This window comes from Mesorhizobium cantuariense (assembly GCF_042647205.1).
Classification (GTDB): Bacteria; Pseudomonadota; Alphaproteobacteria; order Rhizobiales; family Rhizobiaceae; genus Mesorhizobium; species Mesorhizobium cantuariense.
This window is the reverse complement of record NZ_JBHRVD010000001.1, coordinates 3176999-3231969: the sequence shown is the minus strand read 5'-3', so window position 1 is coordinate 3231969 and position 54971 is coordinate 3176999. Positions and strand designations below refer to the sequence as shown.

General features: G+C 61.6%; 59 protein-coding genes and 1 tRNA gene (2 of these 60 running past the window's edge). 31 read left to right on the top strand and 29 right to left on the bottom strand.

What is annotated here, in order from left to right; all coding sequences use genetic code 11:
* A protein-coding gene (gene gor, locus ACFOJ9_RS15510; protein WP_378979623.1) for a glutathione-disulfide reductase crosses the window boundary here: on the top strand, positions 1–226 show its final stretch. It extends 1166 nt beyond the left edge of the window; the window shows 226 of its 1392 coding nt (coding positions 1167–1392); its start codon lies beyond the left edge, outside the window; its stop codon occupies positions 224–226.
* Between the two features lie 68 nt (positions 227–294).
* On the opposite strand, the gene mgtE is transcribed toward gor, so the two are convergent.
* Together mgtE and ACFOJ9_RS15500 are read right to left on the bottom strand one after the other, a co-directional pair.
* The gene (gene mgtE / locus ACFOJ9_RS15505) at positions 295–1659 is read right to left on the bottom strand and encodes a magnesium transporter (RefSeq protein ID WP_378979622.1); all 1365 of its coding nucleotides are present in this window, start codon (positions 1657–1659) and stop codon (positions 295–297) included.
* A 343-nt stretch (positions 1660–2002) separates the two neighbouring features.
* Complete coding sequence (locus ACFOJ9_RS15500) at positions 2003–3889, bottom strand: ABC transporter ATP-binding protein/permease (protein WP_378979621.1); 1887 nt, start codon at positions 3887–3889, stop codon at positions 2003–2005.
* Between the two features lie 598 nt (positions 3890–4487).
* On the opposite strand from ACFOJ9_RS15500, the gene ACFOJ9_RS15495 reads away from it, so the two are divergent.
* Positions 4488–4934: a hypothetical protein gene (locus ACFOJ9_RS15495; RefSeq protein WP_378979620.1), complete on the top strand. Its 447-nt coding sequence runs from the start codon at positions 4488–4490 to the stop codon at positions 4932–4934.
* A gap of 38 nt (positions 4935–4972) precedes the next feature.
* On the opposite strand, the gene ACFOJ9_RS15490 is transcribed toward ACFOJ9_RS15495, so the two are convergent.
* Positions 4973–5653 (bottom strand): DsbA family oxidoreductase, encoded by a 681-nt coding sequence (locus tag ACFOJ9_RS15490; RefSeq protein WP_378979619.1) that lies wholly within the window; start codon positions 5651–5653, stop codon positions 4973–4975.
* A 17-nt stretch (positions 5654–5670) separates the two neighbouring features.
* Positions 5671–7491 (bottom strand): extracellular solute-binding protein, encoded by a 1821-nt coding sequence (locus tag ACFOJ9_RS15485; RefSeq protein ID WP_378979618.1) that lies wholly within the window; start codon positions 7489–7491, stop codon positions 5671–5673.
* A gap of 232 nt (positions 7492–7723) precedes the next feature.
* Here ACFOJ9_RS15485 and ACFOJ9_RS15480 point away from each other — a divergent pair, with 232 nt between their 5' ends.
* A complete protein-coding gene (locus ACFOJ9_RS15480) occupies positions 7724–8353 on the top strand; it encodes an invasion associated locus B family protein (RefSeq protein ID WP_013531658.1) in 630 nt (209 codons plus the stop codon).
* A 71-nt stretch (positions 8354–8424) separates the two neighbouring features.
* On the opposite strand, the gene hspQ is transcribed toward ACFOJ9_RS15480, so the two are convergent.
* On the bottom strand, positions 8425–8748 hold the full coding sequence (gene hspQ / locus ACFOJ9_RS15475) for a heat shock protein HspQ (protein ID WP_378979617.1): 324 nt from the start codon (positions 8746–8748) through the stop codon (positions 8425–8427).
* Positions 8749–8923: 175 nt separating this feature from the next.
* Positions 8924–10132, bottom strand: a complete 1209-nt coding sequence (locus tag ACFOJ9_RS15470; RefSeq protein WP_378979616.1) for a UbiH/UbiF family hydroxylase — start codon at positions 10130–10132, stop codon at positions 8924–8926.
* A 70-nt stretch (positions 10133–10202) separates the two neighbouring features.
* On the opposite strand from ACFOJ9_RS15470, the gene ACFOJ9_RS15465 reads away from it, so the two are divergent.
* From ACFOJ9_RS15465 to ACFOJ9_RS15430, 8 genes are all read left to right on the top strand, one after another.
* On the top strand, positions 10203–11141 hold the full coding sequence (locus ACFOJ9_RS15465; RefSeq protein WP_378979615.1) for a DUF2182 domain-containing protein: 939 nt from the start codon (positions 10203–10205) through the stop codon (positions 11139–11141).
* A gap of 14 nt (positions 11142–11155) precedes the next feature.
* Positions 11156–11770, top strand: a complete 615-nt coding sequence (locus tag ACFOJ9_RS15460; RefSeq protein ID WP_378979614.1) for a DUF1326 domain-containing protein — start codon at positions 11156–11158, stop codon at positions 11768–11770.
* Entirely contained in the window at positions 11767–12585 is an 819-nt protein-coding gene (gene pcsA / locus ACFOJ9_RS15455) for a phosphatidylcholine synthase (protein ID WP_378979613.1), read from the top strand. Before ACFOJ9_RS15460 ends, pcsA begins: the two co-directional genes overlap by 4 nt.
* Positions 12586–12612: 27 nt before the next feature.
* Positions 12613–13590: a quinone oxidoreductase family protein gene (locus ACFOJ9_RS15450; RefSeq protein WP_378979612.1), complete on the top strand. Its 978-nt coding sequence runs from the start codon at positions 12613–12615 to the stop codon at positions 13588–13590.
* A 278-nt stretch (positions 13591–13868) separates the two neighbouring features.
* Positions 13869–15446, top strand: coding sequence for an ABC transporter ATP-binding protein (locus ACFOJ9_RS15445; protein WP_378979611.1), 1578 nt, complete (start codon positions 13869–13871; stop codon positions 15444–15446).
* Entirely contained in the window at positions 15443–16573 is a 1131-nt protein-coding gene (locus ACFOJ9_RS15440) for an ABC transporter permease (protein ID WP_378979610.1), read from the top strand. The genes ACFOJ9_RS15445 and ACFOJ9_RS15440 overlap by 4 nt, the downstream gene beginning before the upstream one ends.
* Positions 16573–17493 (top strand): ABC transporter permease, encoded by a 921-nt coding sequence (locus tag ACFOJ9_RS15435; RefSeq protein WP_378979609.1) that lies wholly within the window; start codon positions 16573–16575, stop codon positions 17491–17493. Before ACFOJ9_RS15440 ends, ACFOJ9_RS15435 begins: the two co-directional genes overlap by 1 nt.
* A 50-nt stretch (positions 17494–17543) precedes the next feature.
* Positions 17544–18611: a BMP family ABC transporter substrate-binding protein gene (locus ACFOJ9_RS15430; protein WP_378979608.1), complete on the top strand. Its 1068-nt coding sequence runs from the start codon at positions 17544–17546 to the stop codon at positions 18609–18611.
* 47 nt (positions 18612–18658) lie between these two features.
* On the opposite strand, the gene ACFOJ9_RS15425 is transcribed toward ACFOJ9_RS15430, so the two are convergent.
* The 11 genes from ACFOJ9_RS15425 to ACFOJ9_RS15375 form a co-directional block, all read right to left on the bottom strand.
* On the bottom strand, positions 18659–19765 hold the full coding sequence (locus ACFOJ9_RS15425) for an acyltransferase family protein (protein ID WP_378979607.1): 1107 nt from the start codon (positions 19763–19765) through the stop codon (positions 18659–18661).
* Positions 19766–19866: 101 nt separating this feature from the next.
* Positions 19867–21180, bottom strand: a complete 1314-nt coding sequence (gene rimO / locus ACFOJ9_RS15420; protein WP_378979606.1) for a 30S ribosomal protein S12 methylthiotransferase RimO — start codon at positions 21178–21180, stop codon at positions 19867–19869.
* Positions 21181–21324: 144 nt separating this feature from the next.
* A complete protein-coding gene (locus tag ACFOJ9_RS15415) occupies positions 21325–21987 on the bottom strand; it encodes a TerC family protein (RefSeq protein ID WP_378979605.1) in 663 nt (220 codons plus the stop codon).
* 183 nt (positions 21988–22170) lie between these two features.
* The gene (locus tag ACFOJ9_RS15410) at positions 22171–22578 is read right to left on the bottom strand and encodes a DUF930 domain-containing protein (RefSeq protein ID WP_378979604.1); all 408 of its coding nucleotides are present in this window, start codon (positions 22576–22578) and stop codon (positions 22171–22173) included.
* A 56-nt stretch (positions 22579–22634) separates the two neighbouring features.
* Positions 22635–23333, bottom strand: a complete 699-nt coding sequence (locus ACFOJ9_RS15405; protein WP_378979603.1) for a DUF2161 domain-containing phosphodiesterase — start codon at positions 23331–23333, stop codon at positions 22635–22637.
* 103 nt (positions 23334–23436) lie between these two features.
* On the bottom strand, positions 23437–24234 hold the full coding sequence (locus tag ACFOJ9_RS15400) for a sterol desaturase family protein (RefSeq protein WP_378979602.1): 798 nt from the start codon (positions 24232–24234) through the stop codon (positions 23437–23439).
* 377 nt (positions 24235–24611) lie between these two features.
* Positions 24612–25067 (bottom strand): hypothetical protein, encoded by a 456-nt coding sequence (locus tag ACFOJ9_RS15395; protein ID WP_378979601.1) that lies wholly within the window; start codon positions 25065–25067, stop codon positions 24612–24614.
* 5 nt (positions 25068–25072) lie between these two features.
* The gene (locus ACFOJ9_RS15390) at positions 25073–25207 is read right to left on the bottom strand and encodes a hypothetical protein (protein WP_378979600.1); all 135 of its coding nucleotides are present in this window, start codon (positions 25205–25207) and stop codon (positions 25073–25075) included.
* A gap of 470 nt (positions 25208–25677) precedes the next feature.
* The gene (locus tag ACFOJ9_RS15385) at positions 25678–26256 is read right to left on the bottom strand and encodes a LysR substrate-binding domain-containing protein (protein WP_378979599.1); all 579 of its coding nucleotides are present in this window, start codon (positions 26254–26256) and stop codon (positions 25678–25680) included.
* Entirely contained in the window at positions 26238–26591 is a 354-nt protein-coding gene (locus ACFOJ9_RS15380) for a LysR family transcriptional regulator (protein WP_378979598.1), read from the bottom strand. The genes ACFOJ9_RS15385 and ACFOJ9_RS15380 overlap by 19 nt, the downstream gene beginning before the upstream one ends.
* Before the next feature lie 181 nt (positions 26592–26772).
* Positions 26773–27042 (bottom strand): hypothetical protein, encoded by a 270-nt coding sequence (locus ACFOJ9_RS15375; RefSeq protein ID WP_378988341.1) that lies wholly within the window; start codon positions 27040–27042, stop codon positions 26773–26775.
* Here ACFOJ9_RS15375 and ACFOJ9_RS15370 point away from each other — a divergent pair.
* Positions 26944–28005, top strand: coding sequence for a carboxymuconolactone decarboxylase family protein (locus ACFOJ9_RS15370; RefSeq protein WP_378987798.1), 1062 nt, complete (start codon positions 26944–26946; stop codon positions 28003–28005). The two genes, ACFOJ9_RS15375 and ACFOJ9_RS15370, sit on opposite strands and share 99 nt — an antisense overlap.
* Positions 28006–28612: 607 nt before the next feature.
* Here ACFOJ9_RS15370 and ACFOJ9_RS15365 read toward each other — a convergent pair.
* Positions 28613–29332: a class I SAM-dependent methyltransferase gene (locus ACFOJ9_RS15365; RefSeq protein ID WP_378979597.1), complete on the bottom strand. Its 720-nt coding sequence runs from the start codon at positions 29330–29332 to the stop codon at positions 28613–28615.
* Positions 29333–29608: 276 nt separating this feature from the next.
* Between ACFOJ9_RS15365 and ACFOJ9_RS15360 the strand changes: the two genes are divergently transcribed.
* Together ACFOJ9_RS15360 and ACFOJ9_RS15355 are read left to right on the top strand one after the other, a co-directional pair.
* Complete coding sequence (locus ACFOJ9_RS15360) at positions 29609–29836, top strand: hypothetical protein (protein ID WP_378979596.1); 228 nt, start codon at positions 29609–29611, stop codon at positions 29834–29836.
* 281 nt (positions 29837–30117) lie between these two features.
* On the top strand, positions 30118–30342 hold the full coding sequence (locus ACFOJ9_RS15355) for a hypothetical protein (RefSeq protein WP_378979595.1): 225 nt from the start codon (positions 30118–30120) through the stop codon (positions 30340–30342).
* 14 nt (positions 30343–30356) lie between these two features.
* Here ACFOJ9_RS15355 and ACFOJ9_RS15350 read toward each other — a convergent pair.
* A tRNA-Ser gene (locus ACFOJ9_RS15350) sits at positions 30357–30446 on the bottom strand.
* Positions 30447–30699: 253 nt separating this feature from the next.
* Between ACFOJ9_RS15350 and ACFOJ9_RS15345 the strand changes: the two genes are divergently transcribed.
* Positions 30700–30840, top strand: coding sequence for a hypothetical protein (locus tag ACFOJ9_RS15345; RefSeq protein ID WP_378979594.1), 141 nt, complete (start codon positions 30700–30702; stop codon positions 30838–30840).
* On the opposite strand, the gene ACFOJ9_RS15340 is transcribed toward ACFOJ9_RS15345, so the two are convergent.
* Positions 30824–31018: a hypothetical protein gene (locus ACFOJ9_RS15340; protein WP_378979593.1), complete on the bottom strand. Its 195-nt coding sequence runs from the start codon at positions 31016–31018 to the stop codon at positions 30824–30826. The two genes, ACFOJ9_RS15345 and ACFOJ9_RS15340, sit on opposite strands and share 17 nt — an antisense overlap.
* A gap of 406 nt (positions 31019–31424) precedes the next feature.
* Between ACFOJ9_RS15340 and ACFOJ9_RS15335 the strand changes: the two genes are divergently transcribed.
* The 7 genes from ACFOJ9_RS15335 (at position 31425) to ACFOJ9_RS15305 (ending at position 39063) form a co-directional block, all read left to right on the top strand.
* Positions 31425–32657 (top strand): septal ring lytic transglycosylase RlpA family protein, encoded by a 1233-nt coding sequence (locus ACFOJ9_RS15335; RefSeq protein WP_378979592.1) that lies wholly within the window; start codon positions 31425–31427, stop codon positions 32655–32657.
* 103 nt (positions 32658–32760) lie between these two features.
* A complete protein-coding gene (locus ACFOJ9_RS15330; RefSeq protein WP_378979591.1) occupies positions 32761–33927 on the top strand; it encodes a D-alanyl-D-alanine carboxypeptidase family protein in 1167 nt (388 codons plus the stop codon).
* Between the two features lie 143 nt (positions 33928–34070).
* The gene (gene tmk / locus ACFOJ9_RS15325) at positions 34071–34745 is read left to right on the top strand and encodes a dTMP kinase (RefSeq protein WP_378979590.1); all 675 of its coding nucleotides are present in this window, start codon (positions 34071–34073) and stop codon (positions 34743–34745) included.
* Positions 34742–35797 carry a DNA polymerase III subunit delta' gene (locus ACFOJ9_RS15320; protein ID WP_378979589.1) on the top strand — a complete coding sequence of 352 codons (1056 nt, stop codon included), beginning with the start codon at positions 34742–34744 and terminating at the stop codon, positions 35795–35797. The genes tmk and ACFOJ9_RS15320 overlap by 4 nt, the downstream gene beginning before the upstream one ends.
* 90 nt (positions 35798–35887) lie before the next feature.
* Positions 35888–37429, top strand: a complete 1542-nt coding sequence (gene metG / locus ACFOJ9_RS15315; protein ID WP_378979588.1) for a methionine--tRNA ligase — start codon at positions 35888–35890, stop codon at positions 37427–37429.
* A complete protein-coding gene (locus ACFOJ9_RS15310; RefSeq protein ID WP_378979587.1) occupies positions 37429–38241 on the top strand; it encodes a TatD family hydrolase in 813 nt (270 codons plus the stop codon). The genes metG and ACFOJ9_RS15310 overlap by 1 nt, the downstream gene beginning before the upstream one ends.
* A 3-nt stretch (positions 38242–38244) precedes the next feature.
* Positions 38245–39063, top strand: coding sequence for an MBL fold metallo-hydrolase (locus ACFOJ9_RS15305; RefSeq protein WP_378979586.1), 819 nt, complete (start codon positions 38245–38247; stop codon positions 39061–39063).
* Positions 39064–39076: 13 nt separating this feature from the next.
* On the opposite strand, the gene ACFOJ9_RS15300 is transcribed toward ACFOJ9_RS15305, so the two are convergent.
* On the bottom strand, positions 39077–39844 hold the full coding sequence (locus ACFOJ9_RS15300) for a GNAT family N-acetyltransferase (protein WP_378979585.1): 768 nt from the start codon (positions 39842–39844) through the stop codon (positions 39077–39079).
* Between the two features lie 194 nt (positions 39845–40038).
* Here ACFOJ9_RS15300 and ACFOJ9_RS15295 point away from each other — a divergent pair, with 194 nt between their 5' ends.
* On the top strand, positions 40039–40737 hold the full coding sequence (locus ACFOJ9_RS15295) for a TrmH family RNA methyltransferase (protein ID WP_378979584.1): 699 nt from the start codon (positions 40039–40041) through the stop codon (positions 40735–40737).
* A gap of 113 nt (positions 40738–40850) precedes the next feature.
* Here the strand turns inward: ACFOJ9_RS15295 and ACFOJ9_RS15290 are convergent, their stop codons facing one another.
* Positions 40851–41333: a RidA family protein gene (locus ACFOJ9_RS15290; RefSeq protein ID WP_378979583.1), complete on the bottom strand. Its 483-nt coding sequence runs from the start codon at positions 41331–41333 to the stop codon at positions 40851–40853.
* 193 nt (positions 41334–41526) lie between these two features.
* On the opposite strand from ACFOJ9_RS15290, the gene ACFOJ9_RS15285 reads away from it, so the two are divergent.
* The 6 genes from ACFOJ9_RS15285 (at position 41527) to ACFOJ9_RS15260 (ending at position 47879) form a co-directional block, all read left to right on the top strand.
* Positions 41527–42222, top strand: a complete 696-nt coding sequence (locus ACFOJ9_RS15285) for a TetR/AcrR family transcriptional regulator (protein WP_378979582.1) — start codon at positions 41527–41529, stop codon at positions 42220–42222.
* Positions 42223–42443: 221 nt separating this feature from the next.
* Complete coding sequence (locus tag ACFOJ9_RS15280; RefSeq protein ID WP_378979581.1) at positions 42444–43529, top strand: ABC transporter ATP-binding protein; 1086 nt, start codon at positions 42444–42446, stop codon at positions 43527–43529.
* Between the two features lie 37 nt (positions 43530–43566).
* On the top strand, positions 43567–44892 hold the full coding sequence (locus tag ACFOJ9_RS15275; protein ID WP_378979580.1) for an ABC transporter substrate-binding protein: 1326 nt from the start codon (positions 43567–43569) through the stop codon (positions 44890–44892).
* A gap of 204 nt (positions 44893–45096) precedes the next feature.
* Positions 45097–45948, top strand: coding sequence for a carbohydrate ABC transporter permease (locus ACFOJ9_RS15270; protein WP_378987796.1), 852 nt, complete (start codon positions 45097–45099; stop codon positions 45946–45948).
* A gap of 2 nt (positions 45949–45950) precedes the next feature.
* Positions 45951–46844 carry a carbohydrate ABC transporter permease gene (locus ACFOJ9_RS15265; protein ID WP_378979579.1) on the top strand — a complete coding sequence of 298 codons (894 nt, stop codon included), beginning with the start codon at positions 45951–45953 and terminating at the stop codon, positions 46842–46844.
* A 123-nt stretch (positions 46845–46967) separates the two neighbouring features.
* On the top strand, positions 46968–47879 hold the full coding sequence (locus ACFOJ9_RS15260) for an agmatinase (RefSeq protein ID WP_378979578.1): 912 nt from the start codon (positions 46968–46970) through the stop codon (positions 47877–47879).
* A 2-nt stretch (positions 47880–47881) separates the two neighbouring features.
* Here ACFOJ9_RS15260 and ACFOJ9_RS15255 read toward each other — a convergent pair whose 3' ends face one another.
* The 6 genes from ACFOJ9_RS15255 to ACFOJ9_RS15230 all read right to left on the bottom strand — a co-directional run bounded on the left by ACFOJ9_RS15255 (position 47882) and on the right by ACFOJ9_RS15230 (position 52422).
* Positions 47882–48544 carry an imm11 family protein gene (locus ACFOJ9_RS15255; protein ID WP_378979577.1) on the bottom strand — a complete coding sequence of 221 codons (663 nt, stop codon included), beginning with the start codon at positions 48542–48544 and terminating at the stop codon, positions 47882–47884.
* A 58-nt stretch (positions 48545–48602) separates the two neighbouring features.
* Positions 48603–49265 (bottom strand): glutathione S-transferase family protein, encoded by a 663-nt coding sequence (locus tag ACFOJ9_RS15250; protein ID WP_378979576.1) that lies wholly within the window; start codon positions 49263–49265, stop codon positions 48603–48605.
* A 31-nt stretch (positions 49266–49296) separates the two neighbouring features.
* Entirely contained in the window at positions 49297–50178 is an 882-nt protein-coding gene (locus ACFOJ9_RS15245) for an aldose 1-epimerase family protein (RefSeq protein ID WP_378979575.1), read from the bottom strand.
* A gap of 203 nt (positions 50179–50381) precedes the next feature.
* Entirely contained in the window at positions 50382–51098 is a 717-nt protein-coding gene (locus ACFOJ9_RS15240; protein WP_023812012.1) for a Bax inhibitor-1/YccA family protein, read from the bottom strand.
* Between the two features lie 23 nt (positions 51099–51121).
* Complete coding sequence (locus ACFOJ9_RS15235; RefSeq protein ID WP_378979574.1) at positions 51122–51895, bottom strand: anti-sigma factor family protein; 774 nt, start codon at positions 51893–51895, stop codon at positions 51122–51124.
* On the bottom strand, positions 51892–52422 hold the full coding sequence (locus ACFOJ9_RS15230; RefSeq protein ID WP_378987793.1) for a sigma-70 family RNA polymerase sigma factor: 531 nt from the start codon (positions 52420–52422) through the stop codon (positions 51892–51894). The genes ACFOJ9_RS15235 and ACFOJ9_RS15230 overlap by 4 nt, the downstream gene beginning before the upstream one ends.
* A 205-nt stretch (positions 52423–52627) precedes the next feature.
* Here ACFOJ9_RS15230 and ACFOJ9_RS15225 point away from each other — a divergent pair, with 205 nt between their 5' ends.
* Together ACFOJ9_RS15225 and mazG are read left to right on the top strand one after the other, a co-directional pair.
* The gene (locus tag ACFOJ9_RS15225; protein ID WP_378979573.1) at positions 52628–53812 is read left to right on the top strand and encodes an amino acid aminotransferase; all 1185 of its coding nucleotides are present in this window, start codon (positions 52628–52630) and stop codon (positions 53810–53812) included.
* 190 nt (positions 53813–54002) lie between these two features.
* Positions 54003–54827 (top strand): nucleoside triphosphate pyrophosphohydrolase, encoded by an 825-nt coding sequence (gene mazG, locus ACFOJ9_RS15220; protein WP_378979572.1) that lies wholly within the window; start codon positions 54003–54005, stop codon positions 54825–54827.
* A 63-nt stretch (positions 54828–54890) separates the two neighbouring features.
* Here mazG and hflX read toward each other — a convergent pair whose 3' ends face one another.
* Positions 54891–54971: the end of a GTPase HflX gene (gene hflX / locus ACFOJ9_RS15215; protein ID WP_378979571.1), read on the bottom strand. It continues 1311 nt past the right edge of the window; only the last 81 of its 1392 coding nucleotides appear in the window; its start codon lies off the right edge, out of view; its stop codon occupies positions 54891–54893.

The following is a 54971-nucleotide window of genomic DNA, read 5'->3' as shown; positions in this document are numbered from 1 at the left end:
GCTGATGAAACTGGTGGTCGATGGCGCGTCGAAGAAAGTGCTTGGCGCCCACATACTGGGTCCGGACGCCGGCGAGATGGCGCAGCTTCTCGCCATTCCGCTGAAAGCCGGCCTGACCAAGGATGATTTCGACCGCACGATGGCGGTGCATCCGACAGCGGCGGAAGAACTGGTCACCATGTACAAGCCGACCTATCGCGTGAAGGACGGCGAGCGGGTGGATTGACGGCAAACGCCGGACTACAGAACTCCGCCGCGGCAAGGCCATTTGCCACGGCGGAGATAAGGAAGCGGCTACAGCAGCGTTCCGCGCAGGATCACCAGCGCCACCGAGAAATAGATCACCAGCCCGGTGACATCGACCAACGTGGCGACGAACGGGGCCGATGCGCTGGCCGGATCGAAGCCGAAGCGTTTCAAGGCGAACGGCAGCATCGACCCCGACAGCGAACCGAAGGTGACGATGCCGACCAATGCCGCGCCGACCGTCGTGGCGATCAGCGGCCAGTGCGGGCCATAATCGTAGAAGCCCATATATTGCCACAGCGCGATGCGGCAGACGCCGACCACGCCGAGCATGGCCCCAAGCACGAGGCCGGTGGGCAACTCGCGCAGCGCCACCCGCCACCAGTCGCCAAGCCCGATCTCGCGCAGCGCCAGCGCCCGGATGACCAGCGAGGTCGCCTGCGAACCGGAATTGCCGCCGGAGCTCATGATCAGCGGGATGAACAGCGTCAGCACGATCGCCTTCTCCAACTCGCCCTCATAGCTCTGCATGGCATTCGCCGTCAGCATCTCGCTGATGAACAGCGCGCACAGCCAGCCGCCGCGCTTCTTGATCATGGCGAGGAAGCTCATCTTCATGTACGGCTCATCCAGGGCCTCCATGCCGCCGAAACGGTGCACATCCTCGGTCGTCTCCTCGATCATCGTGTCGATGATGTCGTCGATGGTGACGATGCCGAGGATCTTGCCGTGGTCGACGACCGGAACGGCAAGCAGATCGTATTTGGAGATCGTCTGCGCCAGGGTTTCGCGATCGGTCAGCGGGCTGACCGTCACCGGCACACGATCTGGCGCCACCGTCATGATCGAATCGTCAGGCTCACCGGTGATCAGCCGGCGCAGGCCGGTCGACCGCACGAGCAGGTGCGTTTCCGGATCGACGATATAGATCGCGTAGACGGTTTCGCGCGTCCGCTCGACCTTGCGGATGTAGTCGAGCGTTTGCCCGACGGTCCAGTCCGAGGGCACGCTGACGAACTCCGTCGTCATGATCGAGGCGGCGCTGCCTTCGGGATAACCGAGGATGGCAAGCAGCGTGGCGCGCAACGCTGGCGCAAGCCCGCCGAGCAGTTCGGAACGCGCCGGCTCGTCGAGCTCGCGCAAGATGTCGGCGGCACGGTCGACCGACATGGCGGTGAGCAACTTGCCCGCCTTGGCGCGCGGCAGCGCGTCCATGAATTCGGGCGCGCCGTCGAGTTCAGGCTGATCGAAGATCTCGACCAGCCGCTCGAACGTCACTTCACAAAGCAGTTCCGTCGCGGTTTCCCGCGGCTCCCTGTTCAGGGCCTCGACAATGTCGGCGACGTGATCGTTGGCTAGGATACGGGCGATCGCGACGGCCTCGTCGCTCGCTACAGCGGTAAATTCGTTCATGGCTCACTCCTTGCCGTCCGGCAGGACATGAACCATGAGAGGTCACGTCTAGGCGGACGGCTGTTGCGTTCGACTGTGACTGTCGCCAGGCATGGCGCGGTGACCTTTCCGCTTGCGGGTTCGCGTTTGACTGTCTGCAAGCGGGCGCAACATAGGAGCGCGCCTTGCCGTGTCAATCGCGGTGAGGAAGGAAAATGCCGGCGCGCGGCCGAGATCGCGAGACTGTGATCGGCGGCCGCCGCATCGCGCAGCCAACTCAGTTCACGGCAGGGCTATCGCATATGGATTCTTGCGAAGAAGACCCCAACCCTAACCCTCCCCACAAGGGACAGTCACCGGGACGTTATTTCTGCTTCAGCCGGCGCGAGAAACGCAGCCACTTGTCCTCGACCGGCCTTGGCTGCGCGAGAATGGTGGTGAGCTCGGCAGGCAGGGTCGGAACCAGCGGCTTCTTGGTGGCGACGCCCTCGGCGATGGCAACGATGCTGTGATAGAATTCGCTGCCGGTCATCGATCTCGGCGCCACCGCCTCGTGCATGACGCTGATCACCGTGACATCGGGGCAGTTGTCCTTGATGGCCTGGTGGAAGGCAACCTTGCCATCGGGATCGAGCGCGCCGGTCGCCTCGTCGAGGAACAGCAGCCCCGGCTGCTGCAGCACGATGCGGGCCACCACCAGCTTCTGTTTCTGGCCGCCCGACAGGACCTGATCCCAGCTTTTGCCTTCGCGGCTTTCGTCGTCCATATGCGAGAGGAAGTCGCCAAGGCCGGCCTTGTACAGCGCCGACGCGACTTGCGCGTCGCTATGGTCGTGCTCGGAGCCCGGCAGGCAGACCAGCTGTTTCAGCGTCACCTGCTGCAGCTTGACCTCCTGGGCGGCATAGAAACTCTTCACCCCTTCGGGGAAGACGATGGTGCCCTGGCCATAGGGCCACAGGCCGTTGATCGCCTTGATCAGCGACGTCTTGCCACAACCGGATTCGCCTTTCAGGAACGTCCATTCGCCGCGCCGGAAGCGCAAATTGGCTACACTGAGGAACGGCGTTGCGTCTTCGCCCTGATGCGCCAGTTCGAGCTTCTGGATGGTCAGACCGAAAACCGGGTTCTGGCTGGCGTAGCGGAAGTCGGAACGGCCGGTCTGGCTGTAGAACTCCTGCGGGTGCTGGACATTCTCGATCGCATTGGCCAGCTCGGTGACGCGCTGGCTGTTGGCGCGCAGCGTGGCGATGGCGGGCATGACGTGGATGAACCACGAACATTGGCCGATCAGCGAATTGACCAGCTCGGAGCCGGTTATATAGCCCTTGAGATCGAGACCGTTGTGGATGAACGGCACCAGGCCCGGTCCGTAAGCGACAATGCGGGCGCCGATGAAATTGTAGATCAGCTCGAACGACATGTAGACGGTGTTGACGATGTTCAGCCGCGTCCAGGTGCCGTCGATGTCGACATAGAGCCGGCCATGCATGGTCCTTTGCACGCCTTCGCCCTGAGACGCCGCGACATGGAAGGAGCGGCGCAGGAACGTCGTCAGCTCGCCGCGATAGCTGCCCTCGGCCTGCTGCATCTTGACGTTGAGGCGCTCGAGCAGGCTGCCGAGCTTGACCGCGATCCATGTGTTCAGCGGCACATAGGTGGCGACGGCGAGGAAGGCGAGGATGGCGCTGCCATAGCTGCCGAGGAACTCCAGCCCCTTCACCTCGACGGAGTTTTCGAGCAGCTTCTGGCCGACGAAAAAGAGTGAGGTGGCGACGGCCAGCACGCCCATGGCGAGCCCGATGGCGCCGCCGGTCATGTCCTTGATGGATTCCTGAACGCGCTGGTCGATGTTGTCGGGCGCGCCGCTGCCGGTCGACGCATGCTGGGCATGGAAATGCGTATGATTGCCATCCAGCAACGCTTCGTTAAAGCGGCTGTCCAGCCAGCCGCGCCATTTGCGGTGCAATGTCGCCGAGACAAGGTTGCGGATGCCGGTGAAGCCGGCGTCCTTGAGCACGACCAGCAGCACGAGGATGCCGGCATTGACCAGCAGCGAGCGAAGCGGCGTGGTATTGGCGGCGTCATGGAAGAAGGCGATCGAGTTGACCAGCTCGCCGGAGGCTTCGGCGAACCAGACACCGGCCTTGCTGGACAGCGCCGTGAGCAGCGCGATCACCAGCGTCAGCGTCCAGGCTTCCTTCCAGCGGTCCGAGACCCAGTAGGCCCGCATCAGGCCCCAGAAGCTGCGCATCGACGATACCGGTGTCAGAAGCGATCGCCCTGCGGCATCGCGAGGTGTTTTTTCCGGTACTGACTCTTGCGATGGTCTGCCGACCCGAATCACGATCCCGCCTAAACCTTTTTTCTTTTGTTACGGATGGTAACACCAATTGATCATTTTCCATTAATTTTAAAGCTGGCCAAAGGGATTACCCCGGCGGCCGTTGCCGTGAGGCAACAGATTACACGCTGAAATATGACGACAACGGTCTGCAAAAATCAGGATATCGCTATTGATTTCAAGTGTTTGATCTACAGCAGCATACCGACGACTCAGCTTCCCTTAGGGAAGGTTTTCGCACGGTTTTGTGAACTCGAAATCGTACGGACCGATCGGTTTTCTCACTGCGGACTGATCCGAAAACCCGAAAATCTGGCGTTCGCGATCTCGCCTGGCATGCCGTGATCATCCTTGCCTGAGGCAGGAAAGTGACCGGAAATGGTGTGAGCGGCGCGTTCCGTCTTGGCGGTTCAGGAACTGCGTTTGACAATTCATCCGTTCGGGATTGAACCTTGCCGGGCAGTATCGGCACCCCTGTATGTCCGGTTCTCCAACAAGGAAGCTCCCAATGCTTGCACGCGCGGCCGCAATCCTGTTCCTCTCTGCCTGGCTGCCTCTCTTTGCCTGGGTACCTTTGGCGCATGCCGCCGAGCAGAGCATCCCGGCCGGCGCCGAAGGCCAGATCGAGTTCAACGCGCCGTCCGGCAACATCGGCTGCATCTACACGGCAAAAGGGGGCACCAGCACCTATGAGCCGCAGGGTGGCGGCCCGGAATTGAGTTGCTCGCGCGTCGAGCCGAGCTATGTCACCATAATCCTGGGCCCCAAGGGGCCGGCGACACTGATCAAAAACCCAGGCGAGCAAGGCTGCTGCAGCGATGTCGACAAGCTTGGCTACGGCAACAGCTGGAGCGCAGGGCCGTTCTCGTGCCAGTCGTCAACCAAGGGACTGACCTGCACGGCCACAAACGGCCATGGATTTTTCATCAGCAAGGCCAAGGTGACGGTGAAGTAAGACTTGCTCCTGTCGGGAAAGGAGAAGGGTGGCCGGTCTCAGCCGACCTTCTCCAATTCGCCACGCGCCTTGGCAGCCGCCACCTGACGAATGGCATCCGCCAGGGTATCGGCATCCTGCGCGCCCATGACCGCGTATTTGCCCTCGAGCAGGAAGCACGGCACGCCTGTTATGCCCATGCGGGACGCGGTGGCGATCTCGGTGCGAACCGCCTCGACATCGGCGTCAGTCGGCAAAAGCGTGGCGACCACGGATGCATCCATGCCGGCCTCGCGCGCGGCTTCGATCAGAACGGCATGGTCGCCGATGTTGGCGCCTTCCTCGAAATTCAGCTGGAACAGCCGGCGCACCAGCCTGTTCTGCACGGCTTCGCCGGCAGCACCCGCCCAGCGGATCAGGCGGTGGGCATCGAGCGTGTTCGGCGCCACCTTGATGGCGTCGAAGGCGAAGGCAATGCCTTCGACTTCGCCGAGCGGCTCGATGCGGGCATGAATCTCGCGGATGCGTTCATCGCTGCCGAACTTGGCCAGCATGTAGTCGTGGCGATCCTTGCCTTGCGGCGGAATGGTCGGATCGAGCTGGGATGGCCGCCAACGAATATGCACGTCGACGTCACCGACAGCTGATATCGCTCTGTCGAGCCGCTTCTGACCGATGAAGCACCATGGACAGACGACGTCGGACACCACATCGACGGTGATGGCGTTCATCTCGCTCATCTCGATCTCCTGTATCTTCAATTCGGCTTGCGCCACCAGCTTGGCAATTGATAACCAAATATGGGCGTCTTTTGCGGATGTTCCAGGTAGTTCCAGTAGGCAATCCATTGCTGCGTGTTGTGCTGCATCGGCACCATGTAGTTGCCGGAGATCAGCAGCCGGTCGAGAACGCGGACGGCGGCGACATAATCCTCCTTCGAGCGGGCGCGCAGCATCGCTTCGATTGCCGCGTCCACCGCCGGATCGGCGACGCCGGCAAGATTGAACGAGCCTTCCGTCCTGGCCGCGGCTGAACTCCAACGCCCGGTCTGCTCGATGCCGGGCGACAGCGAATTATTGAAGCCGCTCGATCCGACCAGAACCTCGAAATCGAAGCGCTGCTTGCGCGACTGGATCTGATCGCCGTCGAGGCTGCGAATGGTGATGTCGATGCCGATCTTCTCCAGCGTGCGCTGGTAGATGCCGGCAAGGCGCTCCTCGTCCTGCGAGGCGGTCAGAATCTCGAAGCCGAAAGGTTTGCCCTCGGCATCGAGCATTGTTCCGTTCTGCACGTGGTAGCCGACGCTCTTGAGCAGGTCGAAAGCTGCCTTCAGTATCCGACGGTCCTGGCCCGATCCGTCAGTCACCGGTGGCCGGTAAGTGCCGTCCATGACATCGGTCGGCACGCGGCCGGGGTAGGGCGCCAGCAGCGCCTTCTCCCTGTCGTCGGCCGGATGGCCGAGTGCGGAAAGCTCGGAATTCTGCCAGTAACTCATCGTGCGCGTGTATTTGCCGCCGAACAGGTTCTTGTTGGCCCATTCGAAGTCGTAGAGCATGCCGAGCGCCCGCCGCACGGCCGGATTGGCGAATTTCTGCAGCCTCGTGTTGAACAGGAAACCGGTCACCACGGGCGGAATGCCGGTGTCGAAGGTTTCGGCGACCACGTCGCCCTTGTGGAAGGCCGGAAAGTCGAGATCGCGCTCGCGCTTCACCGGATCGCTGTCGTCGTCGATGGCGCAAAGGCCCTTCTTGAACGCTTCGAGCTTGGCGTTGGCGTTGAGGAAATACTCGATGGTGATCTGGTCGTAATTGTCGAAACCGCGCTTGGCCGGGATGTCCTTGCCCCAGTAATCCGGGTTGCGCTTGAACACGATGCGCTGGCCGGGCTGCACCTGCGCGACCGTATAGGGACCACTGCCGATCACCGGTTTAAGCGTCGTCCTGTCGAAGGTCTCCTTGTCGAACGCATGCTTCGGGATGATCGGCGTCAACGCGATGATCAGCGGGAATTCGCGATCGGCCTTGTCGTTGAAGGTGAAACGCACGCTGTGGTCGCCGGTCTTTTCGAGCTTGGCGACCCTGGCCATGCGGTCGCTGTAGGGCGGGCGGCCTTTCTCCGTATAGACGTCATAGCTGAACAGCACGTCTTCCGGCGTCACCGGCTGGCCGTCCGACCACTTGGCCTTCGGGTTGAGGTGGAACTCGATGCTCTTGCGCTCGGGATCCATGTCGGCTGTGTCGGCCAGCAGCCCGTAGAGCGTGAAGGCCTCGTCGGCATTGCGCTGCATCAGCGGTTCGAAGACCAGATTGCCGAAGATCGTGTCCATCATGCCGCGCGCCGTCGTGCGCAGGCTCTTGAGGATGAAAGGGTTGAGATTGTCGAAGCTGCCGACGACGCAATAGGTGATCGAGCCACCCTTCGGCGCATCGGGATCGACGTAGTTGAAATGCGTGTAGTCGGACGGCAGCGCCGGCTTGCCCTGCATGGCGATCGCGTGCTTCGGCTCCGATGCGGCCGGCTGATGCGAAAGTGCGAGAAACGACATCGCGGTGATCAGCCAAACGAAAACGCGGCCCATGACCGTCTCCTTAACAGGTCGGCTTGATGATTCGGTGCGCACCCTAGCATGAGGCAGCTGCGCGCCGGCCAACGGCGCGTTCAACAATTGCTGACATCGGGCTGGATTCGACACCGCTTGCAGTGTAACACGCCCTCCGAAGTCATTCTGTTGCCTCATTTCGGCAACAGGTAGCTGGACCACACGGCACGAAGAAGCCGGTCCCGGGATCATTTGAGAGGAAGTGCACGACATGACGAGCCTGAACAGCAACGCGTACCGCCTGTCGGTCATGGCCGCTGGCGTGGTCGGCTTTCTGGGCGCAGGACTTCCCGCCGCTTCCGCACAGCAGCAACAGCAGATTCCGCAAGGCTGGTTCAAGGCCTGCACCAAGCAGGAAGACGTCGACATCTGCAATGTCCAGAACATCACCACCGCCGGCAACGGCCAGCTGGTCACCGGCGTCAGCCTGATCGAGCTGAAGGGCAAAGTGAACCGCAAGGTGTTCCAGGTGACGGTCCCGACCGGTCGTCTGGTGCCTCCCGGCATCGGCCTGCAGATCGACACCGGCAAGGCGCAGAAGCTCGACTATGTGATCTGCTTCCCGGATCGTTGCGTGGCGGAAGTGCCGCTGACCGATCAGCTCGTCGCCGCGTTCAAGAAAGGCCAGGCGATCACGCTGACCTCCGTCAATTTCCAGAACCAGCCCAACCCGATCAAGATCGCCCTGCAGGGCTTCAGCGGCGCCTATGACGGCCCGGCACTGCAGCAGTCGGACATCGAGGACCGGCAGAAGAAGCTTCAGGACTTCGTCGCCAAGAACAACCAGGATTTCGCCAAGAAGCTCAAGGAAGAGCAGGACAAGGCGAAGACCGCCAACTGATCGCCGATATCGTCCGGCCAATAAAAAAGCGGGGTCATGCCCCGCTTTTTTTGTGACCGTCTCTTAATGGGCTAATGCTTGGACTGCCGTTTTGGCTCGTAGCGCCCGTCCGGCTTCTTGTCGAACATCTCCTTGATCTGCGGATGCCGGACCGGCTCACCCGACTGATCCTCGAGCAGATTCTGCTCGGAGACGTAGGCGATGTATTCGGTCTCCGAATTCTCGGCGAGCAGATGGTAGAACGGCTGATCCTTGCGTGGCCGCACGTCGGCAGGGATGGCTTCGTACCATTCGTCGGTGTTGGCGAATTGCGGATCGACGTCGAAAATGATGCCCCTGAATGGAAACAGCCGGTGGCGAACCACCTGTCCGATTGCGAATTTGGCTGTTTTCATCGTACTCACCACTGAATTCCTTAGCTTTATTTGGCGCAGACTGCTCATCAGTTCAATCCCGAAGCGTTAAGCGCTCTCTGAGCTACGCATAACGCGATCCAAAGGTTTTGCCGCACGCGGCGATGTCGATGACCGTCGATGACGCAGATTGTCGGAAACGTTCGGAAGTTCGCTGTCAGCGTGCCGGCCTTCGCAGGCCGCCGGCCAGCGCCGCGAAGCCGCTGCCGGGACGGAGTCCCTCGCGCATGAAAAAAGCGCGAAGCGGCGCGAAGCCACCGAGCACGCCGAGCCCGGCAACACGGGCCATCTGGGCCGGCAGCATGTCGGAAAGCAGCGACATGTTGAGCAGATTGACCGCGCTGCTGCGCGCCAGAATGTCGGGCCGACGCTTGAAGTCGTAGGTCGCCAGGGCCTTGGCGGCGCCCGGATCGTTACGATTTTCACAAGCGATTCCAATCAGATCGTCGACATCCCTGATGCCGAGATTGAGGCCTTGCGCGCCGATCGGCGGAAACACATGGGCGGCTTCGCCGACCAGCGCTATCCGGTCCCTTGCGAAACGCAGCGGCGTCACCGCCGAAAGCGGATAGATTTGCCGGCCCGGCTCCACCGTCACCCGGCCCAGCATCGACTGCATCTGCTGTTCGACCCGCATCGAAAGCGTTGCATCGTCCAATGCGGCGAGTTCGGTCGCGGTCTCGGGTTTCACCACCCAGACCAGGCTCGATCGATTGCCGGGCAGAGGAACCTGTGTGAACGGACCGGTCTCGGTGTGAAATTCGGTCGAGGTGAAGGCATGGTCGACGCTGTGGCCGAAATTGAGGACAAAAGCTGCCTGCGGATAGGAGCGGGCCGAGGTCGAGATGCCGGCCGCCTGGCGCGCCGGCGACAAGCGTCCGTCCGCGGCGACCGCAAGCGATGCGTCCACCGTGCTGCCGTCGGTCAGGACGGCACGGACGTGCTCGGCATCGAGATGCCAGTCCGCCACCATCGACATCAGCCATTCGATGCCGGCATGCGCTAAAACCTTGCCGGCGAGTGCCGGATTGAGCACGCTGTTGGGCAGGTTCAGCCCGAACTGGTCCTCATCGATCTCCCTGGCACGAAAGGTGACGACCGGGCTGCGGATCAGCCGGCCGGTCGCGTCGACGATGCGCATGACTTTCAGAGGCGCCGCCTTCGGCTTGATGTCTTCGAGCACGCCGAGCCGCTCAAGCACTTTCAAGGCGGGGTTCATCAGCGCCGTCGTGCGGCCATCCGGGGCAGTGGCCTGCGGCCCGACCAGCGTTACCGGGAAGCCTGCGGCGGCGAAACCGAGCGCCGCGATCAGTCCTGCCGGCCCCGTGCCAGCAACCAGTATCCGCGCGGTTTGCTCATGCTCCAAGATCGGCTTCCGGCTTGCAGTGCGAGGCAGTCCACCCGACCTGCCGTTCGATGAGCATATAGGTCAGATCATGCCGCTTGATCAACGCGGCGATTCGGCTCATTCGGATGACATGACCGGCCAGCAGGACGACTTCAGCCATCTCGACCGCGCCGGCCGTGCCATGGCGACCATCGCGCGCAATCCTCGCGTCACGGTAAACGTCGTCATCGGCGCTTGTATCCTGCTTGCCTGGCTGTTCCTTGCCGCGATGGCAATCCGCGGCGCCGAAGGGCGGATTGCGGGCGTCGGCGGCCCCGGCGACACGATCCTGCGCAACCTGCCGCGACTGCCGCTGCCCGATTTCCTGGAACGCTTCTTCGTGCTCTGCCTGTCGCCGGTGCCGCTGGACGCAAGCCCCGGCCTGCAGACCGGTGCGCTCGTTTTGATGTGGTTCCTGATGGCGATCGCGACGATGCTGCCTTCGGCCGCGCCGATGATCCGCACCTATTGCGAAATCGCCGACACGGCTCGCATTAAGGGCGAACCGGTCGTCCACCCGCTGGTGCTGGTCGCCGGTTACCTCAGCGTCTGGCTCGCCGCCTCCGTGATGTTCGCGGCGCTGACCTTGGCCACACACGCATTCGGCTCCCCCGGTGAGATGCTCGACCCGGTCGTCGGCATTGCCGGTGCGCTGGCGCTGCTGATTGCGGGCCTCTACCAGTTCAGTGGCTTGAAAGAAGCCTGCCTGACGAAGTGCAAGAACCCGTTTTCGATCTTGTTTTCGAACTGGAGTGCAAGGCCCCTCAGCATCTTTCGGCTTGGGGTCGCGCAAGGCCTGTGGTGCCTCGGCTGCTGTTGGGCGTTGATGCTGGTGATGTTCGCCGTTGGCGTCATGAACGTCTTCTGGATGGCTTTGATCGGGCTGTTCACCCTGATCGAAAAACAAACAGCCAGCAGGGTTCCAACCCGGCTGGCCGGTGCGATACTGCTTGTCTGGGCAGCCGCGCTGCTAGTAGTCTCGTTGTGAATGGGGGAAAATCGATGGCAGATCATGGCTGGGCAATGAAGGGAGAGCTCGTACTCTCCTGCAATTGCACGGTTTTTTGCCCTTGCGTGCTGTCCCTCGGCAATCATCCGCCGACCGAAGGCTATTGCCAGACCTGGGCGGGGTTTCGCATCGACGCCGGCCATTTCGGCGACGTCGATCTGTCCGGTCTCAATCTTGGGCTGGTCATGGAAATCCCCGGTTACATGAGCCGCGGCAACTGGACCGCCGGCCTGTTCATCGACAAGCGGGCCTCGGTCTACGCGGTCAAGGCACTGACCAAAATCTTCACCGGCAAGGCTGGCGGAACAACATCGTTGCTCTCCATCCTGGTCGGCAATTTCCTCGGCGTCGAGCAGGTGCCGATCACCTATGAGACGCGTGACAAGACGCGCATCTTCCAGATACCGAAGATCATCGACGGGGCGGTGACGCCGATCCCCGGCAAGGACCGCGACAAGGACACGGTGATCAGCAATTCGGAATACTGGATCGCGCCTGAGATCATCGTTGCCAGGTCCGACAAGAGCAAGATGCGGGCTTTCGGCCGCAACTGGAATTTCGCCGGCCGTTCGGCCGAAATCTGCAAGCTGGATTGGCGGGGCCCGTGAGCAAGAACACAACGGCCCGAAAGGCCGCCAAAAAGATCACGGACCGGATTCCGCGGCCGAAGAAGAAAGTCACCTGGCCGCAGGCGAGGGCGTTCTCCGTCCATTTGCTGACCGCGTCGGGCTCGTTCCTGGCCTTCCTGTCGCTGGTGGCGGCAAGCGAAGAGCGCTGGACGGCGATGTTCTGGTGGCTTGGGCTGGCACTGTTCGTCGACGGCATCGACGGGCCGATCGCCAGAAAGCTCGAGGTCAAGGAGATCCTGCCGACATGGTCGGGCGAAATGCTCGACAACATCATCGACTATGTGACCTACGTCCTGATCCCGGCCTTCGCGCTCTACCAGCGCGGCTTCATGGGCGAGGGACTGTCGTTCCTGTCGGCGGCGATCATCGTCGTCTCCAGCGCCATCTATTATGCCGACACCGGCATGAAGACGAAGGAGAATTTCTTCAAGGGTTTTCCCGTGGTGTGGAACATGGTGGTGTTCACGCTGTTCGTCATCGAGCCCGGACAATGGGTTTCGTTCGCGGTGGTGGTGATGGCCGGCATTCTGACTTTCGTGCCGATCAACTTCATCCACCCGGTGCGGGTGGTGCGGCTGCGGCGCATCAATCTTGGGATGACCCTTTTGTGGTGCGCTTTCGGCGCGCTTGCCCTTGCGCAAGCGGCACTTGCCGCCTTCTACGACCAGATCGGCGTGCTGGGCGAACAGGTCAGCACCTTCACCAAGATCGGCATCACCATCACCGGGCTTTACCTTGCCTGCATTGGTGGCATCATGCAGTTCTTTCCAAATCTCGGTGCCAAGAAGGCCTGATCAGCCACTCCCATAGGAAGTCCAATCATGTCCAAAGCGATCCGCATCCACGCCCATGGCGGCCCGGAAGTCCTGACCTATGAGGACAGTGATCCCGGCCAGCCGGGATCGGGACAGATCCTGATCCGGCACACGGCGATCGGCCTCAATTTCATCGATGTCTATCATCGCTCGGGTCTTTATCCGCCGCCCGGCGGGTTCCCGCTTGTTGCTGGCAGCGAAGCCGCCGGCGTGGTGCTGGAGGTTGGCCAGGGCGTCGACTGGTTGAAGCCGGGCGATCGCGTCGCCTATGCCGTGACGACAGGGGCTTACGCGCAAGAGCGCGTCATCGACGCCAGCCGCGTCGTCAAGGTTCCGGATGGCATCAGCGACGAACAGGCCGCCGCGATGATGCTGAAGGGCATGACATCGGAATATCTGCTGCGCCGGACGTTCAAGGTGAAGGCAGGCGACACGATCCTGTTCCATGCCGCGGCCGGCGGCGTCGGATTGATCCTCGGCCAATGGGCGAAACATCTTGGTGCGACCGTCATCGGCACCGCCAGCTCGTCAGACAAGATCGAGCTCGCCAGGGCGCACGGCTTCGACCACGTCATCAACTACAAGGAACAGGATTTCGTCGCCGGCGTCGCCGCCATCACCGGTGGCAGGAAATGCGATGTCGTCTATGATTCGGTCGGCAACGACACGTTTCCGGCTTCGCTCGACTGCCTGAGGCCGCTCGGCATGTTCGTCAGCTTCGGCCAGTCCTCGGGACCGATCCCGCCGTTCAGCATGTCGTTGCTGGCACAGAAAGGCTCGTTGTTCGCAACCCGGCCGACGCTGTTCGTCTACAATGCAAAACGCGAGGACCTCGAAGCCTCCGCCGCTGCCTTGTTCGAAGTCGTGCTCAGTGGCGCCGTCAAGATCAAGATCAACCAGCGCTATGCGCTCAAGGACGCGGGCAAAGCGCATTCCGACCTCGAGGGGCGCAGGACGACAGGGACGACCATTCTCATCCCTTAGGGTGCGTTAAGATTCAGGTGATGCCGGCCTGCAAATGGCGGCTTCCTGCGCTTCCGGTGCTCACGTACGAAAAAGTACACTCCGCTCCGGTTCTCGGAATCCACCATTTTCGGCTCGGCCTGACCTGAATCTCAACGCACCCTTTGTCCGTTCTGCCTTGCTATCCCTTGAATTTCCGCTGAAATTCTTGAAGCTCTTTCAAGACGCGTGCCGCTTTCCGATGAGAGCCGGCCGCGCCTACCATGCTGCGGGAACACAGAACATATCTGGCTAACCAGATGGGAGGCACTGTGAGTGCAAATCAGAACGACACGAACCTGCTCGAGGTGCGTGGCCTCACCAAGATATTCGGCACGCTGACGGCGTGCGATCATATCGATCTCGACATCGCCAGAGGTGAAATCCACGCCTTGCTCGGCGAAAACGGCGCCGGCAAGTCAACGCTGGTCAAGATGCTGTTCGGCTCGCTGGAGCCCAATTCCGGCGAGATCTTCTGGAACGGCAAAGCCGTCAGGATTTCCAGCCCCGGCGTCGCGAAAAAACTCGGCATCGGCATGGTGTTCCAGCATTTTTCGCTGTTCGAGGCGCTGACCGCGGCCGAAAACATCGCGCTGTCGCTGGATGATGGCTCGCCGATCAGCAGCATCGCGGCGAAGGCGAGGGCGCTTTCCTTCAGCTATGGCCTGCCGCTCGATCCTGAATCGCTGGTCGGCGACCTGTCGGTGGGCGAGCGCCAGCGCATCGAGATCATCCGCTGCCTGCTGCAGACACCGCAGCTCATCATCCTGGACGAACCGACCTCGGTGCTGACGCCGCAGGAAGCCGACAAGCTGTTCGAGACGCTGGAGCGCCTGCGTTCGGAAGGCAAATCCATCCTCTACATTTCGCACCGGCTCGAAGAGGTCAAACGCATCTGCGACCGTGCCACCGTGCTACGCCACGGCAAGGTCGTCGGCCACTGCAACCCGCGCGAGGAAACCGCGTCTTCGCTGGCCCGCATGATGGTCGGCAACGAGGTGCAGGCCGTGGTGCGCGCGCCGGTCGAGGGGATCGCCACGGCGCAGCCGCTGCTCGAGATTCGCAATCTCAGCCGCAAACCGGCAACGCCGTTCTCGATCCCGCTCAAGGGCATCAACCTGAACGTCCGCGCCGGCGAGGTGATCGGCATCGCGGGCGTCGCCGGCAACGGCCAGGGCGAATTCTTCGAATCCGTCTCAGGCGAAGTGCCGCAGCAGGACGCGTCCTCCGTGCGCATCCGCGGCAAGGATGCCGGTGGCCTCACCATCACCGGACGCCGCCTGCTGGGTGCTGCCTTTGTGCCGGAGGAACGCCTCGGCCACGGTGCCGCGCCGCGCATGAAGCTTTCCGAGAACCTGCTGCTGTCGCGCCATGCCACCGACGGCAAGGCGTTCGTCGGCAATGGGGGAATGGTCAAGAGCGCCGCCATCTACGCCGCCTCCCAACGCATCATCGAGGCGATGGATGTGCGCAAGAGCGCGCCGGATCCGGAAGCCGCAGCCCTTTCGGGCGGCAATCTGCAGAAATTCATCGTCGGCCGCGAACTCGACCGCCGGCCTGATGTCATGGTGGTGAACCAGCCGACCTGGGGCGTCGATGCGGGCGCTGCCGCCCACATCCGCCAGGCCTTGATCGAACTGTCGCGCAGCGGATCGGCGGTGCTGGTGATCAGCCAGGATCTCGACGAGTTGTTCGAAATATCGGATGCGATCGCCGTCATGCACAATGGCGAGCTGTCGAAGCCGATGCCAATCGCCGAGGCGACCTTCGAGAAGGTCGGCTTGCTGATGGGCGGCGCCGAACCCGGGCACGCCGAACATAGACTGGAGACGGCATGATGCGCCTCGAACTCGTCAAACGCCCGCAGCGCTCAGCGTTGTTCTCGGCCCTGTCGCCATTCATCGCCTTCGCACTGACGATCGTCGCCGGCGCGGTTCTGTTCGCGCTGCTCGGCGTCAACCCGTTGACCGCGTTCAATATCTATTTCATCGAGCCGATCAGCCAGGTCTGGCAGTTGCATGAGTTGGCGATCAAGGCAGCGCCACTCATCCTGATCGCCGTCGGCCTGTCGGTCTGCTACAAGGCCAACATCTGGAATATCGGCGCCGAAGGCCAGTTCATCCTCGGCGGCATCGCCGGCTCGATGATTCCGGTGCTGTTTCCGCAGTTCGAAGGCCCGCTGGTGCTGCCGCTGATGCTTTTGCTCGGCATGGTCGGCGGCGCGGCCTGCGCGGCAATCCCGGCCTTGCTGAAGACACGCTTCGGCACCAACGAAATCCTGACCAGCCTGATGCTGGTCTATGTCGCGCAGCTCTTCCTCGACTGGCTGGTGCGCGGACCCTGGCGCGATCCGCAGGGCCATGGTTTCCCGCAGACGATCCAGTTCAACGATTCGGCCGTGTTGCCGGAACTGATGCCGGATGCCGGACGGGCAAACTGGGGTTTTGTCTTCGCATTGATCGCGGCGGTGCTGGTCTGGATCCTGATGAGCCGCATGCTGAAAGGTTTTGAGGTGCGCGTGCTGGGCTCAAGCCCGCGGGCAGGGCGCTTCGCCGGCTTCGGCCTCAACCGGATGGTGTTCTTCGCCTTCCTGCTGTCGGGTGCGCTGGCTGGCCTTGCCGGCATCTCGGAAGTCTCGGGCGCCATCGGCCAACTGCAGCCTGTCATTTCGCCCGGCTACGGCTTCACCGCCATCATCGTGGCGTTCCTTGGCCGCCTCAACCCGCTCGGCATCGTCGCCGCCGGCCTGGTGCTGGCGCTGACCTATCTCGGCGGCGAGGCGGTGCAAAGCGCGCTTGGCATCTCGGATAAGGTGGCGCGGGTGTTCCAGGGCATGCTGCTGTTCTTCGTACTCGGCTGCGACACGCTCATTCACTACCGCATTCGCCTGGTCGGCCTGGCGCTGAGCAAACCGGAGGGTGCCGCGAAACTCGAAGCCACGCCAAAGCTGAAGGAAGCCCGTTGATGGACATCACCGTAAACATCCTTCTGACCATCGCCACGGCGGCAACGCCGCTGCTGATCGCGGCAATCGGCGAACTGGTGGTCGAGCGCTCCGGTGTGCTCAATCTCGGCGTCGAAGGCATGATGATCATGGGCGCCGTCGGCGGCTTCGGTGCGACCTATCTCACCGGATCACCCTGGATCGGCCTCCTGGCGGCAATCGCCATGGGCGCGGTGTTCTCGCTGCTGTTTGCCGTGATGACACTGTCGCTGGCCACCAACCAGGTGGCGACTGGCCTGTCGCTTACACTGCTCGGCCTTGGCTTGTCCGGCATGATGGGCACCAGTTTCGTCGGCCAACCCGGCGAACGGCTGCCCAATCTCGACATTCCCGGGCTGACCTCCATCCCGGTGGTCGGCAGGTTGCTGTTCGGCCAGGATCCAATCTTCTACATCTCGATCGCACTGACCGCCGCCGTCATGTGGTTCCTGTTCAGGACCCGTACCGGGCTGACGCTGCGCTCGATCGGCGACAGCCACACGTCCGCCCATGCGCTGGGCATCCAGGTGATCCGCTACCGCTATCTCGCGGTGATCTTCGGCGGCGCCTGTGCCGGTCTCGCCGGCGGTCACCTGTCGCTGGTCTACACCCCGCAATGGGTGGAGAACATGAGTGCCGGCCGCGGCTGGATCGCGCTGGCGCTGGTGGTGTTCGCCTCTTGGCGGCCATGGCGGGTGCTGGCCGGCGCCTACATCTTCGGCGCGGTGTGGATCGGCCAGCTTCATGCACAGGCTTTTGGCATTCCGGTGCCTTCGCAGTTCCTTTCTTCGCTGCCCTATCTGGCAACCGTCGTGGTTCTCGTTCTAATCTCGCGCAACAAGCGTCTGACGATGATGAACACGCCGGCTTCCTTGGGGCAGCCATTCGTTCCGGATCGTTGACAATAAAAACAAACGGGAAGCTCCAAGGCTTAACTCAGAGAGGTAACACAATGAAAAAACTGCTTATTGCCCTGATGACCACGACCGCTGCCCTTTCGCTGGCGGCAACGGCGCAAGCCGCGGACAAGCTCAAGGCCTGCTGGGTCTATACCGGTCCGATCGGCGACTTCGGCTATTCCTACCAGCATGACCAGGGCCGCCTCGAGGTGGAGAAGGCGCTCGGCGACAAGGTCGAAACCGCCTATCTCGAAAACGTCTCGGAAGGCCCCGATGCCGACCGTGCTTTCGAGCGCCTGGCGCGCGAAGGCTGCAAGCTCATCTTCGGCACCTCCTTCGGCTTCATGGATCCGGAAGTTAAGGTCGCCAAGAAGTTCCCCAAGGTGATGTTCGAACACGCCACCGGCTACAAGACATCAGACAATCTCGGCATCTACAATGCGCGTTTCTATGAAGGCCGCTACGTTCTTGGCCAGATCGCCGCCAAGGAATCGAAGTCCGGCGTTGCCGGCTACATCGTTTCCTTCCCGATCCCCGAAGTGGTGATGGGCATCAACTCCTTCATGCTCGGCGCGCAGTCGATCAACCCGAACTTCAAGGCCAAGATCGTCTGGGTGAACTCTTGGTTCGATCCGGGCAAGGAAGCCGACGCCGCCAAGGCGCTGTTCGACCAGGGCGCCGACATCATCGTGCAGCACACCGATTCGACTGCTGCCCTGCAAGTGGCCGAAGAGCGGGGCCTGCAGGGCTTTGGCCAGTCTTCGGACATGATCAAGTTCGCGCCCAAGGCGCAGCTGACTTCGATCACCGATGATTGGGGTCCCTATTACATCAGCCGGGTCCAGGCAGCCCTCGACGGCACGTGGAAGCCGGGCAATGTCTGGCTTGGCATCAAGGACGGCGCGGTCAAGCTCGCCCCCTTCACCAACATGCCCGACGACGTGAAGGCGATGGCGGAGGCGACCACGAAGAAGATCTCCGACGGCTGGAACCCCTTCACCGGGCCGATCGCCAAGCAGGACGGCACGCCCTGGCTGAAAGACGGCGAAGTCGCCGATGACGGCACGCTGCTCGGCATGAACTTCTATGTGAAGGGTGTCGACGACAAGCTGCCGCAGTAAGAAGCGCGAGATATCAAAATGAGGAGGGCGCCGCGAGGCGCCCTTTTTCATTCGGCGGGCTGTGCTTCGGTAGAGACGCGACGAAATCGCGCCAGTCCGATATCGACCGCGCGGCCGAGCCAAATCCTGAGCAGCCGCTGCGCGGGTCGTTCGCAGCTGCGCCAGATCGCCCACGAAACGAAGAGCATGAGTGCGACGCAGCCGACGGCGGCAAACCATTTCCCGACCACGGGTGTTGCGGCATTGATGGCGAGATAGCCGATGTTCTGATGCAGCAGGTAGAGCGGGTAGGTCAGTCCGCCCAGCGCCAGGATGAGCGCTGATGGCCTGACACGATGGCGCAGCAGCACCGCGCCGATCAACGCGGCATGCATGACGACATTGGCGACGACGAGATTGGCCGACGAAACAGCAATGCCGTAATGGTTCTGCATCCAGTGCCGCGTCACGGATAGTGTACCGCACGAGATCAGGAAGGCGGCGGCGAGCAGCAGCAAGGCCGGCAGTGAACGCCCATGCGCATGGATGTGATGGACCAGCACGCCGGCGGCGAAGAACGGCCCGAACTCGGTGATGAACAGCAGCCTGGCCGCGCCGCTGCCGAGGAAGAATTCGTTCAAGGCCGAGATCGTCAGCCAGACGAAGATCAATTCCAGCTTGCGTTTCTGGAAGAGCCCGGTGAAGAGGGCCAGCGTTACCCATCCGTAGAACACCAGTTCAAGAACGATCGACCAGTAGACGCCGTCCATGAAGGGTTGGCCGAAGGCCGGCGCGAACATCGACAGATTGGCGGCATACTGACTGAAAGAGGCTGAAAGCAGCGGTGAGCCGGCAAGGACGACAATTGCGAAGGTGATCGTCATGCAGAACAGGAAGCCCGGATAGAGGCGAACGAACCGCGCGATTGCAAATTGGTCCCAGCTGCGGCTTTCCGCCGACCAGGCAATGACGAAACCGCTGATCAGAAAGAACAGATTGACGCCGAGATAGCCGTAGAGGGCAAATGGCGCGGCAAGCGGATAACACTCGGCGAGAAAGCCTTCGGCGGCCGCGCCGCGGAAGAAATAGTGAAAGAGCACAACCGCAAGGGCTGCCGCCAGCCTGAGAAGGTCCAGCGTCGCGATGTAATCCTGCCCAGCAGGTCTGGTGTTCATCCCGAACTCTCCGCATTTACGGTCCGGAAACCATAGTGCGGGCCGCGGCCGAATGGGTTAAACGGTCTGAACTATCGCTAGATGTAGTAAATACGGCTCCGTCAGACCGCCGAACCATAGAGGTCATAGGCGTCGGCACGGTCGATCTTGACGGTGACGATATCGCCTTGGCGCAACGGACGGCGCGACTGGATATGCACCGAGCCATCGATCTCGGGCGCGTCGTATTTGGTGCGGCCCTTTGCCGATGTGCCGTGCGCCTCGTCGATCAGCACCGGCAAGCGCTTGCCGACCTTTTTGGCCAGCTGCGTCGCTGAAATCTTCTGCTGGCGCTGCATGAAGCGGTGCCAACGCGCCTCCTTGATCTCCTGCGGGACCTGTTCGAGTCCAAGATCGTTGGAACGGGCGCCACGGACCGGCTCGTATTTGAAGCAGCCGGCGCGGTCGATCTTGGCCTCATCGAGCCAGTCAAGCAGCATTTCGAAATCATCGTCCGTCTCGCCGGGGAAGCCGACGATGAAGGTCGAGCGGATGGCGAGATCCGGACAGACCTCGCGCCAGCCGCGAATGCGCTCGAGCGTCTTTTCGCCATGTGCCGGCCGCCGCATGTTCTTCAACACCTGCGGCGAAGCGTGCTGGAAGGGGATATCCAGATAGGGGAGGATCTTGCCCTCGGCCATCAGCGGGATGACGTCGGCGACATGCGGGTAGGGGTAGACATAGTGCATGCGCACCCAGATCCCGAGCTTGCCCAGTTCCTCGGAAAGGTCGAGGAATTTCGCACGGACTTCGCGGTCACCGAACATGCTGGTCTGGTACTTGATGTCGATGCCGTAGGCGCTGGTGTCCTGCGAGATGACCAGGAGTTCCTTGACGCCTGCCTTGGCCAGTTTCTCGGCTTCGCGCAGCACATCGGCCGCAGGTCGCGAGACGAGGTCGCCACGCAGTGCGGGAATGATGCAGAAGGTGCAGCGGTTGTTGCAGCCTTCCGAAATCTTGAGATAGGCGTAGTGGCGCGGCGTCAGCTTGACGCCCTGCGGCGGCAGCAGGTCGAGATAGGGGTCGTGCGAAGGCGGTGCGGCCTCATGCACGGCGGCCATCACGCTCTCATAGGCCTGCGGCCCGGTGATCGCCAGCACATTGGGGTGCCTCTCGCGAATGACGTCCGGCTCGGCGCCGAGGCAGCCGGTGACTATGACCCTGCCGTTTTCCGAAAGCGCGGAGCCGATGGCATTGAGCGACTCATCGCGGGCGGAATCGAGAAAGCCGCAGGTGTTGACGACCACAAGGTCGGCGCCGTCATGTTTGCGTGCGATCTCGTAGCCCTCGGCGCGCAGGCGCGTGATGATGCGTTCCGAATCCACAAGGGCCTTCGGGCATCCAAGACTGACAAAACTCACGCGAGGAGCGGACATAGAGGTTTTCCGGGCTTTTCAGGATTGCCGGCGCAGTACCACACTTATTGCGGCATTGGTATGGCAGGCCTGCGATGCGGCAAAACGCACGGCGATTGCGCCGCGGACCAAGCTTTCCGGATCGAAGCCGTGGCTGGCGCAGTCTCAGCTGACGGCGCCGTTTACGTGCGGCCAGACTTCCACCGCGCCACGATAGACCATGTCCAAAGCCACATAGAAAATGATCAGCAGGCCGACATAGGCGATCCAGCGGTGGCGATGCAGCAGCTTTGCGATGAACGTCGCGGCGAGCCCCATCAGGGCGATCGACAGCACGAGGCCGATGACCAGCACCGGGAAATGATCGCGCGCAGCACCCGCGACCGCCAGCACGTTGTCGAGCGACATCGACACGTCAGCGACGACGATCTGCAATGCCGCCTGGCCGAGCGTCTTGCGCTTCGCCTTGCCGGCCACCGCATTGTCGCTGTTGAGATCGGCGTTCGACAGCGCCTCGGTCGCTTCCAGCTCGTCGGCATGGGACGTGCGCAGCTCGCGGTACATCTTCCAGCAAACCCACAGCAGCAAGATGCCGCCGGCCAGCAGCAGGCCGACGATAGCCAGCAACTTGACGGTCACCGCAGCAAAGCCGATGCGCAGCACCGTTGCCGCCACCACGCCGAGGAGGATCGCCTTCTTACGCTGTTCGGCCGGCAGGCCGGCAGCCGCAAGACCGATGACGATTGCATTGTCGCCAGCGAGCACGAGATCGATGGCGATGACCTGGAGCAGGGCGGTCAGGCTGGCAGCGCTGAAAAAAATGTCCATCGACCGGAAGCCCTTGCTGATTTGCCGAGTGTTCGTCGATTATCCAGACGGCCCTAACTTGGTGGTCCCTTGGCGTCAAGGGATCACGCATAGCGACATCACTGAAGCATCGTTACGCCAAAGCCGGATCAAAGGCTTCGCGGCACTTGCCGACAGCCAGGCAAAACCATGGCCGATCACAAATCAATCGTAGAGATTGTACTTTGCCCAGTCGGCCTCCGGAATCTCGTCGCCGATCCGGTAGCGGAGCTGCAAAACTTCCATATGGTCGGGCGCCGTCTGGCACTTGAATTTCAGCCGGTACCATTGCCCCTTGCTGCGAAACGCAGCACCCGGGCTCCTGATCGCATCCGCGCCCATCTCGGGCGTCGCGAAGGCGTAGGCGACGACGCGATCGGCTTTGAACTTGCGATCGTCGTGGGTGATCCGGTCGAGCACTTCGGCGTCACAACGCTGTTCAAGACGGGTTTGGGGATCGAGTTTCATCAGGCCGGCACGCAATGCACTGTCCATTGCGTTGGCTGGAAAACTCAGTGTCACTGACGCCAAGGCGATCATGCAGAGCTTCTTCATGGGCGGGACAAGCAACATATTTTGTCAGAGAAATCAACCGAGCGGGCCGCCTCGGACCCCGCAGGAATCTTCAATCATATGGCCGGTGTGTTCAAAATTGCGTGTCGGGATTGATCGTCCGATGGCTGCGGCCAACGGACCAGCGAGGCACGGCCGGCATCGGTGAGATCGTAGAGGCCGCGGTCGACGCGCGCGAACCAGCCATAGACATTGTGCTGCAGGATCTTCGGCGCGATCGGCGTCAGCGCCTTCAGATCACGCGGGCGCCTGGGTCCGTCCACCATGGCGGCAGCGCAGGCGAGGGCGCTTTGGCGATAGGCCGTCATGATCGGATTGCGCGATCCTCCTCCCGCAACGGGATCGCCGCGACGGCGCTGGTGCTCGTCGACCAGGCGAGAGCGCCGGCGTGCATTCTTGCGCGGCGCCAGCGCGATCGGGCTGAGAAGCACCTCGACCCGGTCGGTCGCGGTCACGCCAAGCAGGCCGAAACCAAGCCGGCGGCAGAGATTGCGGAACCTGGCATCGCTTTCGCGCCCCTTGCCACGGGCCGACATGCGCGCGGCCAGCCACACCTCGTCGCAGGCGGCCGCGCGATCGACACCTTGCAGCACCAGTTCCAGATTGAACTGCAGCTTCAGTTCGCAGATGACGACGACAGGCGGCTCGCCCTCGCGCAGCGCGACGATGTCACAGCCGCCGATCTCGCCTTTGACGACGAAGTCGAGGCTTTCGAGGAACCGCTTCACCGGCGCATAGAGTGAGGTCTCGTTCATGCCTCAAGGTTTAGCCGATTCGAGGCGAAAAGCCCTCTGGTGGTGCGGCGTTCTATGGGCCTGAAAGCGGACCGGTGTGGATGCCGCACCGTCGAGCCAGCCATCAGGCTTCGGTGCTCGGCACTGCCCGATTCGACAGCTTCCTGCGGCGCAGCAGCGGATAGCCGATCTGACCGAAATAGGTGGAAGGGATCGGGTCGTCGACGCCGTACTTCTCCGGCACCTTGTCACCGGTGACATTGTAGGTGCCGAACAGCATGTCGAGGAAAGGCAACTGCCCGGCGAAGTTCTTGTCATAGGCCTCGCGCTGGTTGGCATGGTGCCAGCGATGGAACTGCGGGCTGGCGATCAGCCACTTCAAAGGGCCGAACGGAATCCGCACGTTTGAATGAACAAGCAGCGTGTGCCCAAGATAGATGATAAAAAAGATGGCGATCGAGGCTTCGGAGAAGCCGAGGAAAAAGACCGGCGTCAGCGATATCGCCTTTGTGACGATGGCGTCGACCGGGTGATTGTGGAAAGCCCCGAGCCAGTCCAGTTCCTCGATGCCGTGGTGAACTGCATGGAACTTCCAAAGCGCGGGGATTTTGTGGAAGGCCCGATGCGCCCAATAGACGCCGATATCGGTGATCACGATGATTTCCGCAACCTGCAGCCAGACCGGCTGACCGCTGACGGCTTGCGTTATCGATTGCGGAACCAGGAATGCAGCGGCGCCGAGGGCACCGGCCGCGATCATGGCGATGGCCAGCTTTATGATGAAGCCGTTGAACAGCAGATAGATCAGGTCGACAGCGAAACCCTTGCGAAAAATCTTCTGCGGCCGCTCGGCAAACAGATGTTCGAACGGAATGAAGATCAGCGCGCAGATCAAAAGCGCCTTGATGCCAAAGATATCCATTCATTCGCCTCTAGTACCGGCGCCTTTAATCCCGGCGCGCCGCCTGCGCCTCCGAGAAGAACCACATCTCCCCTTTCCAAAGACTAAAGGCTCTGCTTTCGCATAAAGCGCCGGCAACGCGAATTGTGGGCGACCGCACCAAAACGAACGGCGAGGAAAACGACAAGCGACCACCCAGCGAAGGCAGTTTCCAGCACGGCCAAACCTAGCGGAGGGACGAAGCAGAGCGCGAGGAAGGCGGCAACGAGTGCGCCGAAGGTGGGCGCTTCCCTTTTTTCTCCGATCCCCGGAAGCTCGACGACGTAGCCGATAGATCGCCGAAACGCTCCGCCGGCCTACCTGGTGGCGAGTAAGGTCTAGCGCGACTGCTTGGAGGTCTACGCCTTCAATTTGGCGATCACCGGTGCGACAAACGCAACCGCTTGTTGCCAATGAACATTTTTGGCTGGAGGTTTTTCCTCTCCACTTTCGAAATTCTTATCGCTCCACCTGCATACATATACTCGGGCCTGAGGGGCGCGGACAATGAAGGCGATCAAATTGGCCTGCAATGCAAGATAAGCTGATCGCCTTGGATGACGGATGCCCGGTTTGGATAGGACATCGTCCAGAACAAACTTGGAGTAGGATCGCGCCGACATTATCGCCGCCGCCTGCTGATAGGTAAGATCGCCAAGGGGCGGCTCGCAGATTAGGCGTTCGATCGCATCGATCTGGTTTTTGCTGGCGGGTGTGCCGTCATCGCCGGCGATCGGAACCGCGATGTCAGATATATGCGGGCGGCCTATCCGAGGTTCTGTAGCGCCGCCGAAGAGCCAATCAAACAGGCCCATTGACGTTAGCTCGAACTTATCTCGTTGATGGTGCTGTCGTAGTCTCTCCCAATCAAAAGCAGCACGAAACCGCCCAAGAAGGTCAAGCCACTGACAAAAACCATGCCCAGCGGCACCAGCTTGGGCTCGACATCTGCCACCACCAGCCAACGCCGTTAACGGGCGGCGAAAGCAATAGCAGCCACGCGCCCCACACTCCGTCGCCGTTCAGTCGTGGCCGTGTATAGACTTTGTATTTGACTGCCACGCCCCCTCCCGTCGGCGCTATGCCGAGCCTCAGTGCCCGACTTTATGTCCAGTTTACTGTTAAATGGCGACTTTGAACATCCGTAAAGTCTTGTGCTCGCAGGGCCTGCCGTCTATATGGCAATCAATGAAATAGATCGGCAACCGCTTGAAATATCGCGAGTTTTCAGGCTTTTAGTGCAACAACTTCGATCGAAATCGATCCGTCTGGCGGGCCACGACCGATAGTTATGAGCACTACGTTTTCGTCTACCGCTGCGGAAAATGTCCGACGCCATTGAGCACGACCCGCCCGTGTGGGCCGACGAAGAAGCGCCGAGGCCGTGGGACCGTTGCGGCGGCCACGCGTCCGTAGACTAGCGACTTATACCTGTTGACCGACTTCCCGGAGAATGCGTCGCAGCCATTGATGGCCCGAATCAGAATCGTGCCTTGAGTGCCATGTCTGCACCACGCGGAACAGGGGAATGTCGATCGGCGGCGGGAGGAGCCTGAGGGGCAGGCGGCCGGCAAGCGGCGAGAAGAGGCGGCGTGGTTCCGTCGCCACGAGATCGGAGGCATCCACCAGCATCGGGGCCATCAGGAAGTGTCCGACGGTCACGGCCACATTTCGCTTGAGCCCTTTTTCCGCCAGCACGGCGTCGACGTAGCCGCTCGGATTGCCCTTCATCGAGACCTGAATGTGTCGAAGGGCCAAATATCGGTCGAGATCGAGCGGTTCGCCGAGATTGGGGTGGTCGCCGCGGCCGGCGCAGATGAAGTCTTCTTCGTAGAGCAGTTCCTCCCGCATGTGTGTCGGCGGCTCCGGAAAGTTGCCCGCGATCAGTTCGACCGTGCCATCCTCCAGCATCGGCAGGCCGACGCTCCGGCTCGTATTGCGGACGACGAGAGACACGCCCGGCGCCTCCTGGTCGAGGCGTGCGGTCAGACGAGGCAGAAGCACGAAGGCGACATAGTCCGAGAGACCGAGAACGAACTGCCGTGTGCTCGCGGCGGGTCGAAAGCACGCCCGCCACGCAGTACGCCTTCCACCTGTTCGAGGATGGACCGCACGCTCGGAGCGATATCCTGGGCCAGCGAAGTCGGCACCATACCACGCGGTGAGCGGACGAAGAGTGGATCGCCGAACAAGGCCCGCAGCCGGTTGAGGGCGTGGCTGACGGCCGGCTGGGTCAGCCCGATCCGTGCGGCGGCGCGCGTGGCATGACCTTCTGCAACCAAGGCGTCGAACACCACCAGCAGATTCAGATCGATATTGGCGAGATGCACTGCCTTCATGACGGCTATACTAATAATGAATTGGATTTATCGCAATTATCCGGCGATGAATCAGCCTGATCGCCCCATTCGAAACGCCCCGACGCAGAAGGTAGTAGCCGTGCCCGGACGCGCGGCAATATCTGTCGCGTTGCATGGCCGAAGTCATGAAACACCCGAAACCTCTTCATGAAGCGCTTGACTAGGGAGTATCCAATAGACCATGGCTCACAAAGCAAACGGCGAGCGTTTCGAACGCGGCATGGAAGTTCTCCGGCGGATCGGCGGCGAAGGTTTTGACTTGCCGATCAAACGCCTTGCTGAGGCGTCGCCGGACTTGGCGCGTTTTACGGTCGAATATCCTTATGGCGATATTCTCTCCCGTCCGGGACTGAATTTGCCGCTGCGGCAGATTTGCACCGTCTCTTGTTTGATGGCGCTGGGCAGCGTCCAGCCGCAGCTCAAGTTTCATATGACGGGCTTCCTCAACGCCGGAGGGAGACCGCAGGATTTGGTGGAGTTGCTGTTCGTATCCGTGGCGGTCCTCGGCTTCCCCTCCGCCATCGACTCGATCGCCCTGGTGCGCGAGATCTTCCGGGAGCGGCACATCACCTTCGAGGCCCCGCCACCGGCAAGCGACGACGGAACCCAGCGATACCGGCGCGGCCTGAAACTCTTCTCGACGCTCGACGGCGAAGGTCATCTGCGGCCTTTTGAGACGATCTCGCCGGACCTTGCACGCTGGTCGATTGAATTCGCCTTCGGCGAGGCCTTGTCGCGCGAGGGGCTGGAACCGAAGGCCAAGCACCTCGCCATCATCTCGATGCTGGCGGCGACCGGCAACCGCGACGAAGCTCTCGATTTCCATCTCAAGGCCGCCCTCAAGCAGGACCTGTCGCCCGTAGAGATTGCCGAGGCGCTGATGCAGCTTAGCGTCTATGCTGGATTTCCCGCCGCACTCAACGCCTTCGATCTCGCCCAACGGGCCTTCTCGGCAGACCGCGGAGCTACAGCGATCACGGCGCCATCCGCGGCAGCGCCGCTGTCCGAGAGCCGGGAGCTGCGTCGGAAGCGTGGACTCACGACACTTGCACAGACGTCCGGCGCGTCCGGTGAAGCGGTCATCCGCGGTTTCGACGACATCGCACCGGACATCGGTCGCATGATCGTCGAGCATTCCTATGGCGACATTTTCTCAAGACCAGGCATCGATCCCAAGACCCGCGAGCTGACGGCCTGCGCGGCCTTGGCCGCGGTCGCGACCAAGACAGCGGAAGCCCCGCTGCGTGTCCACATCAATGCAGCACTCAATGCCGGCGCGAGCCGCAAGGAGGTGCTCGAAACCTTCCTCAACCTCGTTCTCTACAGCGGCTATCCCATCGTGCAACAGGCGGTGCGAATTGCCGGCGAGGAATTCGCCAAGCGTCCCGAATGAAGAGCTTGGGTTGCCAGCGGGCAGCAGATGCCACCAATCTCGCAATTCGTTCGTGCGGATTCCTGAAGCCATCGCGTTGCAGGGCGGCGGAATGCCTCTCTTTCCATAGCGCCTGACCTCTCCTTCGGCACTACGGCTCTGCAATGGTCCGATGCATTCCTCGCCACCGGTGGCGTGATCAACCGGGCGAACGGCAACTATACGATCACCCATGCCTCGGGCACATTGACACTCTCGGGAGCCGTATTGTCCGCCGGCGCGACCAACGGCATCGGCTATGCGACGGGGCAGGCGGCACGGTCACGCAGGCGACGAGCAAGTCCACTGGTGTGACGCTAAACAGGGCAACCGGGCAGATCACCATGAATGCTGCGGCGCTGGCGGCTTCGACGACTGTCTCTTTCGTCCTGACAAACAGTTCATTGCAGCGAACCGATATTGTCGTCCTCAACCACATCTCGGCCGGCACGGCGGGCTCGTACACCCTCAATGCGCGGGCGGCAGCCGGCTCTCAGCCACGATCGATGTGCGCAACGTCAGCCTCGGCTCTCTCTCTCTCTCTCTCTCTCTCTCTCTCTCTCTCTCTCTCTGAGGCCATTGTGATCAGCTACGCCGTGATCAAGTCTGTCACGGCGTAGGACCTAACGGTTGCGCGCAGAACCGTTATGCTCTGGTCAACCCGGGGTACGTCTTCGGTGAAATTGATGATGGCGTCTCCGAAGTGCTTCTTCAGATAGGCTTCGGGGATGAATGCTTCGCCGAAGAAGCTTGGGGTCAATTCCTCCGAGCCGCCAATGGGGTAGAACTGAAACTCCCCAGCATCATGGAGACGAAGGATCTGGTCAGGGTGCGGCATCATCTGCTTCAGGCGCCGAATATGCTCAGCCAAGGTAGGATCCGCCGCCTCTTCTCTCGCATGCAGATGTTGCAGGTGACGAATGAAATAGTGGCCGCGTGACGTGAACACGACATGGCCGCCCGGCTTCAGCACATTGAGGAAATAGGCCATCCAGTCGAGGAAATACTTTTCAGACAGATGGGAGAAAACGGAATAGGCGAAAACTAGGTCCAGGTCGTTGGGCAGGCCAATGATAGGCGGTGGCGGCGCGTTGTGAATGACGGTGTATGGTGCGTTCAAGTCTTTGAGCAGTTGAACGGTGGACGCTCTGGTCTCTGCCAGATAGATGTTCCGCGGCTTCGTATCCCTCAAGAACAAGCGGCTGACGCGGCCCCATCCACCTCCGAAGTCCAGCACCTTGGGCTGTCGGACCTGGTCTAGGTGGCACACCGTTCGCATGTGGACGTAGAAGTCGAACGCCTGGCGCATGTTGATTTCGCCGCTCAGCGCCGTGAACCCCTTCTGGGTGTCGTCGCTGGGGAACCAGGGAGCGGTATCTTGTGGACGTCGCGCGCCTTTTTTGGATCGAACTGGAGAGCAAACCAGTCAGCATCGGGGATCTTCTTCTGAGGGATGATGCTGTCCAGAATTCTTTGCAGCATGGCGATGTCCCCATTTGCTTGAGACAATGAAATGTCAGTCTGCTAACTCGGGGATAAAGCACGGCGCCGCTGGCCCTGCAACATAGAATAGTGAAACTCCACTGTGGAACAACTCAAGAGGGTTCTGGGCCTGCATCTCGAAGACGCTTTTCGTGCGCAATGGGCTGCGCTGCGAGCCATGGAGCTGGAACTGAACGCTACGGAGCGGCGCTACATGGAAATACGGGTCAAGCGCCCGGTCATGGGCGAAATGTCCCAGGACGAAATTGATGATCTGCGCAACACCAAAAATGAGATGTTGCCACCGAGCCTTTCGGGAACTCGCGAGTGAACATCGACGGTGAGGACTTGGACTGGGCGCCGATGGACGCCGCGCACAAAGCTTGAGCAGCGGCTTTGTCGTCGGGGAGTTAGAGCGAGCTTCCCGGCTCACGGTGTGGATCCGACCAAGGCAAGTCGTGCGGCGACGCGGTATTTGCAGTCGATGCGAAGCAATAGATGAGCAGCCTATTGCGCAAGGCATGGCTTAAGTTGAGGGAATACGGAACTCGCCCGATCATTGACGGCGAGTGCCTGGGGAGGCGAGCTTGCCACGTTCCCGAACCATAACGAATGGCCGAAAATGAGCGTGGCGGCGACGTGTTGGACGAGCCGCAAGACGAGGACACCGATCGCGAGTCGTCACTTGGTTGGGCGACGGGCACTGACCAGCGCTTCACCATCAAGGCGCATGACACGGCATGGGTTGAAGACGGCGAGCAGGATGCCAGCTTCCGGGCCTTTTTCGGACATGGCACCGGTTATGTCACGGCCCGAAAACGACTGTTAAGTATTTGATTTTGTTGGTGCTATGGCGGAGGAAGTGGGATTCGAACCCACGGTGAGCTTGCACCCACGCCGGTTTTCAAGACCGGTGCCTTAAACCGCTCGGCCATTCCTCCAACTAGTTGTATTCATTGCGCTATCTGTCTTTTTGCAAAGGTCTGAAAATGCCCTTTGCCATGCGCTTTGCAACTGTTTGGCTTTTCGCTCGCTGCTTATAGCGGCCTGCAACGCGGCGTCAACTTGCTCTGCGGCGTCAGCGGTGGCGGCTCGCCTGAAACCGTGCTTGCCATTGCGTGCGACGAAGCGGCCTTCGCGGGGCGCATCGAACTTCGCTCGCGCCAGCAAGCAACGTGGAAGGCGCAGTGGTGTATGAGGCTGAAACCAGCCGACTGGCAGCCCTTGCCCGGCGTCTACCGGCTGGAGCGCGAGGAGGCACTGGCGAGATATAGGGCGGCTGCGCAGGAACGCTTCCTCCCTGCGCAGCGCGGCTCTCTCACGTCCGGCTATTAGCCCTGCCGAGGATCGCAGCCATCTCGGGTGCAGCACTTGAAAGGATTTCATGGGACCGCGCTATAAGCCGGCGGTTTAGCTGAATGAGTTCCTGAGTTTCCTTAATGCGGATGAGGCTTTGCCGCTCCCTGTCATTCAAGTCGTTAACCAGCTTTTTGGTGTCGTCGATCTGCTGCATGACAATGGTCGCCTTCAAATTGTGACGCATCCGCCTGCGTCACAAACTCGCGAGGGCTGGAACTGTTCCCTAGCACAGTGGCAAGCGCCAGAAGCTTCGCCCGACAAAGACCTGTCAACCGCCAGACATGGCCCGGCAGAAGCGGAGCCAAGCGCTCTGTGGCAGCGGGCACAACATGACCTTCGCGTGGAAGAACGAAAAGCCGCGATTTTTCAGGTGCTCGGCAGGGCGAGGCCGCCACAATCCTGCCCGGTTCCGGCCACAATCGGTTAATACCGTGATAAACAATTCCTGCGCACAAAGGATCGGGGTTCCAGGCGTCGTTGGTATTCGTCGAGTGAGCGTTTTGGCTCCTCTGATGCTGAGCGCGGCGTCCAAGGTTCAGACTGAAGGGGACATCAGGAAAATGCAGGCTGTGACGCACCCGCGTCTTCGTCGCGCTGCTACAGTCGCGTTGTTCGCCATGTCGGCCGCCTTGCTGGCGGCTTGCGCGTCGCAGCCTGAGCCGAAAGCGATGGTCTACAAGAAGACCCGCTCCAAGGAATATTTCTCCGAATCCGAATATGGCGTGAAGGCAAGCCCGCGTGTGATCTCGCAGAACGGGCGCATACAACGCGGCGGCGGCAGGGATCAGCTCGGCAAGCCCTATCAGGTCCGTGGCAAGTGGTATTACCCCAGGGAAGACAAGCGCTACGCTAAGGTCGGCCTGGCCTCCTGGTATGGCGATGCCTTCCACGGCCGGCTTACCGCCAACGGCGAAGTCTACGACATGACCCATCTGACGGCGGCGCACCCGACCATGCCGCTGCCAAGCTATGCCCGCGTCACCAATCTCAAGACCGGCAGTTCGGTCATCGTCCGCGTCAATGATCGCGGCCCCTATCACGAAGGCCGCATCATCGACGTGTCGGAGCGCGCCGCTCAAATGCTTGATTATGCCAACATTGGTACCGCTCAAGTGAAGGTCGAGTATGTCGGCCGTGCACCGCTCGACGGCGATGACGACCAGTATCTGATGGCCTCCTACCACCCCGGCAACAGGGCGCCGGATCCGTCGGACGGGCTGCCGACCGGCGTCATGGTCGCCATGAACGGGCCTTCGCCAAGCCTGCCGGCTGGCACTGCCGCCGTGCCGTTTCCGGGTCAGTTGACTGATTCCGGCGCCGTCCAGCCGGTGATGTCGGCGCAGACGCCGGCCTACGGCGATCTGGCGCTGCCCGATTTCGGCCCGATCGTGCCGGAGCGTCCGCAGATCAACCTGCCGCCGCAATCGCCGTTTGCCGTGGCCTCGCTGTCCTATGCGGACGAGCGGGTGGAACGCGCCTCCAATGCTTTTGCCGCGCTGGGTGGCGACGGCATGTCGCCGGCCGACGTCCTTCAATCGTGGAAGCGCCAGCCGCCACCGGCCGGTCCGTCCACCGACTACGTCGCGGCTGGTTCGTTCGAGGATGCAGCGGAAGCCAGGCGCATTGCTGCTCAGCTTGCCGCATTCGGCAAGATCGAAATCCAGCGTTCGGAACTCGATGGCGAGGATTGGTATTCGGTCAATCTGTATCCCGATGGCCACCGCAATCTGGATGATTTGCTGCAGGCAGCATGGTCGCATGGCGCGCCGGATGCACTGGCTGTGCGCAACTGAGCGCAAGCCTAGCCGGATTTCCGCTGCGCGGTTGATCCGCTATGCAAAAAGCCTGATACTTTTTGCGGGCTTGCCGGCCGTGCCGGCCAATGGGTCGAACATCATGCAATTGCGCTTGCTCCCGCCTCTCGCCGGGCTTCTGGTTTTTGGCCTGCTGCTGTTTTCCCAGATTCCAGCCCGTGCGCAGCTTTTCGAGACCAAGGCCGCGCAGGTCTTCATGATCGACGCAGAGACTGGGACGGTGCTGTTTTCGAAGGATGCCGACAAGCCGATACAGCCGGCCTCGATGGGCAAGTTGATGACCATGGAAGTGGTGTTCAACGCCATCAAGTCCGGCCGCCTGAAGCTCGACGACACGTTCGTGGTCAGTGAAAACGCATGGCGCAAAGGCGGCGCGCCTTCGGGAACATCGACGATGTTTGCCAAGCTCAAGTCGTCGATCCGGCTTGAGGACCTGATCCAGGGCGTGACCGTGCAGGCGGCCAATGATGGCTGCATCGTCATCGCCGAAGGCATGTCCGGATCCGAAGACAATTTTGCCGCGCAGATGACCGAACGCGCCCGCCAGATCGGCCTCAAGACATCGACTTTCGTCAATTCGACCGGCCTGCCGGCGGATGGCCAGCAGACGACCGTGCGTGAATTGGCGCAGCTGGCCGTGCACCTGTGGCGCGATTATCCGGATTTCTATCGCTACTATGGCCAGAAGGATTTTACCTGGAACAAGATCTCGCAGAGGAACCGCAATCCGCTTCTGGCGATGGACATCGGCGCCGATGGCCTGGCGGTCGGTGCGAGCGAGGCGTCAGGCTTCGGCATCGTCGGTTCGATCAGCCACAACGGCACGCGGGTGATCGCGGCAATGAGCGGGCTGGCGAACGACAAGGAGCGCGCCGAGGAGGCGCGAAAGCTGCTCGACTGGGGCGTCCGCTCCTTCGAGAAGACCGAAATCTTCGCCAAGGACGAAGTGGTCGGCGAGGCCCAGGTTTTTGGCGGTGCGAAATCCGGGGTGACGCTGAAGGCCAAGGGCCCGATCGACATCTTCCTGCCGATCACCAACCGCGACAAGCTGACCGCCAGGATCGTCTACAACGGCCCGGTTGCAGCACCTGTGGAGGAGGGGCAGCCGGTGGGTGCGCTCCGCGTCTGGATCGGCGACACGCTCAGCCAGGAGACGCCGCTTTTCGCCGCCGAATCGATCGGCGTCGGCACGCTGCCGCAGCGCGCGCTCGATGCCGTCAAGGAACTGGCGGTCGGCTGGCTGCGCTAATGCATGTCGCTCAAAAAGTGGCCCCGGCTTTGGGGAAACGACATGCATAAAGGCAAACAATCGACGGCATGGACGTTTTGCCGAGCGCGGACTATCTAGAGCGGTACAATCCCATTTCAGGCATGGACAAAAAGGCCTTTCGATTGGCGCGCGGATTTTTCATCACCTTCGAAGGCGGCGAAGGGGCAGGCAAGTCGACGCAGATCGAGCGGCTGGCCAGGAAGATGCGCGCCAAGAAATACGATGTCCTCCTTACCCGCGAACCGGGCGGCTCGCCGGGCGCCGAAGCGGTCAGGCACGTGCTGCTTTCGGGCGCCGCCGAACCGTTCGGGCCGAAGATGGAAGCGCTGCTTTTCGCCGCCGCGCGGTCCGACCATGTCGAGCAGGTCATCCGGCCGGCGGTCGAGCGTGGCTCCATCGTGCTTTGCGACCGCTTCCTCGATTCCTCGCGCGTCTACCAGGGCGTCACCGGCGGCATCGACCCGACGTTCATGGATGCGCTGGAGCAGGTTGCCATCAACGGCATGATGCCGGACATGACGCTGATCTTCGACATCGATCCGGCGGAAGGTCTGAGGCGCGCAACGCTGCGGCGCGGCACCGAGGCAGCCGCCGACCGCTTCGAAAAGGAGACGCTGGCGATCCATCAAGCCCGCCGCGAGGCCTTCCTGGCGATCGCCGCGGCCGAGCCGGAACGCTGTATCGTGGTCGACGCAGCCGCCGATCCCGATGCGGTCGAAAATGTCGTCACCGCCGCCGTCTTCTCGGCGCTGGAAGCGAGAACGCCGGCGCGCGACAGGCAGGCGACACCGGCATGATCTTCGAGCGCATCGCACCCGAGCAGCACGACACGCTGGACGGCGTGCCGGAGCCATCCGAAACGCCGCGTCTGGTCGGGCACAGCCAGACCGCGGGCATGCTCACCGCCGCCTATCGCGCGGGAAAGCTGCCGCATGCGCTGATCTTCTCCGGACCGGTCGGCATCGGCAAGGCGACGCTGGCCTTCCATCTTGCGCATCATCTCCTGAAGCACCCGGATATCGCGCAGGCGCCGCAAAGCCTTGCCACTCCCGATCCGGCGTCGTCGCTGTTTCGCCAGATCGCCACCGGGGCGCATCCTTCGGTGCTGCATCTGACCCGGCCGTTGAATGACAAGACGAAGAGTTTCAAGACTGTCGTCACCGTCGATGAAATCCGCAAGGTCAGCCGCTTCCTGTCGCTGACCTCGCACGACGGCAGCTACCGGGTCGTCATCGTCGACCCGGCCGACGACATGAACACCAATGCCGCCAATGCCTTGCTGAAGAATCTCGAAGAGCCGCCGGCACGAACCCTGTTCATCCTGATCGTCCATGCGCCGGGCAGTCTGCTGCCGACGATCCGGTCGCGCTGCCAGGTGGTGCGATTGACGCCGCTCGACGCCGACGAGTTGATGGCGGTGCTGGAAACGGCGGAACCGCCGCCGCCGGACGACCCGGCGGCGCGCGCGGCACTGGTCGAGCGGGCAGGGGGCAGCGCGCGCAACGCCATCCTGTTGACGCAGTATGGCGGGCTGGAGATCGCCTCGACGCTCGACGCCCTGGTGGCGGGAAGAAAGAGCGATGTCGGCGGTGCGTTTCGCCTTGCCGAAGCCGTGGCCGGCCGCGACCAGGCGATCCAGTTCGATATCTTCAACCGCCGGGCGCTGGACCTGTTGTCCGACGCGGCAAGCCAGGCAGCGTTGGCGGGCGATCTCGCGCGGGCCAAAACGCTGTCGGATACTTGGCATGAGGCGCTGGACGCTATATCTGAGACCGACACCTACAATCTCGACAAGAAGCAGCACGCTTTGACCATGATCGACCGCCTGAATTCTGCAATGCGAATGTGACTGGGTTTCCGGGATCGGGATGGCAATCGCCGGCCCGATGCGATATCCACCGCCACGCCTTTCCATTCAGACATTCATGACGGTTCATTCATGTCACGCGACACATTCTACATCACCACCCCGATCTTTTATCCGAACGGCAAGCCGCATATCGGCCACGCCTATACGGTCATTGCAACCGACGCGCTGGCTCGCTTCCAGCGCCTGGACGGCAAGGACGTGTTCTTCCTGACGGGCACGGACGAACATGGCCTCAAGATGCAGCAGACGGCCGAGAAGGAAGGCATAACGCCTCTGGCGCTGGCCGACCGCAATTCGGCAATTTTCCGCGCCATGACCGAGGCGATGGGCGGCTCGAACGACGACTACATTCGCACGACCGAACCGCGTCATTATGAATCCTGCCAGGCAATCTGGAAGGCGATGACCGCCAATGGCGACATCTATCTCGACCGCTATAGCGGCTGGTACTCGGTTCGCCAGGAAGCCTATTTCGACGAAGGTGAGACGACAGTCGGCGACGACGGCGTGCGACGCGAGCCGCTTGGCTCGCCCGTCGAATGGAACGAGGAAGAGAGCTATTTCTTTCGGCTTTCCGCCTATCAGGACAAGTTGCTGGCACTCTATGAGAGCCAACCCGACTTCGTAGGACCTGCCGAACGCCGCAACGAGGTGCTCAGCTTCGTCAAGTCCGGGCTGAAGGATCTATCGATCTCGCGCACCACCTTCAAATGGGGCGTGCCGGTGCCAGGCGACGACAAGCATGTGATGTATGTCTGGGTCGATGCCTTGACCAATTACATCACCGCCGCAGGCTATCCCGACACAAAGGCCGAGCAATGGCGCTATTGGCCGGCCACGCACATCATCGGCAAGGACATTGTCCGCTTCCATGCGGTCTATTGGCCGGCCTTTCTGATGTCGGCCGGCATCGAATTGCCAAAGCGCGTTTTCGCGCATGGCTTCCTGTTCAACCGCGGCGAGAAAATGTCGAAATCGGTTGGCAACGTCGTGGATCCATTCGCGATGGTCGAGCACTATGGCCTCGACCAGGTACGCTATTTCTTCCTGCGCGAGGTGCCGTTCGGCAACGACGGCAGCTACAGCCATGACGCGATCGTCAACCGCACCAATGCCGACCTTGCCAATGGTCTCGGCAATCTGGCGCAGCGCTCGCTGTCGATGATCGCCAAGAACTGCGGTGGCGTGGTGCCGCAGCGCGGCGAGTTGACGGATGCCGACAGCGCGATCCTGGATCAGGCCGTCGCCGCTCTCGATACCGCGCGCAAGGCGATGGCAGAGCAGGGCATCCATCTGGCGCTGGCAGCGATCTTCGGCGTGGTGGCGGAAGCCGATCGATATTTCGCCGGCGAGGCACCATGGGCACTGAAGAAGACCAATCCGGAGCGGATGGAAACCGTGTTGTGGACGACCGCCGAGGTCGTGCGTCGCGTGGCGGTGCTGTGTCAGCCCTTCGTCCCGGGATCGGCCAACAAACTGCTCGATCTGCTGGCGGTCCCGGCGGACAGGCGCGATTTCGCGCATGTCCACGCGCTGGTGCCCGGCACAGCGTTGCCCGTGCCCGAAGGGGTGTTTCCGCGTTACGTCGAACAGCCGGACGCGAACGTCTGATGCTCGTCGACAGCCACTGCCATCTGGATTTTCCAGATTTCGCCGAGGAGCGGGCTTCTATTGTCGCCCGCGCCAAGGCGGCCGGTATAGGCCGCATGGTGACGATCTCGACGCGTGTGAAGCGGTTTCAGCAAATCCTTGAAATCGCGGACACTTTTGATGAGGTTTATTGCTCCGTCGGCACCCATCCGCACAATGCCGAAGAAGAGCTGGACGTGACGTCAGACGATCTGGTGCGGCTGGCTGCCCACCCGAAGGTGGTGGCGATCGGCGAGGCCGGTCTCGACTATTTTTTCGACAAGGCGCCACGCGATGCACAGGCGCAAGGCTTTCGCAATCACATCGCCGCCGCCCGTGAAACGGGGCTGCCGCTGGTCATCCATTCGCGCGATGCCGATGCCGATATGGCTGCCATTCTCGAGGACGAAACAGGGAAGGGCGCCTTCCCCTTCATCCTGCATTGCTTTTCCTCCGGGCGCCGGCTTGCCGAAATCGGTGTCGCGCTCGGCGGCTACGTGTCGTTCTCGGGCATCCTGACCTTCAAGAATTCGGCTGAGTTGCGCGCCATTGCCGCCGATGTGCCGCATGATCGCCTGCTGGTCGAAACCGACGCGCCTTATCTGGCGCCCGTGCCGTTTCGCGGCAAGCGCAACGAGCCGGCCTATGTCGCCCATACCGCCAGGGTGCTGGCCGAAACAATCGGCGTCAGCGAGGCTGAAATCGCCGATCTGACGACGAACAATTTCTTCCGCCTGTTCGGCAAGATGCCGCGACCTCCCGAGCAAAGTGCTTGGCCCGAGCAAAGTGCCTGAACGATGACTGACCGGCTGCGCCTCACCATTCTGGGCTGCGGCTCGTCGCCAGGTACGCCGCGCATCACTGGCGACTGGGGCAATTGCGACCCGGACAACCCGAAGAACCGGCGCATGCGCACCGCCGCGCTCGTCGAGCGGATCGCGGCGAACGGCAGCCGCACGACAGTCGTCATCGACACAGGACCGGATTTTCGGCAGCAGATGCTGTTGGCCGGCGTCAAACGCATCGATGCGGTCGTCTATACGCACCCGCATGCCGACCATATCCACGGCATCGACGATCTGCGCGGTTTCGTCCTCGACCAGCGCCAGCTGATCGATATCCATGCCGACAAGGCCACGATGCTTCGGCTGCGGGAAGCGTTCGGATACTGTTTCGAGACACCGCAAGGCAGTTCCTATCCGCCGATCGTCCGGCCGCATCTCATCGACCACGCCAGGCCGGTGGTCATCGAAGGAGAGGGGGGTGCCCTCACCCTCGAGCCGTTGCCGCAGATCCATGGCGACATCATATCGCTCGGTTTTCGCATCGGCGGGCTCGCTTATTGCCCTGATATCAGCGACTTTCCGCAGGCCACCGCCGACCGGCTGCGCGACCTCGACGTGCTGATCATCGACGCGCTGCAGTACAGGACGCACCCAAGTCACCTGTCGCTTGGCGAGGCGCTGGAATGGATCGGGCGGCTGGCGCCAAAACATGCCGTGCTGACGCATATGCATGTACCGCTCGACTACGCCACGGTGATGGCCGAGACACAAGCCAGCGTCGAGCCGGCTTATGATGGGATGGCGATCGAAATCCCTTACGAATCAGCGTGATACGAATATACCTTCATGAGGGCTTTCGGCTCCTCGGCGCAAATATCAGAAGCGTTCCGATCCGCTCGTAGCCCATCCCGGGATAAAGCAGCGCCCCGGCGTGGGTTGCAGCCAGCACCGAGTACCTCGACCCACGCGCCCGATCGTCGTGCAACATTTTCGACATCAAAGCCTGGCCAATGCCGCGACGCCGGTGCGAAGGCTCGACATACATGCTCGAACACCATGTGGCTCCCACGGCATCCAAGCTGCGCACGCGTCCAACGATATCAGCACCATCGACTGCCACATACTGGCGGAACGGCGCGCTGTCGGCGAGCAAATCGTCCGCGATCGGCCGCCTGCGGATGATCTTTCCCAACTGCGCCGCCCGTTCGGCTGTCTGCACGCGTTCGACCGAAGCAACAGCAACCGCTAGCGGGCTCGGAATCTGGCGCAATCGGTGAACGAAAAAGCCTTCGGTCCGCAGCAGCCGGTAGCCGAGAGCTTTGTAGGCGGTTCGTGCCGGCCCGTCCGGATCCTCGTTCGCGATTACAACGGAAATGGCAAAGCCCGGCCGTGCATGCTGCCGCACGAAGGCATCGGCCTCTTGAGCGGCGACATCATGGACGACCCATTCCTCGCCGCGGTAGTCGCGAGGATTCTTACGCTCGGCGTCGCGCATCAGCCACAACGGTCCGACGCGGCTGGCCTCGTAAGGAAAGGTGCGGCTTCTGTCGGCGCTGTAGCCATGCACGAACACCTCGATCGCCGGTTCGATCTCGCTGTTTGCCATCTTCATTTCGGCAGCCTAGCGTTGGCTATCCGCTCAAGGCAATACGCCACAATTGGCTCAAGCCTATGAAAATCTGCGGCAATTTCCAGTTCTTGGCCAATGCGTCAGTTCCATAATCTATCTTATGCGACATCTGATGTGCGGCGATAGAGTCCCCACGGGCCTTGGATTCAGAAGCGCCTCTGGTAAGAAGCTCTCTCATGGAAACCCTTGAGGCTCAGAAACCCAGAGTATCGGTTCGCAGGCGTGCGGCTGCGGTCAAATCGTTTCGCTGCAAGAACTTGGTAGCTGTTGTCGAAGATCCGAATGACATCAGGAACATAGGAACGGTAATTCGAAACGCAAATGCTCTCGGTGTTGAAAGAGTCTATATCGTCGATCCACGCAAAGCACTTCCCGATGACTGGCAGCAAATGCGCCAGCGGAAATCGCTTTCGGAAACGTCTGTATCAGCTGTCAAATGGACGTTTGTGAAACGATTCGACAGCACTGACGCCTGCCTCAACCATCTGGAAAAGCATGGCTTTGTGTCCGTCGTTACCTCACCGCATATAAAGGGAAAGACCAGTGTTTTCCTGCATGAGGGGGATTATTCCCGGCACACTAAACTTGCTGTCTGGTTCGGTAATGAGAAACGGGGCATCAGCGCCCTCGCAGTCGAGCGCAGCGAGATGTGCGTAGCAATCCCAATGTTCGGGATGATCGAGAGCCTAAACCTCGGAACCAGTTCGGGTGTCGTTCTCTACGAAATCACGAAACAGCGACGCGAGTATCAGAGTAAATACCGCCGCGGTAGACGGAAGGGAAAACGCGCTGAGCCACTACCTACTGTAATGCGTCGTGAAATTGATGGCTTTGCTTCGAGCGAAACCGAAGAACAGGCTAGCGGGCCAAAATGACCGCATCCGATCGGGTTGTGCAACCCTGCCAGCTGTGATCACGCATTGGTGGCTGCGAACGCGCGGCTGTCGGCGGCGCGCTCGACCATTTTAGCTTGAGGCGATCTGGCCCCCTACTCCAGAATGACGGTGGCTTCCACCTCGAAGAGCATGGGGTCAATTGCAAGCTTGGGAACGGGAACCAGAGTCTGCGCCGGCAGCGCCTCGCCGAACATTTCCTTGACGTTTTGGGTCAACACCTCGAGCTTGGACATATCGTGGTCGACCACGAAGACCGTGAGCTTGGCGACCTGATTGGGTTTGGCGCCGATGCCCTCAAGCGCGGCACGCAAATTTGCGTAGGCCTGCTTAACCTGGACAGCGAAATCGGGCGACAAGGCTCCCATGCTGTCTTGGCCGCCCTGCCCGGAAATGTAGGCCACCCGGGCTCCGCGGGGTGTGATCACGGCCGTGCTGTAACCATTCGGCGTCGGGTCATAGAGGGTCTGTGGATTGACGACGATCAGCTTGAGATCATTCTCCTTCGCTGTCGTCGCAGTAGGAATGGTCATGATGATTAGGCCTCCGATAAGCAGATGCTTGATTGCGCGTGACATGATTTTCTCTTGGCTCCGCAGACTGCGAGCAATGCACCTCGCGGCCGGCATGATTGACCTTTAACCAAATCGCCATACGATGACTCGTGCGGTGTACGAGTCATCGTATGGTACGTCGTACGAGTCAACCGTTCAAGATCGACATTCGTCGCATTGCCGGTCTAAATCGACGTTCTGAGAAGCGGGAAGACGGATGGCAGCCAAACGTAGCGGCGCCCGGGGCAAACGGTCTCAACGGGTCAGTGTACCGCCCCAGCCCGTTCAGGAGGCGAGCGGTGAACCGCCGCTCTCTCGGGACCGTATCGTGGCGACCGCGGTGGAACTGCTGGACGCGCAGGGAGTGGACGGATTGACAATGCGTCGGCTGGCCGACCGCCTCGGCTCGGGCGTGATGAGCCTGTATTGGCACGTCGACAACAAAGAGGATGTCTTTGATCTGGCACTCGACTCGGTGCTCGAATATCGCGGACCGCCCGACATGGTTGTCTCTCGAGACTGGCGCGGAGAAGTCGTTCATATGCTCGAAGACTGGCGCGCCAGAATGTTGCGCCATCCTTGGTCGGCATCGCTGTTGCCGCGCCGGGCGCTCGGCCCGAACATTCTCAGTCGCCTGGAAATGCTGAGCAAGAGCTTGTCCAGAGCCGGCGTGGCGGACGCAGATCTGAACGTCGCGATATGGTCGCTCTGGAACTATGTGATGGGCGCTACCCTCACCCGGGCCAGCTTCGACCTCTCGGACGACGACAGGGCCGCCGCGCGGCAGCGCCTTGAGCATCTCAGCGAACGCTACCCGACAATCGAACGTTCCCGCCTGCTGTTGGATGACGATTGGGATGGTGCTTTCCGGAAAGGCCTCGGCTTCCTGCTCGATGGCCTCTCTCCCAGATAATGAACCCTTGCTTGCCATCGGTGCCGTCACCGCATCGCCACTCTGGTTCATCTGCTGGATTCTTGATGCTACTTTCGACAGGCGCTTGCCTTTACAGGGAAGTCTGGTAGCGCTACCGTTTCATCATCGCGCGTGACCAGGGAGGAGCTTGGGAGCTGTCGCGGCCAGATAGAAAGCGGTTTCCTTCGACGACGTCGCAGGAGTCTGTCGGGAGGAAATTGATGGCCTCAGTCGCGATCGGCGATGTCTACAAATCGTTCGGGACCGTCGAGATTCTCCACGGCGTCAGCGTGGATATAAAAGACGGCGAGTTCGTCACGCTGGTCGGGCCGTCGGGCTGCGGAAAATCGACCCTTCTCAGGATGATCGCCGGCCTGGAAAAGATTTCGCGCGGCCAGATCGCGATCGGCGAGCGTGTCGTCAACAACGTGGCGCCAAAAGAACGCGACGTTGCCATGGTCTTCCAGAACTACGCGCTCTACCCGCATATGACCGTCGCCGAGAACATGGCGTTCTCGCTCATGCTCAAGGGTGTTTCGAAAGCCGAAAGCGGTGCCAGCGTTCAGCGCGCCGCCGAAATCCTGGGGTTGGTGCCGTTGCTGGCGCGCTATCCCCGGCAGCTTTCCGGCGGCCAGCGCCAGCGCGTCGCCATGGGTCGGGCGATCGTGCGCGATCCGGCTGTCTTCCTCTTCGACGAGCCGCTGTCCAATCTCGACGCCAAGCTCCGGGTGCAGATGCGCGCCGAGATCAAGGAACTGCACCAGCGCCTGAAGACCACGACAGTCTATGTCACTCACGACCAGATCGAAGCCATGACCATGGCCGACAAGATCGTGGTCATGCACGACGGCGTCGTCGAGCAGATCGGGCCGCCGCTGGAACTCTATGACCGGCCGAACAATCTTTTTGTCGCCAGCTTTATCGGTTCGCCGGCCATGAATTTGCTCAGGGGCGAAATCGTTATCGACAGCTCGCCGTCCTTTCGCGGCTCCGGGGGCATTTCAGTCCCGCTGGCCTCGGCGCTTTCGATTGGCAATGGCGAGCCGGTGGTGCTGGGAATACGACCGGAGCATTTGCGACTGTCCGACCACCAGGGCATTCCGGTCACCGTCGTGGTGGTCGAGCCAACAGGGTCCGAAGTGCAGCTCATAGGCCGGACAGCCGGCGGCGAAGAGATCGTCGCGAACTTCCGGGAACGCCATTCCTTCACGCCGGGCGAAACCGTCCGGCTTACGGCAGAGCCAAGCCTCGTCCATCTCTTTCACGGCGAAACCGGACAGCGATTCGAAACACGCAACAAGCAGTAGGACCTCACGGCAAGGAAATAGACAGGAGGAGACGAGCATGAAATTCACCAGACGAGACGTGATCCGCACCACCGCCGGCGCCGCGGCGGGTGTCCTGGGAAGCCGCTTCGCCGGCTCTCCCGCCTTCGCCCAGCAGGCATTGACATACAAGCCCGAGGACGGCGCAAAGCTGCGGCTGCTGCGTTGGTCGCCCTTCGTGCAGGGCGATGAGGATCAATGGTTGGCCAACACCAAACGCTTCACCGAGGCGACAGGTGTCGAGGTTCGCGTCGACAAGGAAAGCTGGGAGGACATTCGTCCCAAGGCGGCGGTCGCCGCCAATGTCGGCTCGGGTCCGGACCTCATGTTCGTCTGGTTCGACGACCCGCATCAGTATCCCGACAAGCTTCACGATGTGTCGGAATTGGGTGAGTATCTCGGCGCCAAATACGGTGGCTGGCACGAGGGACCAAAGCAATATGCGACACGCGACGGGAAGTTCGTCGGCTTGCCGCTGGCCACCATCGGCAATGCCATCGTCTATCGCGAAAGCTGGGTGAAGGAGGCCGGCTTCTCGGAGTTTCCGAAGGACACCGCAGGCTTCCTCGATCTCTGCAAGGCCTTGCAGGCGAAGGGACATCCCGCCGGCTTCACGCACGGCCATGGCGTCGGCGACGGCAACAACTACGCTCACTGGCTGCTCTGGAGCCATGGCGGCCAGATGGTCGATGAGAGCGGAAAGGTGGCGATCAACAGCCCCGAGACCCTCAAGGCGATCGAATACGCGCAGGAGCTCTACAAGACCTTCATCCCCGGCACTGAAAGCTGGCTCGACGTCAACAACAACCGCGCCTTCCTGGCCGGCGAACTGGGGGTGATCGCCAATGGAATTTCCGCCTACAACACGGCCAAGATCAACAAGGACAAAGATCCAAAGCTGACTGAAATCGCCAAGGACATACGCACGACCAACCTGCCGATCGGTCCTGTCGGCAAATCCGTCGAGCTGTTCCAGGTGACCACGGCCGTCATTTTCGACTACACGCCCTACCCCAACGCGGCCAAGGCCTATCTGCAGTTCATGTTCGAGGATCCGCAAATGTCGGACTGGATCACCTCCTCGGCGGGCTATTGCTGCCAGACGCTTAAAGCCTTCGACAACAATCCGGTGTGGACGGCCGACCCGAACAATGCCGCTTACGCGAAGGCCTCGGCGACGCTGCGTCCCAACGGCTATGCCGGGCCGCTCGGCTATGCTTCGGCAGCGACCATGGCCGACTATGTCCTGGTCGACATGTTCGCCAAGGCCGTGACAGGTCAGGCCACACCGCAGGAGGCGATGGAAGAGGCGGAGAAGCGAGCAAACCGGTACTATCGCGTTTGATCACCCCGCTGCCGGGCAGCCGCGAGCGCGCTACCCGGCCTGGTTCCGGATTCGCGTGGCGGCCGCCCGGGTCGCGATGCACCAGACTTCGTGAGGAGCCATCCCATGGCCGTGCCTTCTGCTGCCGTTCAGCCGCGTCCGTCGATCCTGTCGCGGAGCCTGTCGTCACTGGCTGAAAGCCGGAACGCCCTTGGCTTCGGTTTCATGCTGCCGGCGGCAGCGCTGCTGCTGGTGTTCCTGACCTATCCGCTCGGGCTCGGCGTCTGGCTCGGCTTCACCGATGCCCGCATCGGCCGCCCCGGTGTCTTCATAGGCACCGAGAACTATCAATATCTGTGGAGTGACGCCGTCTTCTGGCTCTCCGTCTTCAACACCCTGCTCTACACGATCAGCGCCTCTATCCTGAAATTCGTGCTCGGCCTCTGGCTGGCGCTTATCCTCAATCAGAACCTTCCGTTCAAATCGTTCTTCCGCGCGATTGTCCTGCTGCCGTGGGTGGTCCCGACGGTGCTGTCGGCCATTGCCTTCTGGTGGATCTACGATTCCCAGTTCTCCATTCTGTCGTGGGCGCTCATGGAAATGGGTCTGATCGACCATCGCATCAATTTCCTCGGCGATCCGGAGAACGCGCGCGCGTCGGTCATTGCCGCCAATGTCTGGCGAGGCATTCCGTTCGTGGCCATCACGCTGCTTGCAGGCTTGCAGACGATTCCGCAGTCGCTTTACGAGGCTGCCACCCTCGACGGCGCCAGCCGCTGGCAATTGTTCCGCTATGTGACGCTGCCGCTGCTGACACCGATCATCGCCATCACCATGACCTTTTCGGTGCTGTTCACCTTTACCGATTTCCAACTGATCTATGTGCTGACCCGCGGCGGACCGGTGAATGCTACCCACCTGATGGCGACATTGTCGTTTCAGCGCGGCATTTCCGGAGGCCAGCTTGGCGAGGGTGCTGCAATCGCGGTCGCCATGATCCCATTCCTGCTGGCAGCGATCCTGTTCAGCTATTTCGGCCTGCAACGCCGCAAATGGCAGCAGGGCGGCGGAGACTGACAATGGCCGCGATTGCAAAAAAGAAACGTCCGGAACTCGACGAAGGCGGCATGGGTTACCTTCAGAGTCTGCCGCGCCGCGTGGTGACGGTCTATCTGCCGTTGCTGGTGTTCGTCATCGTGCTGCTGTTCCCGTTTTACTGGATGACGATCACGGCTGTTAAGCCCAATCTCGAAATGACCGACTATGCAAATTTCAATCCGTTCTGGGTCGTGCACCCGACCTTGGAGCACATCCGCTATCTCCTCTTCGACACGTCTTATCCGGGCTGGCTGCTCAACACGATCATCATCTCGACGGCCGCCACGTTCCTGTCGCTGCTGGCTGCGGTGTTCGCGGCCTATGCGATCGAACGGCTTCGGTTTTCCGGGGCACGTCAGGTCGGTCTCGCAGTCTTCCTTGCCTATCTTGTGCCGCCCTCAATCCTGTTCATCCCGCTGTCGGTGATGGTGTTCAACCTTGGGCTCTACGACACGCCCTTTGCGCTCATCCTCACGTACCCAACCTTCCTGATCCCGTTCTGCACCTGGCTGCTGATGGGGTACTTCCGTTCGATCCCGTTCGAACTGGAAGAATGCGCGCTGATTGACGGGGCGAGCCGGTGGCAGATCCTCACCAAGATCGTACTGCCACTGTCGGTGCCCGGCCTGATCTCAGCCGGCATATTCGCGTTCACGCTCTCATGGAACGAGTTCATCTATGCTCTGACGTTCATCCAGTCGTCCGAAAACAAGACCGTACCGGTCGGGGTGCTCACGGAGCTTGTCCGCTCCGACGTCTATGAATGGGGAGCGCTGATGGCGGGAGCGCTGATCGGCTCCTTGCCGGTCGTCGTGCTCTATTCGTTCTTTGTCGAGCACTACGTTTCCTCGATGACCGGCGCGGTGAAGGAATAGCCCCTCACCTTTGCGCAATCATGAGGTATTTTCCCGGCGGCCGGGAATGCCCAAGGGAGGCAGGCGGCCGGTCGATAATTTCCGGTATCCCGAAATTCAGCCAAACCATTATCAGGACCATCAATGACCCCCTCGCCTCCCTTTCTCGGCTTTCCAGATCGCCTCGCCGATGGCCGCGTGCCTCGTGCGGTGATCTTCGGAGCCGGCCACGGCAGCACCTATCCCGGCAAGGACAGCCGCGGCCATGCCTTGGCCGCCGACGTCATCCGCGCTGCGAGCCAGGACGATGCCTCGCTCATCGAGCACTGGGATTTCGATCTCGGCGGCCCGCTGTTCGACAGCAAGCCGGTCAGCTGCATCGACGCCGGTGATATCTCGACCACCATGCATGACAATGCCGGCAACCGGGCCCGGATCGAGGCGAAAATGCGCGAAATCCTGGCATTGCCGGCTGTGCCGATCCTGATCGGCGGCGACTGTTCCATGACCATACCCTTCCTCGCCGGCTTTGCGGATCACGGGCCGGTCTGGGTTCTGCAGATCGACGCCCATATCGACTGGCGCGACGAAGTGGATGGCGAACGCTACGGCTATTCGAGCCCGATGCGCCGGGCGAGCGAGATGGCGCATGTCGCCGGCATCGTGCAGGCCGGCCTTCGTAGCGTCGGCAGCGCAGGCATCACCGAGATCGAAGCGGCACGGCGCTATGGCAGCCGCTTCGTGACCGCCCGCGAGGTTCACGCCCAGGGCGTCGAAGCCGCACTCCGGCATATTCCGGAAGGCGCGCGGGTCGTCGTCACCCTCGACTGCGACAGCCTCGATCCGGGCATCATGCCGGGCGTGGCGGCGCGTACGCCCGGCGGCCTCACCTACACGCAGGTGATCGACCTGATCGCGGGCTTAGGCAAGCGGGCCAGGATCGCAGGATTCGACCTTGTCGAGCTCTATCCACCCGCCGACATCGACGGCCTGTCGGCCCTGACCGCCGCGCGCCTTCTCGTCAATGTGATCGACACCATCGTCCGGCAGGTTTGATATCAAAACCCTGCTTTTCGCAGCAGAGCGGCCAGAAAGCGCCTGAGCGAGCTTGCGGATGAAGCCGGCGCGCGCCTTTCCACGCCGGGGTATTCGACCCTGTCTCGACCGACCGGTTCGTCGCTCCAGACCATGGCGAAGGCAATGCCTTTCAGCCCAAGCTCTCCGATCCGACGCACGATCGTCTCTTGCAGATAGATACTGGATACTCGCACACCATCGGCACGCTCCGGCAGCTTGAATATCTCGGCGTCGCCGATGGCGTCCGGTCGAAGAACGGTGCGTTCGATCATCATTATGCCGCCATCGTCAAAGCGCACGATCTCTGAGCGTTCTTCGTCCAGCGCATCGGCGACAGTGGTGACGTTGAAGAGCGAGATGGGCTCGTCAGAACGAAGCGACAGGAATTCGCCATACGGCTCGAGGGTTGACCGCAGCAACTCCAACGCCTTCGCCCGTAGGATGAGCACATGTTCGCCAAGCCATGGAAAATCTGAATGTTGCCGGCGCGTGCCGTCGTCATGCTCGCGCAGGAATTCCATTCGGGGCGGATGCCATCGTGTCTGCTTCTGACCGCAGAGCGTCGCGAACAACTGGTAGTCGTCCACGTGTCGAGGAAGAGCCCATTCCTGTCCTTCGACTACGCTCAGAACGTAGATTTTCATCCGCTCTCCCGCACATCATTGCCCTTGGTCGGCCTCCTGCGCGGTGTTTCGCGCGCCCTCAGGGGTGGTCCGCAACAGCCGTTCGCGGGACCGGCGGCAATTCGGGCGCATCCAGTCCCCTGAAAGGGTCGCGCCAGGCATCGATCTGTTCAAGCCGGCGATACCAGCGGCTGACAGAGGAATAATCGTCGAGCGGCAGTCTGGCGGCATCGTTGAACGGCAGAAAGGTCGCCATTCGAAAGTCGGCATAGGAAACCGAATTTCCGACCAGCCATTGCCGCTCGGCAAGCACGGCGTCGAGTATTGCGGCGGCGGTGCGGAAATGTCTTAGCCCCTCCTCCACCCGCTCCTGATCGATCGGGCCTATGCCATACCGCTGTTTGGTACCACGTTCGAAATGCACCGTGTCGCAAGCGAATGCGAAGTGCTCCTTGCCCCAGCTGAGCCAGCGGATCATCTCGGGTTCTTCATCGCCGGTGCGCCAGAAATCCGAATGCGCGTCGCGCGACAGCCGGCAGGCTATGGCGTCTGCCTCCCAGAGGCTTTTTCCTCCGTCTTCTACAAGTATGGGCAACGAGAGATTGGGATTTAACAGGCGAAATTTCTCCGCTTGCCCAGCAGCGAATGGCGAGGCGAATTCAAATTCGACTTTCGCGTCGAGGTAGCGTGCCACCGCGATAGCCAGTCGAGGATTGGGATTGCGACTGAAATACAGCTTCATTGGGCACCGCCGTTGTAGCCGGATCTGCCGATCACGGGTGTCCCACCAGGCGTATCTGATAGCTCAGCACGCGCTTCGCCGCGGGCGCGATCAGCATCAGGCCCGGCTTGTCGACAAAGTCGCCGTCGAAATCGACCGGGCTTGCGATGCCATGCCAGGGCTCGATGCACAGGAACGGCGCGCCGCCCGGCTTTGACCAGACGCCCAATTCCCGAAATCCCTGCCACGACATCTCGATCGCCGGACCACGCCCGGCGGCATAACGCACGCTGGTGCTGGCAGGCTGGTCCATGATCACCGCGTCCTCGTCAAACGGCCGTTCGGAGAGCTTGAGGATGTTGCCTTCGACGGGCGTCGGCTGTGGCGTTTCCAGCAGCAGGCCGTCCTTCAGCCGGCGGATCGGCGCCGGCTCGTCATCGGCAAAGGTCAGCTGGTAATCCGTCTTGGCCAGATCCGGCAGCAAGGGCCAATTGAACGCCGGGTGCGCTCCGATCGACGCGGGCAGCGGCTCGTCGCCGATGTTGGTGATGTCGAATGTCACATCAAGCTGATGGCGGTCCAATGTGTAGGTCACCGCCAGGCGAAAGGCGAAGGGGTAACGCGCACGAGTATCGGCGTCGTCGGTGAGGACCAGCGTGCAGGATCGCGGTCCCCTCTCCGCCCAGGCAAACGGCTTGTCGCGCGCGAAGCCGTGCTGGGACAGTGGATAGGTCTGGCCGCGATGGCGCAATTGATCGCCCTTCAGCCGCCCGACGATCGGGAACAGCACCGGCGAATGACGCCGCCATTCCGGGCCGGCCTGCCATAGAAACTCCATGCCGTCGGCACCGCGCAGGGAGACCAGTTCGGCGCCCTGCCCGACGACAGTCGCCGAGATGCCGTCACCGTGAAGCGTCAGGCTGTCTTGTTCCATGCGTCCTCGCGGCTGTCTGGCGTGGCCGGCAGGCTAGCAAAGGGCAACGCCTGAACTCAAGAGCGGCAGACTTATATCGCACCTCACTCAGCTGTGATGAACGATCCACCGCACATGGCAAATGCGGCCTCAAATGAAAAACCGTGGCGGAGGTTGCCCTCCGGCCACGGCAAGATGCGAAATGTTGCCTGCTACGGTCCGGATTACTCGCGTTCGCCGGTAAAATTCAGCAACAGCTGGAAGATGTTGATGAAGTTCAGATAGAGCGAGAAGGCGCCGAAAACGGCGAGCTTCTGGCGCGATTCCGCGTCGAAATTCTCGGCGTACTGTTCCTTGATCGTCTGCGTATCCCAGGCGGTCAGGCCGATGAACACGGCGATGCCGATCACCGAGATGGCGAACTGCAGCGCGGTCGAGCCGAGGAAGATGTTGACGATGCTGGCGATCACAACGCCGATCAGGCCCATGATCAGGAACGACGAGAACTGGGTCAGGTCGCGCTTGGTCGTGTAGCCGTAGAGGCTGGTGGCGCCGAACATGGTGGCGGCGATGAAGAAGGTGCGCGCGATGCTGGTTCCGGTGAAGACCAGGAACACGGAGGCGAGCGACAGGCCCATCACCGCGCAGAAGGCCCAGAACATCGCCTGGGCGCTGGCCGCCGACATGGTCTGCATCTTGAACGAGAACAGCATGACGAAGGCGAGCGGCGCCAGCATCACCACCCATTTCAGCGGGCTGGAGAAGATCGGCACATAGAGCGCCGGCGTCGACGAGATCATGAAGGCGACCAGACCGGTGACCACCAGGCCGACGCCCATGTAGTTGTATACGCGCAGCATGTGCTGGCGCAGGCCCTCGTCGAAGATGGCTCCGGTTTGGGCGCCGGCGCCGACGCGATATCCCAGATTGGGGGTGTTCATTTGAAGTCTCCTTTGTGGATCGATCAGTAAAGCGTTTTGGCGAGCGTCTCGGCGGCGCGGTCGAGGTCACGGACCTCGCTTCGTCCGACCACCGCATAGGCGACCTCGCCGATCTGGAAATAGGCCGAGGAAATGTCGCCCGAAGGCGCAATGGTCGGCTTGACGACGTCGAAGGTTCCCGGCCGGATCGCAAACAGCGAGACCAGCCCCATGTCTTTCGTCTCGACCGCCATCTCGACGCTCGGCCCAAAGCGAGACGGATAGATCTGCACGTCGCGGACCTTCCAGTCCTTGGGTAGCGACGGCATGACGATGGCGGTCGCGGCGCGGATCTCGCCGGCGTTGTAATTGGGTGCTTCCGGTTGCGACGGCATGCTCTCGCGCACCAGCGTCGTTCTGTGTGCCTGCACCGCCTCGTCGACATAGGCGGGCGGTTGCGGCGAGGCGACGACCTTGGTCACCGACATTGGCCCGATGATGCCGTTCGCCAGCCAGCCGGCGGCGACGAAGCCAGCCACCGCCGCCGCGCGCTGCAACACGCCGAAGATGCGGCCGCGGGCAAGCCCTCTCTCCAGCCGCCGCGCGGCATCGGCGGTCGCCGGCCGCGCCATGCCCTTCGAGCCGGCAAGCGCCACGCGCAGTTCATCGCGGGTCCTGAGATCCGACATCACGCGCGCCGCGGCCTCCGGCCGAGCGGACAGAAACGCCTCGACCTCGATGCGGCGGGTGACGTCGACCTGGTCATCGACATAGGCGTCGAGGTCGATATCGGTCACGGGATCGACAGTTGCTGTCATGACGGACCTCCAACGATCTTGAGGTGGTTTTTCGCCTTCGCGGGCGCCGCCTCCATCTCGCGCAGGGCGGCGCGCGCCCTACCGATGCGTGACATCAGCGTTCCCAGCGGCACGCCGCTGGCGTCGGCGGCCTGCTGATAGGAAAGCCCTTCGATGGCGACGAGGTGCAGCGCTGAACGCTGTTCTTCCGGCAGGCTGAAAAAAGCTTCGCGCACCTGAGCCAGGCGCACCGAATGTTCCTGCGGCGCCGGCGTGCTGCCCTCGGCAAGATATCCGGCCTGTTGAACACGCGCCGCTTCGGACCTGCGAGACCGCATCTTGTCGATGAAGGTGTTGTGGACGATCGACAGCAGCCAGGCGCGCAGGTTTCCACCGGAGCGGAATGTGCCGCGCCGTTCATAGGCGCGCACCAGCGCGTCATGCACGAGATCCTCGGCATCCGTGCTGTCGCGCGTCAGCGAGCGCGCGTAGCGGCGCAGCGAGCCGAGCTGTCCTATGATGTCAAAGCGTGGCATCGACCGTTTCATGTCGTGTTTACGGAGCATGTAGGGATTTTAATCCCTGCCCCGCCAATTTTTCGCTGGGTTCGCTGGAGCACATCGTTCGCTTCTGCTCATCCTTTGAACCGCTGCTGAGACCGGCATCAAGCTTTGCACAGGCTGAGGCGGCAGGAAAAGCGCTGGCGAAACGCGACCGATTTGCGTATCACTCCGCCGCCATTGGAGCCGTACGATGTTTGAAGCCCTGCAGTCTGCCCCCGCCGACAAGATCCTGGCCCTGATCGGCCTCTATCGCGCCGACCCGCGTCCCGACAAGGTCGACCTCGGCGTCGGCGTCTACAAGGATCGCGACGGCAAGACGCCGGTCATGCGCGCTGTGCGCGAAGCCGAAAAGCGCCTGCTGCAGGGTCAGGACACCAAGACCTATCTCGGCCTTGCCGGCGATACCGGCTTCAACACGGTGATGGCCAAGCTCGCCTTCGGTCCTGGCGCCGACATGACACGCATCCGCGCGGCACAGGCGCCCGGCGGCTCCGGTGCGCTGCGGCTGGTGGCGGAATTGCTCAAGCGGACACGCTCGGACGCAACCATCTGGCTGTCGGACCCGACCTGGCCGAACCACATGCCGGTGATGCGCGCCGCCGGCCTGCAGATCCGCGAATATCCCTATTTCGATGCTGCATCGGGCGCCGTGCGCTTCGACGACATGCTGGCAGCCTTGCGAACGGCAAAGAGCGGCGACGTCGTTCTGCTGCATGGCTGCTGCCACAACCCGACCGGCGCCAATCTGGATGCGGGTCAGTGGGCTGCCGTTACCGATCTGGTCGTCGAGCGCGAGCTGCTGCCGTTTGTCGACATCGCGTATCAGGGCTTCGGCGATGGCCTCGAAGCCGATGCCCTCGGCTTGCGCCTGCTGGCGGCGAAAGTTCCGGAAATGGTCGTCGCCTCCAGCTGCTCGAAGAATTTCGCCGTCTACCGCGACCGTGTCGGCGCGGCGATGATCCTGGCCAGGGACGGCGCACAGGCGGATGTGGCGATGAGCCAGATGCTGTCGGCGGCGCGCGCCATGTATTCGATGCCGCCGGACCATGGTGCTGCCGCGGTCCGCATCGTGCTGGAAGACGCCGCCTTGCGTGCGGACTGGGAGGCTGAACTCGAAGAGATGCGGCTGCGTATGCTCAGGCTTCGGGTCCAGTTCGCCGAGGCACTGCGCCGGCAGTCCAATTCCGACCGCTTCGACTTCGTCGCCAGCCATCGCGGCATGTTTTCCCGCCTTGGCCTCACGGAAGCGCAGGTCGAACGGTTGCGCGCCGAGCATGGCATCTACATGGTCGGCGACAGCCGCATCAATGTCGCCGGCCTGCCCGAGGATGGGATGGACGAACTCGCCAAGGCGATCGTTTCGGTTCTTGATTGACAGGCTGGGTACCCAGCACCTGTGGACAAGGCCATCTCGCCGGCTGACAGAGTTGGCCGCGTGGCCGGCGGCGCGATAGCATCCGATAGAGCGGTTCTGCGTTCACGGAAACGCGGAACCGTTCTATCTCTCTGTTTTGACGCGATTCCGGACAGAAAACCGTTTCACAATTTTCCTGGAATAGCTCTAGATGACGCCATCAAAAGACATTTCGCGCCTGATCGAGATCATGGCGGCGCTGCGAGCGCCCAAGACCGGCTGCCCTTGGGACATCGAACAGGATTTCTCGACCATTGCGCCCTATACGATCGAGGAAGCCTATGAGGTGGCGGACGCCATCGCGCGCGGCGACCTCGACGATCTGCGCGACGAGCTCGGCGATCTTCTGCTGCAGGTCGTCTACCACGCGCAAATGGCCGAGGAAGCCGGTGAATTCGCCTTCCCGGACGTGGTGCAAGCCATCACGACGAAGATGATCCGCCGCCATCCGCATGTCTTCGGCGACGAGAAAGCCCGCAGCGCCGGCATGGCCAAGGGCATGTGGGAAAAGATCAAAGCCGAAGAGAAGGCGGAGAAACGAAGCGCCCGCCTCGCCCGCGGCCTCGATCCGGAAGACAACGGCAAGGGGTTTCTGGACAGCGTACCGGTCGCCCTGCCCGCGCTGACCCGGGCGCTGAAACTTCAGGAAAAGGCCGCCCGCGTCGGCTTCGACTGGAGCGAGGCAGCGCCCATTCTCGACAAGATCGAGGAAGAGATCGGCGAGTTGCGCGAAGCCTTGGCCAAGGGCGACACGGCCTCGATCAAAGACGAGTTCGGCGACATGCTGTTTGCGGTCGTCAATCTCGGCCGTCACCTCAAGCTCGATTCGGAAGCAGCACTGAGCGGCACCAACGAAAAATTCCGCTCACGCTTCCATTATGTCGAACAGGCCCTGGAAAAGTCCGGCAGCACGCTGGAAAAGGCTGATTTGCCCGAGATGGAAGCGCTCTGGCAGGAAGCAAAAACCGCGAAGTAGTCTCTCTTTTCGGGCAATTCCGGACGGAAAACCGCTATACATTTTTCCTGGAATTGCTCCGGGTTACCCGTTGTTTTTGCGACGCAATCTGCTTTCGATCTCTTCGCGGGCACTTTGTGTGGCCTTGAGCGAGATGGTGGCGCT

Excerpts from the sequence above, each read along its gene's own strand:
- ACFOJ9_RS15320 (WP_378979589.1), top strand. The coding sequence starts at position 34,742 with ATGATCTTCGAGCGCATCGCACCCGAGCAGCACGACACGCTGGACGGC.
- ACFOJ9_RS15435 (WP_378979609.1), top strand. The coding sequence starts at position 16,573 with ATGGACATCACCGTAAACATCCTTCTGACCATCGCCACGGCGGCAACG.
- ACFOJ9_RS15405 (WP_378979603.1), bottom strand. The coding sequence starts at position 23,333 with ATGAACGAGACCTCACTCTATGCGCCGGTGAAGCGGTTCCTCGAAAGC.
- ACFOJ9_RS15445 (WP_378979611.1), top strand. The coding sequence starts at position 13,869 with ATGGGAGGCACTGTGAGTGCAAATCAGAACGACACGAACCTGCTCGAG.
- ACFOJ9_RS15255 (WP_378979577.1), bottom strand. The coding sequence starts at position 48,544 with ATGAAAATCTACGTTCTGAGCGTAGTCGAAGGACAGGAATGGGCTCTT.
- mazG (WP_378979572.1), top strand. The coding sequence starts at position 54,003 with ATGACGCCATCAAAAGACATTTCGCGCCTGATCGAGATCATGGCGGCG.
- ACFOJ9_RS15430 (WP_378979608.1), top strand. The coding sequence starts at position 17,544 with ATGAAAAAACTGCTTATTGCCCTGATGACCACGACCGCTGCCCTTTCG.
- ACFOJ9_RS15400 (WP_378979602.1), bottom strand. The coding sequence starts at position 24,234 with ATGGATATCTTTGGCATCAAGGCGCTTTTGATCTGCGCGCTGATCTTC.
- ACFOJ9_RS15330 (WP_378979591.1), top strand. The coding sequence starts at position 32,761 with ATGCAATTGCGCTTGCTCCCGCCTCTCGCCGGGCTTCTGGTTTTTGGC.
- ACFOJ9_RS15465 (WP_378979615.1), top strand. The coding sequence starts at position 10,203 with ATGCCGCTTGATCAACGCGGCGATTCGGCTCATTCGGATGACATGACC.
- ACFOJ9_RS15295 (WP_378979584.1), top strand. The coding sequence starts at position 40,039 with ATGGAAACCCTTGAGGCTCAGAAACCCAGAGTATCGGTTCGCAGGCGT.
- mgtE (WP_378979622.1), bottom strand. The coding sequence starts at position 1,659 with ATGAACGAATTTACCGCTGTAGCGAGCGACGAGGCCGTCGCGATCGCC.
- ACFOJ9_RS15495 (WP_378979620.1), top strand. The coding sequence starts at position 4,488 with ATGCTTGCACGCGCGGCCGCAATCCTGTTCCTCTCTGCCTGGCTGCCT.
- hspQ (WP_378979617.1), bottom strand. The coding sequence starts at position 8,748 with ATGAAAACAGCCAAATTCGCAATCGGACAGGTGGTTCGCCACCGGCTG.
- ACFOJ9_RS15300 (WP_378979585.1), bottom strand. The coding sequence starts at position 39,844 with ATGAAGATGGCAAACAGCGAGATCGAACCGGCGATCGAGGTGTTCGTG.
- ACFOJ9_RS15275 (WP_378979580.1), top strand. The coding sequence starts at position 43,567 with ATGAAATTCACCAGACGAGACGTGATCCGCACCACCGCCGGCGCCGCG.
- ACFOJ9_RS15340 (WP_378979593.1), bottom strand. The coding sequence starts at position 31,018 with ATGCAGCAGATCGACGACACCAAAAAGCTGGTTAACGACTTGAATGAC.
- ACFOJ9_RS15485 (WP_378979618.1), bottom strand. The coding sequence starts at position 7,491 with ATGGGCCGCGTTTTCGTTTGGCTGATCACCGCGATGTCGTTTCTCGCA.
- ACFOJ9_RS15355 (WP_378979595.1), top strand. The coding sequence starts at position 30,118 with ATGGCCGAAAATGAGCGTGGCGGCGACGTGTTGGACGAGCCGCAAGAC.
- ACFOJ9_RS15425 (WP_378979607.1), bottom strand. The coding sequence starts at position 19,765 with ATGAACACCAGACCTGCTGGGCAGGATTACATCGCGACGCTGGACCTT.
- ACFOJ9_RS15245 (WP_378979575.1), bottom strand. The coding sequence starts at position 50,178 with ATGGAACAAGACAGCCTGACGCTTCACGGTGACGGCATCTCGGCGACT.
- ACFOJ9_RS15310 (WP_378979587.1), top strand. The coding sequence starts at position 37,429 with ATGCTCGTCGACAGCCACTGCCATCTGGATTTTCCAGATTTCGCCGAG.
- ACFOJ9_RS15265 (WP_378979579.1), top strand. The coding sequence starts at position 45,951 with ATGGCCGCGATTGCAAAAAAGAAACGTCCGGAACTCGACGAAGGCGGC.
- ACFOJ9_RS15415 (WP_378979605.1), bottom strand. The coding sequence starts at position 21,987 with ATGGACATTTTTTTCAGCGCTGCCAGCCTGACCGCCCTGCTCCAGGTC.
- ACFOJ9_RS15375 (WP_378988341.1), bottom strand. The coding sequence starts at position 27,042 with ATGAAACTTGAGCTGCGGCTGGACGCTGCCCAGCGCCATCAAACAAGA.
- ACFOJ9_RS15225 (WP_378979573.1), top strand. The coding sequence starts at position 52,628 with ATGTTTGAAGCCCTGCAGTCTGCCCCCGCCGACAAGATCCTGGCCCTG.
- ACFOJ9_RS15500 (WP_378979621.1), bottom strand. The coding sequence starts at position 3,889 with ATGCGCAGCTTCTGGGGCCTGATGCGGGCCTACTGGGTCTCGGACCGC.
- ACFOJ9_RS15365 (WP_378979597.1), bottom strand. The coding sequence starts at position 29,332 with ATGCGCCAGGCGTTCGACTTCTACGTCCACATGCGAACGGTGTGCCAC.
- ACFOJ9_RS15410 (WP_378979604.1), bottom strand. The coding sequence starts at position 22,578 with ATGTTGCTTGTCCCGCCCATGAAGAAGCTCTGCATGATCGCCTTGGCG.
- ACFOJ9_RS15270 (WP_378987796.1), top strand. The coding sequence starts at position 45,097 with ATGCTGCCGGCGGCAGCGCTGCTGCTGGTGTTCCTGACCTATCCGCTC.
- ACFOJ9_RS15290 (WP_378979583.1), bottom strand. The coding sequence starts at position 41,333 with ATGTCACGCGCAATCAAGCATCTGCTTATCGGAGGCCTAATCATCATG.
- ACFOJ9_RS15345 (WP_378979594.1), top strand. The coding sequence starts at position 30,700 with ATGAGGCTGAAACCAGCCGACTGGCAGCCCTTGCCCGGCGTCTACCGG.
- ACFOJ9_RS15260 (WP_378979578.1), top strand. The coding sequence starts at position 46,968 with ATGACCCCCTCGCCTCCCTTTCTCGGCTTTCCAGATCGCCTCGCCGAT.
- ACFOJ9_RS15450 (WP_378979612.1), top strand. The coding sequence starts at position 12,613 with ATGTCCAAAGCGATCCGCATCCACGCCCATGGCGGCCCGGAAGTCCTG.
- ACFOJ9_RS15250 (WP_378979576.1), bottom strand. The coding sequence starts at position 49,265 with ATGAAGCTGTATTTCAGTCGCAATCCCAATCCTCGACTGGCTATCGCG.
- rimO (WP_378979606.1), bottom strand. The coding sequence starts at position 21,180 with ATGTCCGCTCCTCGCGTGAGTTTTGTCAGTCTTGGATGCCCGAAGGCC.
- ACFOJ9_RS15230 (WP_378987793.1), bottom strand. The coding sequence starts at position 52,422 with ATGAAACGGTCGATGCCACGCTTTGACATCATAGGACAGCTCGGCTCG.
- ACFOJ9_RS15480 (WP_013531658.1), top strand. The coding sequence starts at position 7,724 with ATGACGAGCCTGAACAGCAACGCGTACCGCCTGTCGGTCATGGCCGCT.
- ACFOJ9_RS15395 (WP_378979601.1), bottom strand. The coding sequence starts at position 25,067 with ATGGGCCTGTTTGATTGGCTCTTCGGCGGCGCTACAGAACCTCGGATA.
- ACFOJ9_RS15440 (WP_378979610.1), top strand. The coding sequence starts at position 15,443 with ATGATGCGCCTCGAACTCGTCAAACGCCCGCAGCGCTCAGCGTTGTTC.
- ACFOJ9_RS15235 (WP_378979574.1), bottom strand. The coding sequence starts at position 51,895 with ATGACAGCAACTGTCGATCCCGTGACCGATATCGACCTCGACGCCTAT.
- ACFOJ9_RS15280 (WP_378979581.1), top strand. The coding sequence starts at position 42,444 with ATGGCCTCAGTCGCGATCGGCGATGTCTACAAATCGTTCGGGACCGTC.
- ACFOJ9_RS15240 (WP_023812012.1), bottom strand. The coding sequence starts at position 51,098 with ATGAACACCCCCAATCTGGGATATCGCGTCGGCGCCGGCGCCCAAACC.
- ACFOJ9_RS15490 (WP_378979619.1), bottom strand. The coding sequence starts at position 5,653 with ATGAGCGAGATGAACGCCATCACCGTCGATGTGGTGTCCGACGTCGTC.
- ACFOJ9_RS15335 (WP_378979592.1), top strand. The coding sequence starts at position 31,425 with ATGCAGGCTGTGACGCACCCGCGTCTTCGTCGCGCTGCTACAGTCGCG.
- metG (WP_378979588.1), top strand. The coding sequence starts at position 35,888 with ATGTCACGCGACACATTCTACATCACCACCCCGATCTTTTATCCGAAC.
- ACFOJ9_RS15285 (WP_378979582.1), top strand. The coding sequence starts at position 41,527 with ATGGCAGCCAAACGTAGCGGCGCCCGGGGCAAACGGTCTCAACGGGTC.
- ACFOJ9_RS15305 (WP_378979586.1), top strand. The coding sequence starts at position 38,245 with ATGACTGACCGGCTGCGCCTCACCATTCTGGGCTGCGGCTCGTCGCCA.
- ACFOJ9_RS15460 (WP_378979614.1), top strand. The coding sequence starts at position 11,156 with ATGGCAGATCATGGCTGGGCAATGAAGGGAGAGCTCGTACTCTCCTGC.
- ACFOJ9_RS15380 (WP_378979598.1), bottom strand. The coding sequence starts at position 26,591 with ATGAAGGCAGTGCATCTCGCCAATATCGATCTGAATCTGCTGGTGGTG.